This window comes from Streptomyces caniscabiei (genome assembly GCF_014930365.1).
Taxonomy (GTDB): Bacteria; Actinomycetota; Actinomycetes; order Streptomycetales; family Streptomycetaceae; genus Streptomyces; species Streptomyces caniscabiei.
In genome coordinates this window covers 493,046-550,716 of record NZ_JABXWI010000001.1, presented here as the reverse complement: position 1 = coordinate 550,716, position 57,671 = coordinate 493,046, and the positions used below count along the sequence as shown (strand labels likewise).

Genomic DNA, 57,671 nt, shown 5'->3' with positions numbered 1-57,671 from the left:
TGGCCGGGGCCGCCCCCGGCGCCGGTGCCGCGCCCGCCGCGAAGCCCGGGACGCCGCAGCTCAAGCTGATCGCCGCGTCGAACTCCGTGACGCTCACCCGCTCCCAGTGGGACAACGGTGTCAGCCTCCAGCTCGGGACCTACGTCTCGGTCGACAACGCGCCCCTGGAGTTCCAGGTGACGCGGAAGTCGTACAAGGACCCGATCGTCGCCAAGCAGATCCTGCGCGACGGCAAGACCACCAAGACGAAGACGCTGCCCAAGGGGACCGTCGACGACTTCTCCGGGCTGAAGGGCTTCCTGGAGATCTCGGTCAAGAACGCGGCCGGGGAGGAGGTCGTGAAGAGCGAGGGCAACTTCTGCCCCAACAACGCCTCCGGCCGGATCCGCCCGGACGCCGTCTCCACGAACCACTATCCGCAGAGCTGTTCCACCAACCCGTGGACGCTGGGCTCGGTCTGGGGCGTCGAGAAGGGCTGGGCCACCAACACCACCAACTGGGACTACGACCGGACGGTGGACCTGCCCGCCGGCGAGTACACCGCCCAGGTCGCGGTCGCGAAGAAGTACCGCGACCTGTTCGGCATCCCCGACGACCGGCCGACCGTCAAGGTGACCGTGCGGGAGGAGCCCCCCGAGGAGGGCGGTGAAGGCGGCACGGGCGGCGGCGTGGGCATGGCCCCGTCGAAGTCCTCGTCGTCCAGCGCCCACCACGGCGGCGGGCACGGCGGAGCCCACGGCGGTCACGACGCGAAGTCCGCCCCCGCCGGACAGCCGGCCCCGGACAACCACCACTACGGCCCGCGCGGCGCCGACGCCCCGACGCCGCCCGAGCTCTCCTTCGCCCTTCAGGACCGGGGCCTGGCGAACCACCTCGGTGACGGCAAGGGCCACACCGACGGCTCCCGCATCGCGCCCGCGCTGCAGGCCGCCCCCAAGCGTCCCACCGGCAAGGCGGGTGCCCCGGCGAACACCCCCAAGCCGGACCTGCGCTCGCTGCCCGCCTGGGACATCGCCATCACCGACGGCGAGGACGGCGACGCACCCGGCAAGGACTACCTCGCCTTCAGCGCCAACGTCTGGAACGCCGGCCCCGCGCCGCTCGTCGTCGACGGCTTCCGCAAGCCGGGCGCGGACCTGATGGACTCGTACCAGTACTTCTACGACGCCAAGGGCAAGCAGGTCGGTTACGCGCCCGCCGGCACCATGGAGTGGGACCCGCGCGAGGGCCACGAGCACTGGCACTTCACGGACTTCGCCAGCTACCGCCTGCTCAGCGAGGACCAGACCAAGGAGGTGCGCTCCGGCAAGGAGGCGTTCTGCCTGGCCAACACCGACGCCATCGACTACACGGTGAAGAACGCCAACTGGCACCCGGAGAACACCGACCTGTCCACCGCGTGCGGTTCCGAGGACGCCATCAACGTCCGTGAGGTCCTCGACGTCGGCTCCGGCGACACGTACACCCAGTACCGTCCCGGCCAGTCCTTCGACATCACCGGCCTGCCGAACGGCACGTACTACATCCAGGTCGTCGCCAACCCGGAGAACCGTCTCCAGGAGTCCAACCACAAGAACAACATCGCGCTCCGCAAGGTGATCCTCGGCGGCACGGAGGGCGCCCGCACGGTCCAGGTCCCGCCGCACGACCTGATCGACGCCAAGTGACAGCGGTCTGATCCGCCCCCGGCGACGACGAACCCCCAGGCCCAGGGCCTGGGGGTTTCGCCGTGTGTGGCGGGTGCGGGGGCGTCACGCCTTCGCCGCGGCGACCTCCGCCTCCGTCGACCGCGCGGGACCCTGGGCGTCCGGTGCCGGGACGGCCGCGCGGCGCTTCGGGATGAAGGAGGCCAGGAGGAAGGCGAGGAGGGCGGCGCCCGCGCCGATGGCCATGACGACCTTGAAGCCGTTCTCGGAGGGGAGGGCGTAGCCGCCGAAGTCGGTGGTCATCTGGGCGAGGATGACGCCGGCGAGGGCGCTGGCGAACGACGTGCCGAGTGAACGCATCAGCGTGTTCAGGCTGTTGGCGGCGGCCGTCTCGGACTCCGGCACGGCACCCATGATCAGCGCGGGCATCGCGCCGTAGGTGAAGCCGACACCGCCGCCGATGATGCAGGAGACCAGGACGATGTGCCAGACCTCGCTCATCAGGACGATGTTCAGGCCGTAGCCGGCGGCGACGATCAGCGCGCCGATCATCAGCGTCACCTTCGGGCCCTTGGCCTTGGTGATCCCCGCGGACACGGCGGACATCGCCATCATCACCAGACCCTGCGGGGCCAGCACCAGACCGACGGTCATCATGGACTTGCCGAGGCCGTATCCGGTCTGCTCCGGCAGCTGGAGCAGCTGCGGCAGGACCAGCGACATGGCGAACATCGAGAAGCCGAGCGCCACCGAGGCCAGGTTGGTGAAGAGCACCTGGGGGCGGGCCGTGGTCCGCAGATCGACCAGCGGCTGCTTCGCCCGCAGCTCGTAGAGGCCCCACGACACGAGGATCACGACGGCCGCGGCGAACAGGCCCAGCGTCGTCCCGCTCGTCCAGCCCCAGTCGGCGCCCTTGGAGACGGCCAGCAGCAGCGAGACCAGCCCGGCGGACAGCCCGAGCGAGCCGACCAGGTCGAAACGGCCGCCGGTGCGCACCTTCGACTCCGGTACGACGGTCAGGACCAGCAGGAACGACAGGGTGCCCAGGGCGGCGGAGGTCCAGAAGAGCAGGTGCCAGTTCCAGTTGTCCGCGATGAACGCGGCGGCGGGCAGTCCGAGCGCGCCGCCGACGCCCAGCGAGGCGCTCATCAGCGCGGTGGACCCGGCGAGCCGTTCGGCGGGCAGGACGTCCCGCATGATGCTGATGCCGAGCGGGATCACGGCGGCGGCCAGCCCCTGCAGACCTCGGCCGATGATCATCGGGACGAGCGAGTCGGCCAGTCCGCAGACCACCGAGCCGGACACCAGCAGCACGATGCTGAGCAGCAGCATCCGCCGCTTGCCGAACATGTCGCCGAGCCGTCCCACGACCGGCGTGGCCACGGCCGCGGCGAGCAGGGTGGCGGTCACCGCCCAGGCGGTGTCGGACGCCGGCGCGTCCAGCAGTCTCGGCAGCTCCGGAACGATCGGGATGACCAGCGTCTGCATCAGCGCGACGACGATCCCGGCCAGCGCCAGCACCGCCACCACGGCGTTCGGCCGCGACGGGGTACCGGCCCCCGCGTCGGCGGGTCGGGGATGGGCGTGGGACATGGCGGGGCCTTTCGTAGGAGGAGAGCAGGGAGGGGAACGGGGGAAGGGGGCGCCAAGCGGGCATTTTGCTTGACTTAGTCAACCGTAGGTCTATTGCTTGACTTACGCAAGTTAAATCTTGTGGCCCGGCTCAGGGGCCGGGGAGTGGCAGTTCGGCGACCACCTCGAAGCCGCCGCCGGGGCGGGGGCCGACGCGGAGCCGCCCGCCGGCGGAGTGGGCGCGCTCCCGCATGCCGAGGAGGCCGTATCCGCCGGGTCCGGGGGCGGAGGGGTGGGGAGCTGCCGCGCCAGGGCCGCCGCCGCTGCCGCTGCCGTTGGAGACGGTGAGGCGGAGGTGCGTCGAGGTGTAGGCGAGGTGGACGTCCGCGGTGCGGGTGGACGCGTGTTTCGTGACGTTGGTGAGGGCCTCCTGGACGATGCGGTACGCGGTGAGATCCGCGCCGGCGGACAACGGCCGGGGCTCGCCCTCGCCGGTGACGGTCACCGTGAGGCCGGCGTGCGCGAACGAGGCGGCCAGTTCGGGGAGCCGGGTGAGCCCCGGTGTGGTGTCGGGGTCCTTGTCCTCCTCCCCCTCGGCCCGCAACAGCCCGACGGTGGCCTTGAGTTCGCGCAGCGCCGAGGTGGTCGTGCCGGAGAGTTCGGAGACGAGCCGTTCGGCCTCCTCGGGCCGGGTCCGTACGAGCCGGCCCACCGCCGTGGCCTGGAGGTTGGCCAGGATCAGGTGATGGGCGACCACGTCGTGCAGATCCCGGGCGATCCGCATCCGCTCCTCGGCGACCCGCCGCTTGGCCTCCTCGTCCCGGGTCCGTTCGGCGTGCTCGGCCCGCGCCCGCACCGCCTCCAGATACGCGCGCCGCAGCCGGGTCGCCGTGCCCAGCGAGGTCGACAGCAGCAGCCAGGCCGCGGGTCCGAGCAGCTTCAGCACCAGGGGTTCGCCGTCCGGCCCGGCGATCAGACCGGTCAGGACCAGGGCCGCGACACCGGTGAGGGTGAAGGAGTTGGCGGTCCTGCGGCTCGACCGCACCGCCAGCGCGTACAGCGCGACCATCGACGGCGCCAGCAGCGGCACGGTGGGCAGATACCCGAGCGCGCACGCGGCGACGGCGCACACGAGCGTCGCCACCACCGTCGTACGGGGACGAGTGCGCCGCCCGAGCACGGCGAAGCTGGACGCGCCCGCCAGCAGCACGCCCGGCCACCAGGGTGCCTCCAGCCCCTGGCCGGGCAGCGTGATCAGGCTGCCGGAGAGGAAGCAGGCGAAGAGCGTCGGCGCGAGGGCCGCGTCGACGGCACGGCGGAGGGCTTGGGGGATGCCTTGGGGGAGGGCTTGCGGGGCGGGGTTGGTGGTGCTGAGGGTGAGGGTGGTTCTGGAGGGATCCATGGGTGGGGTCCTGTCCGGGGTGACTGGGTGCCTGGGCCGGCGTCGAGGAGAGGGATGGGGGGAGGGAGAAGAGGCGGGCGGCGTACCGGTGGCCCGGCGGTGGAACGGGGGGAGGGTTCCGGCCGCCGGGCCGCCGATCGCGCCGTGCCCCGTCCCCACGGGTCCGGCGCGCTGGGGTCGCTCTCCGCTTCGGGCGACCCCGGTCCAGGGGTTCCTGATTACTTGACTTAGGCAATCATGGAGACTTACTTAAGTCAAGCAATCTTTTGGGGGCGCGGCCTGGGCCGGATGGCCACGGCCGGGCTGTCGGCCGGCCCGCCCGGTCAGCGTCCTGTACTCACCCGGCGTCCCGGCCCGCGTCGGCCGCCCCGCCCGGCCGGCGAACGTTCCCCCGCCGTGAGGGTGGCGGCGGCAGGGCCGTCGGCGCCTCTGCGGGGACGGTGTGGTCGAGGAGGTGGAGGGGCGCCGGTCGGACCCCGGCGGCTTCGGCGGCGTGCCAGTGGGCGAGGGCGCGCGGGAGGTCGACGAGGCCGTGGATCAGGGGGAGTTCGGTACGGGCGTCCGAGGCGTCGTCGGGGGCGGAGTCGGTGAGATGGGCGTGGAGGAGGGACTCCAGGCGGCAGGAGGCGAGGGTGTCGGGGAGGTGGAGTGCGAGGTGGTGCTGGGTGCGGGCGGTGGCGTGGCCGGTGAGGGCGGCGGCCGGGAGATCCGGTGACAGGTGGGTCTCGGTGGAGTCGAGGGCCAGCAGGCCGCCTCCCACGATCAGTACGTCCCGCTCGCGCCTCATCCGCTCCAGGGCCCGCGCGGTGTCGAAACAGTGCGGGAAGGAGTCGTCCACGACGATTGTGCCGGGGCGCAGCCGGTCCACGTCCAGCAGGGCCGTGGAGCCGCCGCTGACCGCCGTGACGATGAGGTCGGACGACTCGTAGACCTCGGTGGGGAGGGTGCCGGAGCCGGTGGACTCGACGACCCGTACGGCCGTCGTGGGGTGGTCGGCCGACAGTTCCGCCGCCAGGCGCTGGAGGCGGGGGGCGCTGCCGGGGACGTCGCAGAGCAGGAGGCGGGCCGGCGGGTGGGTGCTGAGGGAGAGCAGCAGGCGCAGGGACGACGCGCCGATCGAACCGAGGCCGACGACGGTGAGCGTCAGCTCGGCCAGGTCGCGGCCGGTCGCCCGGAGGGTGGCGCGGACGGTCTTCACCACGGCGACCGTGGTGGCCGCGTGGCCGGTGGTGAGGGTGGGGCGGGCGGCCGGCGTGGGTGGAGTGGCGGGCGTGGGTGGAGTGGCGGGCGTGAGTGGAGTGGCAGGAGTGTGTGGAGTGGCTGGGGTGGCGGGGAGTTCCCGGAGGACGTCGTAGCCGTAGCCGGTGAGGGACGGGATCATGCCGGCCAGGGAGACGCAGCGGGCGCCGAGGGACGCGGCGTGGTCCACGGCGCGGGCGGTCAGGGCGGCCAGTGTGCTCGGCGTGGGCGGAGTGGATGGGGTGGACGGGGCTGGGGGGAGGTCGGTGGGGAGGGGGCCGGTCAGTTCGTCCGCGAAGAGGGGGAGGGAGACGAAGCCGGATCTGCCGAGGGGGGTGGTGATGCTCTCCAGGACTCGGGGGCGGCCGTCCGGGAAGAGGAGCGCGCGGAGCTGGGCACGGCTCGGGACCGCGTGGGCGGGGAGCCCGGCGAAGGCGGCCAGGTGGTGGGGGGCCGGGAGGTAGCCGATGAGGGCCGCGTCGAGGACGTGGTCGCGGCGGAGGGGTTCGTCGGAGTCGCCGCCGTCTCCGCTGTCTCTGCCATCTCCGCGTTCTCCGCCTTCTCCGCCGTCCGGGCCCCAGCCGTCGCCGCCGCTGGGCCCCGGCAGTTCTTCTTGCAACTGCCTTGTGAAATAGGCGAGTTGGTCGGCTGTCACGGCCTTGGACGACGCGCGCGCGGTGATGCTCAGGCCCTCGCCGTCCGGGGAGGGGCGTACGGCCAGGAAGACGTCGGTGCCCACCGGCGGCGGGGCGAGTTCGGTGTCGCTGCCGTCGGCCCGGAGCGACAGCGTGGTCTCGGGCGGTGTGCCGAGAGAGCCGAAGTCGAGGAACGTGAAGAAGAACTGCGCGGTACGGGGCAGGCCTTGGGCCGTACGGAGGTCCAGCGGGCCGGCGGCGCGGGCCGCGATCGTCTCGGCGGCGATGCGGCGGAGATCCTCCTCGAAGCCCGGGGCGGGGCGGTCGCCGTCGGACGGTGGCACCGGGCGCAGCGCCACCGCCTCGGCGAACGGGCCGAAGACGCGGTGGGCGTCGTCGACGGTCTCGTCCCTGCCGGTCACGGCCAGACCGAGGACCAGGTCGCGGCGGCCGGTGAGGGTGGCGAGGGCGCGGTAGTACGCGGTGAGGACGGGCGCGTGGAGCGTGGTGCCCGCTGTCCGGGCGAGGTGGCGCAGGGCCTCGACGCGGTCGGCGCCCAGGGTGAGGGTGGTGGTGTGGAAGGCGGCCGTGTCGTCGCCGGGGTGGGCGTGGAGGGCGGGTGGGGTGTACGGGGCGTGGTGGCGGGCGCGGTGGTCGTCGTCCGTCGGTGAGCCCGGGTCCGGGGTCCGGGCGGGGGTGGTCCGGCGCAGGACGTGGTCGCGGAAGGTGGCTGTCAGGGGTTCCAGGCCGTGGGGAAGCCCGCGCTCGAAACGGCCGTACACGGTGAGGAGTTCGCGGGTGAGGAGGGCCGCGCTGTAGCCGTCGCCGATGAGGTGGTGGGCGTGGACGAGGAGGACGTGTTCGTCCGGGGCGAGCGTGAAGAGGCGCAGGCGCACCAGGGGCCAGGCCCAGGGCTCGAAGCGGCGGTTCGCCTCCTCGGCCGTCCGTTCCTCCAGCAGGTCGGGGTGGGCGAGGGTCTCCGTTTGGACGGGAAGCCGTAGCGAGACGGGGAGTTCCTGCTGCACGGCTGGGCGCGCGCCGGACGGGAAGACCGTGCGGAGCATGGGGTGCCGGGCCATGAGGACGTCGACGGCCCGTTGGAACAGGTCCGCGTCCAGGCCGCCGTGGATACGGAAGCGGGCCAGCCAGGCAGGGTTGGGGCCGGCACCGGAGGCGAGTGTGTCGGCGAGGAGGAAGCCCTGTTGGGAGGGGGTGAGGGGGTAGGGAGTGGGGGCGAGGGTGGGGTGGGGAACGGTGTGGGGATCGGTTTGGGCAACCGTGTGGGGAACCGTGTGGTGTGCCTCGGCCGGAGCCTGGATGTCGGTCGCGGCGGTGTCGACGGCTGTGGCCAGGGCCGTCAGGGTGCGGTGGGTGTAGAGGGCGGTCGGGCGTGGCAGGGCGGGGCGTTCGTGGCGCAGGCGCGCGAACAGTTCCAGCACGGTGATGGAGTCGCCGCCGAGGGTGAAGAAGTCGTCCTCGCGGCTGATCTCGGACGCCGGCAGGTCCAGCAGCGCCGACCAGGTGCGCGCCAGCAACTGCTCGGTGGGGGTCGTGGGCGGTGTGCGCCGGGGGTCGGGGAGCGCGGTCGCGCCACGGGGAGCGAGACGGTTGCGGTCGATCTTGCCCGTGCCGGTCAGCGGGAGGGCCGGGAGGGAGTGGACGCGGGCCGGGAGCATGTACGGGGGGAGGGTCCGGGAGAGGAAGCCCCGCACCTCTCTGGGGTCGAGGGCCCCGGGGTCCACGGCGGCGTGCGGGGCGCCGGTGTGGGCGGAGTGGGGGGTGCTGGTGTCGGGGGTGTGAGGGGCGCCGGTGTCGGGGGTGTGCGGGGTGCTGGTTCTGGGCTCCACGTATGCCTCCAGGCGTCCGTCGCGCAGGAGTACGGCCGCGCGGGACACGCCCGGGTGGGTGAGCAGGGCGGCCTCGATCTCGCCGAGCTCGACGCGGTGACCGCGTACCTTGACCTGGTCGTCGAGCCGGCCCAGGAACTCCAGTACCCCGTCGGCCGTACGGCGGACGCGGTCGCCGCTGCGGTACCAGCGGCGGCCGTCCCGTTCGGTGAAGGCGGCGGCGGTGAGGTGGGGTTCGCCCAGGTAGCCGGGGGTCAGGCCGGTCCCGGAGATGAGGAGTTCGCCGGGTTCGCCGGTGGCGCACTCGTGGCCGTCCTCGCCGACGACGCTCAGTTCCGTACCGGTGAGGGGGCGGCCGATGGGGAGGTGGCGGACGTCGTCCGCCGGGCGGGTGTCGATGATGTGGCAGGTGGCGTTGATGGTGGTCTCGGTGGGGCCGTAGAGGTTGGCGATCCGGCCGCCGGTGCCCGTGAGGTCGAACCAGCGGCGGACATGGGCGGCGGGCAGGGCCTCGCCGCCCACGTGGACCCAGCGCAGGGCGGAGAGGTCGGGGGCGGTGCCGCCGTCGCGGCGGGCGTGTTCCTCGGCGGCCGTGAGCAGGCGTTCCCACAGGGTGGGGACGGAGCTCCAGACCGTGATCCGGTCCGCCACGACCCGGTCGAGCAGCGCCTCGGGGTCGCGCAGCAGGTCGCGGGAGAGGGTGTGCACGGTGGCGCCGACCAGCAGGGGCGCCAGCAACTGCCGTACGGAGGCGTCGAAACAGGCCGACGCGGTCTGCGCGAGCCGGTCGCCGGGGCCGTAGCCGAACGTGGTCAGTGACCAGTCGAGGTAGTTCGCCATCGAACGGTGGGTGATGGGGACGGCTTTGGGGCGGCCCGTCGAGCCGGACGTGAAGATGACGTAGGCGATGGCACCGGGATCGGGATCGGGTGCATCGGGATGAGGGGTGGGATCGGGGGTCCGAGGGGTGTCGGGGTCGGGGTCAGGGACCGGGACGAGGGTGATGTCGGCCAGGGCGGTGGCCGTGGCACGGGTCGTCGGGGCGCAGACCAGTACGCGAACTCCCGTACGGGACAGCTGATCCCGGTGTCGGGCGGTGGGGTGGGTGGAGTCCAGCGGCACCCAGCCGGCGCCGGCCCGCAGGATGCCGACGACTCCGGTGACCGTGGCCGTCCCGCCCGGTTCGGTGAGGAGCCCGACCAGGTCGCCGGGGCGTACGCCGTGCGCGCGCAGCCGGGTGGCGAGGGCGGCGGAGGCGGCGTCGAGGGTCGCGTAGGTGAGGGTGGTCCCGTCGTCGGCGGTGACGGCGAGGGAACCGGGGGTGGCGCGGAACTGGGCGCGGAGACGGTCCACGATCCCGCCGCGGCCCGTGTCGGCCGTGGTGGGGGCCGGGGCGGCGGCGGAAGGTGTCGCGGTGGCGGCGGCCGCCCGTAGTTCCGTGACGTACTCGTCGGCGAGGCGTCGTACGGTCTCGGGGCGGAACAGGCGGGCCGGGTGGTTCCACGACAGGCGCAGGGCGGCGTCGGCTTCCCAGCAGAGGAGGCCGAGGCGGGTCGCGGCGGAGGCGGTGGCCGCGGCCGTGGGTGTGACGGTGACGGGCCAGTCCGGGCCGTGGACCACCGGGAAGCGGGCGAAGCTGAAGCCCGCCTCGGCGACCGTGCGCGGTGCGGGGCCCGTGGTGGGGCGCACCTCGGACAGCAGTCGGGCGAAGTCCGTGCTGCCCAGGGTCGCGTGGGCCTCGGCCTCCCGCCATGTCCGGCGCAGCCGGTCGGCGAGCGCGGTGACCGGCTCGGCGGGGTCGACGTCCACGAACACCGGCAGGGTGTCGGCCAGCGGCCCCACCAGACGGTCGATGCCGACGAGCGGCACCTCCCGTCGCGCGCGGGCCACATTGACCGCGACGGCTCGCCGCCCGCTCCACCGGGCCAGACAACGGCCGTACACCGCCAGCATCAGGTGGAACAGCGAGACCCCGTGCCGTGCGGCCGTCTCGCGGAGCGCGGCGGTCAGTTCCTCGTCGAGCTCCGTGCGGTGGTGGGTGAGGGGCGGGGCGGGGGGTGCCTCGGGGTCGCCGTCGTACGGGAGGGAGGGGAGGGAGGGGTGGGACAGCGGGTGGGCGGCCAGGTGGGTGCGCCAGTGGTCGAGGTCCCGCGCGTACGCCGGGGACTGGCGTTCGGCGGTGAGGGCGGCGGCGTAGTCGGTGAACTGGGTTGTGGGTGTGCGGAGTTGGGCGGCTTCTACGTCCGGGCCGTCGGCCAACGCCGTGTAGAGCGACCAGAGTTCCTCGGCCATGAGTTTGAGGCTGTAGCCGTCGGCTGCGGCGTGGTGGACGACGAGGAGCAGGTGGGTGAGGCGGGTTTCCTCGTGGTCGTGGTCGTGGTCGTGGTCGTGGACGACGACGGCTCGTACCGGGTCTTCCGTCCTCAGGTCGAACGGGCGGTTGCAGAGGTCGTGTTCGAGCTGGTGCAGGTCGTGCGGGGGGAGATGGTCCTGGATCTCGTACCAGCGCGGAGCCGTGTGGAGGGGGCCCGCCGGGGCGGCGTACTGGCTCGGGCGGGCGCTTCCGTCGTCCGTGATCCGCATACGCAGCATGGGGTGGCGGGCGGAGAGGTGGGCGAAGGCCCGGCCGAGGAGGGTGGTGTCGAGGGGGCCGCTGATGCTCTGCCGTACGTAGCCGTAGGCGGTGAGGCCCTCGTGGAGGGTTTCGGTGGTGTGGAAGGCGAGTTGGAGGGGGGTGAGGGGCGTCAGGGGGGTGACGGGGGTCTTGGTGGCGGGTGTGGGGGCGGGGTGGGGGGTCGGCTGTGCGGGTGTGGCCAGGTGGGTGGCCAGTTCGGCGATCGTGCGGTGTTCGAAGAGGAGGGTGGCGGGGAGGGGGCGGTCGAGTTCGCGTTCCAGGCGGCGGGCGAGGTCGACGGCGCTGAGGGAGTCCAGGCCGAGGGTGAGGAACGGTTCGTCGTCGCGGATCTCCTGCGGGGGGCGGTGCAGGGCCTCTCCGAGGAGGCGGCGTATGACGGTGGTGATGTGGGGGGATCCGGTTGTTTGCGGCTGCGGGTTGGTCGTGGCTGGTCGCGCAGTTCCCCGCGCCCCTATGGGGCCTGCGGCCGTCGTGGGGCCTGTGGCGGTCGTGGGGTCCGTGGCCGACGTCGGATCTGTGGCCGTCGTCGGGTCTGTGGCCGTCGTCGGGTCTGGGGCCGTTATTGGTTCTGGGGTCGCTGTCGGGGGTGGTGTCGGCTTGGCTGTCAGCAGGATGTGAGGGGTGTCCAGGGCGAGTGCCTTGTGCAGGCCTGTCAGGGCGTCCCGGGCGGTCATGGCCGTGAGCGGGGGTGGGGCGGTTCCGCCGGCCAGGCCCGTGTCGGTGACGGGGCCGAAGGCGATGCTCTGCCAGGGGCGGCCGGCGGCGCGTTCGGCGGTGGCGAAGGCGTCCAGGAAGGCGTTGGCGGCGGCGTAGTCACCGAGGGCGCCGGCCAGGCCGGGCAGTACTGCGGAGACGGACGAGAACGCGACGCGGACCGCGTCCTCCTGGCCGTGCCGTCGCAGCGCCTCGGCGAGCAGCCGTGTTCCGCGCACCTTCGCGCCGAGCACGGCCTCGATCTCGTCGTCCGGCTTGCCCCGCAGGCTGCCGGGGCGGGCCGTGCCCGCCGCGTGGAACACGGCGTCCAGGGGCGGCAGTCCTGCCACGAGTTCGTCGACGGCGTCCGCGTCGGTGACGTCGGTCGCCTGGTAGCGGGCGAGGGCGCCCAGCGCGCGGAGTTCGGTGAGCAGGGCGCGGGGCGGGGTGGGGGTGCGGCCCGTGAGGACGAGGGTGGGCGTGCCGCGTTCCGCGAGGTCACGGGCGAGGGCGGAGCCGAGGCCGCCCGCGCCACCGGTGATCAGGTAGGTGCCGTTCGGGGGGAGAGGGGTGAGGGCGGGAGGAGGGGTGGGGGTGCCGGTGGTCGTGGCAGTCGTACGGGCGAGGCGGCGGCCGGTTCTCCAGGCGACGGTGCCGATCGTGTTCGCGTCGGCGGCTGTGTCTGCCCACAACTCGCTTTGCAGGGCTTCGAGTTGGGCGTCGCTTCCGTCTCCGGCCGACATGTCGACGCTCAGGGAGATGAGGCCGGGATGTTCCTGGGCCAGGGCCAGGGCGAAGCCGTGCAGGAGGGCTTGCTCGGGGCGGGCGTGGGGGGAGGGGGTGCCGGACCCCGTGCCGGACTCCGTGACGTACGCGTCCTCCGTGACGAGCAGCAGGCGGGTGGGCCGGGTCAGGGGTGCGTCGAGCGCGGCCAGCACCTCGCGCAGGGCGGAGACGGCCGTGCGGGTCTCCGACTCCAACGACTCCGGGCCCGTACTGCCGTCGGTGCCGCCGGTGCCGCCGGCGAACCACAGCACGGTCTCCGGGGCGATCGTCCGCGTCGGGTTCTCCACGGTCACCCCGCGCTCCGTGAGCCGCTCGGCGAGGGAGCGGCGCAGCGGGGTGTCGGCGCCGGTGAGGCGTACGGCACGGGGGCCGGGGGCGGCGGTGAGCGGGGCGTCGCGCCAGAGGAGGGGCTGGGGGGTCGGCGGCTCAGCGGGTGCGGGTGCCGGTGCGGGTGTGGCTGCGGATCTCGGTGCCGGTGCCGGTGCCGGTGCCGGTGCTGATGCCAGTCCTGATGTTGGTGCCGGTGCCGGTGCCGGCGTGGTGTCGAGGCGGTGCGGCCAGTGGTGGTCGCGCTGGAAGGGATACGTGGGGACGGGGACCCGGTGCCGTGTCGTGGTGCGGGCCGGGGATGCCGGGGACAGCGGGGTGCCACGGGTCCAGAGCCGTCCGACGGTTTCGAGCAGGGCGCCCGCTCCCTGCGCCGGACCTTCGCCGGCCGGCGACGCGGACAGGACGGTCAACTCGGCGGAGGGTACGGCGTGGTGGGCGGCGGCGACCGCGTGGATCGGGGCGGCGAGGGTGGCGCCGGGGCCCAGTTCGACGAACGTGTCGTAGCCCTCGTCGAGCAGCCGTGCGACGGCCGGGCCGAAGCGGACGGGGCGGACGGCGTGGTCGCGCCAGTAGCCGGAGCCGGGGGTCAGGTCGGGGGCCCAGTGGCCGGTGACCGTGCTCAGCATCGGCACGGTGGCCGGGTGCACGGTCAGGGCTTTCGCCGCGTTGTGGAGGGGGTCGAGTACGGGGTTCAGCAAGGGGGAGTGGAAGGCGTGGGAGACGCGGAGGCGCCGGGCGGCCACGCCACGGGCGGTGAGTGCCGCGACCGCTCGCTCGACGGCCTCGGCCTCACCCGAAAGCACGACCTGCGTGGGTGAGTTGACGGCGGCCACGGTGAGGGTGCCGTCGGAGCCGGCGATCAGGGCGGCGACGGTCTCCTCGTCTCCCCGTACGGCCGCCATCGCGCCCGGTGTGGTGAGTCCGCCCATCAGGCGTCCGCGTTCGGCGGCGAAGCCGACCGCCTCGGCCAGGGGCAGGGCGCCCGCGACGCACGCGGCGGTGAGCTCGCCGACGCTGTGCCCCACGACCGCGTCCGGCTCCACACCCCACGCGGCCAACTGGCCGGCCAACGCCACGCCGAACGCGACCAGCAGTGGCTGCGCCACCTCCGTCCGGGCCAGGGAGTCGGGCTCGACGCCCTCGTCCAGACACCAGGCGGCCAAGCTCCGCCCCAGCACGGGACCCGTGAGGGAGGAGGCCTCCTCCAGAAGGTCCCGGAAGGCGGGCGCCGACCCCCACAACTCCCGGGCGAGCGCGACCCGTTGGGCCCCCTGGCCGGGCATGACGAACACGGTCTGCGCTCGCCCCCGGACGAGCCCGGCCACGGCGCGCCCCGGCCGACCCGGCCAACCCGAACGGCTTGGCCGACCCGCGCTGCCCGCGCCACCCGCGCCACCCGTCTCACCCTCGCCACGCGTGCTGCCCCGGCCACCCGCGCTGCCCGCGCTGCCCGCGCTGCCCGCGCCGCCCGAGCTGCCCTGGCCACCCGCGCTGCCCTCGCGCTCGTCCCCCCACGCCTGCCCAGCCGCCTCCAGTCGCTCCGTGAGGTCCCCCTCCGCCACCACGGCCAGTCGGTGCGGTCCCTCGTCGCGGGCGGTGTTGACGGTGGCGCACACGTCGCCCTCGTCCAGTTCGGGGTGGGCCCGCAGATGCGCGGCCAGCCCGGCGGCGGCCGCACGCAGCGCGTCCTCGGTCCGGGCGGAGAGGGTCAGCAGGTGCGGCCCGTCGGCGACGGCAGCCGCCGTGTCGTCCCGTGGCGCCTCCTCCAGGATCGCGTGGGCGTTGGTCCCGCCGAAGCCGAAGCTGTTGACGCCGGCGGTCAGGGGGCGGCCGTCCGGGCTGGTCCACTCCTCCTGTTCGGTGACGAGACGGAAGCCCGGCGCGGTGTCGGCGAGGAACGGCGCGGGCGGGACGGCGTGCGGCGACGGTGGGAGCGTGCGGTGCGCGAGGGCGAGGGCGACCTTCACCAGCGCGGGCATCCCCGCCGCGTTGAGCAGGTGCCCGACGTTCGTCTTCACCGAGCCGAGCCGCCGCGCGACGCCGTCCGCCCGGGGCGGGAACGCCTGCCCGAGCGACCGCGCCTCGACCGGGTCACCGATCGGCGTACCCGTGCCGTGCGCCTCCACGTACGACACGTCGGCCGGATCGACACCGCACTCCGCGTACGCCCGGTCGATCACCTCGCGCTGCCCACGCGGGGTCGGCGCGAGGAGGCCGAGCGAGCGGCCGTCGTTGTTCACCGCCGTCCCGCGTACGAGGGCGATGACCGGATCGCCGGCGGTGCGGGCGTCGTCGAGGCGGGCGAGGACCAGCGCGCCGCCGCCCTCCCCCGGCACGAAGCCGTCCGCGTCGGCGCCGAACGCACGGCACCGGCCGGTCGGCGACAACGCGCCCGTCGCCGCGAGGAGACGCCGGCCGGTCGGCGTCAGGCCCAGGTTGACACCGCCGACCACGGCGAGGTCGCACTCGCCGGACAGCAGGCTGCGCCGGGCCAGGTGCAGGGCGACGAGGGCGGAGGAGCAGGCCGTGTCGACGGCCAGGGCGGGGCCGTCGAGGTTCAGCACCTGGGAGACACGGGCGGCGATCAGGTTCGGCAGGTTGCCGGTGAGGGCGGCCGGATGACGGGCGAGGTCCCCGTCGGCGGCCTCGGCGAGAACCTCCCGGTACCCGCTGTCGCCGGTCGCCGCGAACACCCCGACCCTGCGGCCGACCCGCCGGGGACCGGCGTACCCGGCGCGTTCCAGCGCCTCGTGCGCCAGCTCCAGGAAGATCCGCGCCTGCGGATCGGTCGTCCGCGCCTCCGCGTCGTCCATCCCGAAGAAGCGGGCGTCGAAGGCCCCGGGATCGGCCAGACGGCCGACGGCGTCCCCGCCGGACACGAGTAGCTCCCAGAAGTCCTCGGGCGTCTCGCCGCCGGGAAACCGGCAGGCGACGGAGAGCACGGCGAGCGCACGGTCGTCGACGCCGTCGCCCCCCGGTCGGGCCCCGGCCCCGCCGGCCGCGCGGGGAGTCCCACGACCGGCCACCCCGTCCTCGCCGTCGCCCTCGCCCAGCCCCCCACCTTCACCCTGGCCCGCACCCTGGCCGTGGCCCTCACCCCGGCCCTCGTCCTCCGCCAACAACCCCCACACATGCCCGGCCAGCGCCACCACCGTGTCGTGGTCCCGCAGCGCGCCCGGCTCCACCGTCACCGCGAACACGTCCTCCAGCCCGGCGAGCACGGCCATCGCCTTGAGCGAGGAACCGCCGAGGTCGAAGAACCGCTCCCGCAGCCCCACCTCGGACACGGGCACGTCCAGCACCCGCGCCCACACCGCCCGCACGGCCTCGCGGACCTCCCGCAGTGAACGGGGAACGCCCCGCCGTCCCCCGCCCTCGGCCTGGCCCCCGCCCTCCGCAGCGCCGACCACAGCCGACGTGCCGACCGCAGCCGACGTGCCGACCACAGCCGACGTGCCGTTCACCCCCGACGTGCCGGCCGCCTCCCCCGTGCCGGTGCTGGACCAACGCCCCTCCACCGCCGCGTACTTCCCGGCCTCGAAGCGCTCCCGCAGCACCCCCCGCCGCAGCTTCCCGCTGGTCGTCCGCGTGAACGCCCCCGGCGGCAACGGCAGCACCCGTACGTCGTCGTGCCCGAGGACCTCCCGCAGCCGGCCGGCGGCGGCGCGGAGCACCGGCGTCGCGGCCGCGCGCCCGGGCCGGGCCCACTGCACGAACGCGACGACCCGCTCGCCCCCGCCGTCCGGATCGGTGGACCCCACGACGGCCACGGCCCCCGGCGGCAGCCCCGGTGTCGCGGCGACCGTCTCCTCCAGGTCGGACGCGTGGAACGTACGGCCGTTGACGAACACGACGTCCTTGTGGCGCCCGGTGACGCACAACCGCCCGCCCCGCAGGAACCCCAGGTCGCCCGTGCGCAGCCAGCCGTCGGCCCCGAACGCCGCCGCGCTCGCCTCGGGCGCCCGGTGGTACCCGCGTCCCAGCTGCGGCCCCCGCACCTCCACATGCCCGACCCGCGACTCGCCCACCGAGGCCCCGGCGTCATCGGTGATACGGATCTCGCATCCCGCCACCGGGCGCCCGAGATCCATCAACTCCACGGCATGCGGACCGGGTTCGGTGTCCACCACCCGGCCCGCCCCGAGCGCGGCCCGGTCCAGCACCAGCGGTGCCGCGGTCTCGCCCAGCGGCGGTACGGTCACCGCGAGGGTCGCCTCCGCCAGGCCGTACACCGGCAGCGGGGCGCGCGGGTCGAGCCCCGCCGGGATCGTGTGCGCCGTGAACTCCCGCCAGACACGCGGCGATATGGGCTCCGCGCCGACGAGCATCAGACGTACGCAGCCGAGGTCGAGCCCGGCGAGCGCGGTGGCCGGGACGCGGCGTACGGCGAGGGCGAGGGCGAAGTTCGCGGCCGAGAGGAGCGTCGCGCGGTGGCGGTCCACGGCCTCGAACCACAGGGCGGGCCGCTTCGCGAAGGACAGCGGCTCGATCCGTATCTGCTTCACCCGCGCGGCCATGGGGACCAGGTGGGTGCCGATGAGGCCCATGTCGTGGAAGTACGGCATCCAGGTCGCGATCACGTCGTCCGAGGTGATCGCCATGGCGGCACGGATCTGGCGGAGGTTGGCGAAGACCCCGGCGTGCGTCAGCTCCACGCCCTTGGGGGCGCCCGTGCTGCCGGAGGAGAACTGGAGGAAGGCGACGTCGTGGGGGGCGCGGCGGGCGGGCCGCCGGGGCGGACGGCCCTGGCGCAGGTCGTCCAGCCGCAACACGCGTAGAGCGCGGGCCGGTTGGTCCACGGCCTGCTCGTCCCCGACCGCCCCGCCGTCCGTCAGGGCGGTCAGGACCGTGGCCCTCGACTCGGTGTCCGTCATCACCGGCGGTCTGCCGAGGAGTTCCCAGACCGGGCCGATCCGGCGGGGCTCCGGGGCGAGGGGGACGGGGACGGCGCCCGCCGCGAGCGCGCCCCAGAACAGGGGCTGGAAGGTGTCGCCCCGGTCGGCGACCAGGGGCAGTGGGGTGCCGGGTGTCACGCCCGCCGCGAGCAGGCCCCCGGCCACGCGCAGTGCGTCGTCGCGGAGTTCGGCGAAGGTGACGGTGCGCTCGCCGCCGTCTCCCCGGACGTGCACGACGGTCTGGCCGGGGGTCTCCCGCGCCGCGTCGAGCAACACGTCCAGCAGCGTCGAGTCCACCCCGCCGTTCACACCTTCATACGATCTCTCCACCGTGCGGACACTACAAGCCGTTTCGGCCGGTGGTAGGCGGAGCCGGTGGTGGAAGAGCCGGTGGAGGGGGTGGGTGGCCGGGGCGGTCGGAGCCCGGGGCCGGGGCCTAGCATGCTGCGTCATGGTGATGTTGGTGCATCTGACCTCGGCGGCGAACGTGCCGCGCATCCGGCGGGCCGGTGTCCGCGCGGTGTCCCACGGGCAGGGCGGGGCGCGCGGGGTGTACTGCTTCCCGGTGCTGCCGTCGTACACCCTCACCCACCAATGGCTGCGCGAGCTGGGCCGGTTCGGCAGCAGGGGCGGGCTGGTGGCCGTCCATGTGCGGCTGGACGACGCCGAGGAGGTGCTGGTGGGGCGCTATTCGGACCGCGCGCGGGGTCGGCAGGCGGCCGTCACCGGCGCCGAGGCCGTACGGCGGATCGGCGCGCTCGCGGACCCGCGGGGGTGGGAGGTCTTCGTGCCCCGGGCGATCCGGGCGCGCGAGGTGCACCGGGTGCGGTCGGCGCCGCAGGTGGTGGGGTGGCGGTATCTCCCCGACGCCCACGGCACCCGGCCCTGCACCTGCTTCGGCTGCCGGGTGCGCGGCGGCTACGGCTCCCGCCGCCTGCGCGAGCGCCTGCCCCACCCTCTGGACGGCCCACCGCCGCCCGTCCGGGTCCTCCTCACCCGGATCGCCGAAGCGACCGCCTCCGCGCCCACCCCCGGCGATCCCGCCGTGCTCCGGGAAGCCCTGCACTGGTTCGGGATGCGCCGCCGAGGGCCGGTGGACCGGCTGACGCATCTTGCCGGGCACCCCGACCCCGGTGTGCGGGAGGACCTGGTGTGGGCGGTCGCCCACTGGTCCACCCCCGGGGTCGGCGCACTGCTGGACCGCCTCGCCGACGACCCGCACCCGGAGGTGCGGGAGGCCGTGGAGGCCGTACGGGAGGGGTAGCTCGCGCCCGCCCCGCGGTCGTTCGCGCCCGCCCCGCCGACTGTTACGTCCAGCTGTGGGCCACGTCCACCACGAGCCGGTCGGAGAGCTGGAGCACCCGGAACGGCAGCCGGGCGCGGACGCCGACGCCGATCTGGGTCTCGCCCTCGAAGCTGCCGGCGAAGCGGGTGTCACGGAAGGTGCGGTAGCCGGTGAGGTTCACACCGGGCAGCGGTCCGGCCACGTCACCCGGGTAGACGACCCCGCCCGTCTCGGGGTCGTAGCTCGGCGCGGCGACCCGTATCTCCAGGATGGCCCCGCCCTTCACGGGTATGGGGTCGCCGGAGCCGACCTGGTGGAGCCGGTCGACGTACTGGACGTAGTAGCCGACGTGGGCGCCGCCGGCGGGCACGTCGAACACGATGCGGTCGAAGCAGTCGTGCCGCCCCGTCCTGATGTCCGACAGGGGCGCGGCGCCGCTGTCGGGGCTTCCCTTGGCGAGGCTGCCCCAGCCCGTCGGGCAGGCCGCCGCGGTACGCGCGGCACCGCCGGGCGCGGCACTCGCCGTGGCCGCCGCCGTCCCGATCGCGGTCCCCGCGAGCGCGAGCGCCAGAACCGCTGCTCCGATTCGTCGCATGTCGTCCCCCCTTGTTCCCACAACGCTGCGGTAGCGCTGATATCGGGTGAGACGACCGGGTATCGCGGAAGGTTGTACTCCGCCCCCCACGGAAGTGTCCCGGTATCGGAACAGCGGGAGAAGGGAACAGCGCGCTACTTCTTCCCCACCGGCGAACCGTTGCGTTCCGGGTGGCGGCGGCGGGGTGTCGGGGGCGGGGCGGGGACCTTGTGGAGGAGGGGGGCGGGGGTGGCGCGGCCGGGCCCCGGCGGGCGGCTCACGTACTGGCTGTGCAGGCTGTCGTCGATCCGCCAGAGGATGCCGGTGGTACGACCGGTGGGCGCCGCCGCGTCGAGCTTGGCGGTGAAGGAGGCCAGCCGGTCGTAGAGGGTCCGGGCGCGCGCTCCGGTGGCGGTGAGTTCCGAGGTGGTGGCCTCGTGGAGGGCGTCGAGGAGGTGGACCAGGTTGTGCCCGGAGAGCTGGACGTCCTGCATGCCGCCGTCCGCCTTGGTGATGCGTCCCGGCGGCAGGTTGGGGTCCTCGGTGAAGTGGGCCGCCCTGGTCGCGGTCGGGCCGACGCGGTCGTACGGGTCGCGGGTGCTCTGCGTCCAGGCGGGCTCCCAGGCGCCGAACGCCGTACGGGCCAGGAAGGTCCAGGTGTCCTCGTGGCAGCGCAGGGTGAGGTAGGAGACGCCGGCCGCCCGGCGGAGGGTGTCGTTGTGCTGTTCGAGGGCCACCCGGTTCGCCGCGAGGGCGGCCCGCAGGACCACCCGGTCCTCCTCCCGCCAGCGCCGCTCCTGCTCGCCACGCTGCGCCAGCAGATCCCGTTTGAGCTGCTGGTTCCTCGCGTACTGCTCGACGAACGTCGTGATCAACGTCTTGACTGCCTGGAACATCTCGAACATGGCGCCTGCTGGGGTCGGGCCGGACATCCTGGGGTTGCAGCGGCCCAACGACGTTCATCAGATCTTGGTCACGGCGGCCGGTGCGGTCCCGTCCTGTCGCCGGTTGCCTGATGCCTCGTCAATGACATTAAGTGCCAAGGCTGTTGAGGGTCACGCCCGGTCCGGGCGCGGCGTCGGGGAGTGACTGTGGAATTCCTGTGGCGGACTGCCTTACGTGTGAGTAGAACGTTAGGGTCTGCCGTATGAACGCACGGCTGGCCCTGCTCAGCACGGTGGATCCCGGTGTCGCGGAGAGCGAGGTCTTCCGGCTGGCGCTCCAGCACGCGGTCGGCGAACTCGGCGCTCTCGGGGCGATGTTCCATCTCAGGGGTCCCATGTCGGCCCTGCGTCTGGTGTCGGTCACCGGCCTTCCGTCCGCCCTGACCCGCCCCTGGGAGATCATCGACCAGGAGGGCCCGCTGCCCCCGGCCCGCGCCCTGCACCAGGGCAGCGGGGTGTGGTCCCCGCTCGGCTCCATGGCCCTCGCCTGGCCCGGCACCGGCCTCGCCGCGTTACCCGTCTCCGGCCGCGAGCGCACGGTCGGCGCGCTCACCGTCCTCACCGGCGACCGGGGCGAACCCACCGGTCTGCAATGGGACTTCCTGCGTGCCGTCGTCGACTGGACCGAGGACCGCATGGCCCAGGCACCCCCGCCGTCCGGCCCCGCCCCGGCCGAACCGGACGCCGAGCGGCTGCGGCAGGCGCTGAAGGAGGTCAGCGTCGGCTCCTGGGACTGGGACATCCAGAGCGGTGACCTGATCTGGGACGAGGCCGCCCTGAAGCTCTACGGCACCCGGCCCGCCGAGTTCACCGGCAAGATCGAGAACTGGATGCGGATCGTCCACCCCGACGACCTCCCGCCCACCCTGGCCGCCGCCGAGCGGGCGATCCGCGACCACAGCGTCTACGAGGCGGAGTACCGCGTACGCCGCTTCGACGGCACCTGGGGCTGGACCCGGGCCCGCGGCCGGGCCACCTACGACGAGGACGGCGCGCCCGACCGGTTCATCGGCGTCGGCTGGGAGAGCGACGAGGCGCGCTCCGCCCGGGACGCGGTCGGCCGGGCCCTGCGGCACATGAGCGACGGCTTCCTCGCCGTCGACGACGACTGGCGGATCACCTTCGCCAACCTGGTCGCGGAACGCACCCTCGGTCTCTCCGAGGAGGAGCTGCGCGGACGGCACCTGTGGGACCTGCCGTCCGTGCGCGAGACGCCGTGCCTGGAGAGCCGCTGCCGGGCGGCCGCCGCCGAGGAGAAGCCCGCCGGGTTCGACGTCCATGTGCCGGACCGCGACCGCGTCTACCATCTGCGCCTGGTCCCCGGGCCCGACGGCCGGACCATCTACTTCACCGATGTCACCGAGCGACGGCGGCACGAGGAGGAGCGCCGCGAGGCCGAGCGCGCCGCCTCCGAACGGGCCCACCGCATCGCCGCGTTGACCGCCGCGCTCGCCAAGGCGACCACCTCGCAGGACGTCGTCGACGCGGTCGCCTCGCGGGTGCTGCCGCCGTTCGCCGCCAGTGGTCTGCTCGTCCAGACCGTCGAGAACGGCCGGCTCCACAACGTCGGCGCCGTCGGCTACGCGCCCGACTTCGTCGACTTCGTCAACCACCGCCCCCGGACGCCGTACGGCCCGGTCTGGGACACCGTCACCACCGGCACCCCGATCTTCCTCTCCTCACCGGAGGAGTTCGCCGCCCATGCGCCCCGGCACGCCGACCTGCCCGCCCGCTCGGGCAAACAGGCCTGGGCCTTCCTGCCGTTGACCGCGTCCGACCACACCTTCGGCGTGTGCGTCGTCTCCTTCGACCGGCCGCGCCGCCTCACCGACGAGGAACGCACCCTCCTGACGGCGATCAGCGCCCTCCTCGCACAGTCCCTGGAACGCGCCCGCCTCTACGACCTCGAACACACCCGGTCCCGCGAACTCCAGCGTGCCCTGCTCCCGCAGGACCTGCCGGCCCTCGCCGCCTGCGAGTCGGCGGCCCGCTATCTGCCGGCCGGGCAGGGCATGGACGTCGGTGGCGACTGGTACGACGTCATCCCGCTCTCCAGCGGCCAGGTCGTCCTCGTCGTCGGCGACGTCATGGGCCACGGCCTGTCCGAGGCCGCCACCATGGGCCGCCTCCGCACGGCCGTGCACACCCTCGCCGACCTCGAACTGCCCCCCGACGAGATCATGGGCCACCTCAACGACATCGTCGGCTCCATGGGCGAGGACTCGTACGCCACCTGCCTGTACGCCCTCTACGACTCCACCACCCAGGTCTGTTCCCTCGTCCGGGCCGGGCATCCGCCCCCGGCCGTGGTCCTCCCCGACGGCACCGTGCGCTTTCCCGAGTGGACCGCCGACCCGCCGCTCGGCGCCGCCGAACCGCCCTTCGAGACGGTCGAGTTGAGCGTGCCCGAGGGCAGTCTGCTGGTGCTCTACACCGACGGTCTCGTCGAGTCGGCGAGACGCGGCATCGACGAGGGCATGGCCGACCTGGCACGGCTGCTGCGCACCGCCCACCGGGACGGCACCGCCGCGGACCTGGAACGCCTCTGCGACACCCTCACCCACGGCCTGCTGCCCGCCGAGCACGCGGCAGCCGACGACGCGGCCTTCCTGGTCGCCCGGCTGCACGCGCTCACCGACGACCGGATGGCCTGCTGGTCCCTCCTCGACGACCCGAGGGCCGCCGCACAGGCCCGCCGTCACGTCCGCGAACAGCTCGCGGTCTGGGGCCTGGACGAGCTGGCGCCCACCACCGAACTGCTCGCCAGCGAACTCGTCGGCAACGTCGTCCGTCACGCCAAGGGCCCGGTCCGGCTGCGTCTCCTGCACGGCCCCGCACTGGTCTGCGAGGTCTTCGACGGCAGCCTCACCATGCCCCGTATACGCAGGGCCGGCGACACCGACGAGGGCGGCCGGGGCCTGCAACTGGTCACCGCGCTCTCCCAGCGCTGGGGAACCCGCTACACGGCCACCGGAAAGTGCATCTGGACCGAACAGTCCCTCACCGGCCCCGACCCCCGGCCCGCCGCGCCGTCCGGGCCGCCGGAGCACCAGCTCCTGGTCCCCGCCGACTTCGACGGAGACCTGGACTCGCTGCCGTTCGGCGACCCGGAGGTCGAGAACTCCCTCGGTCAGCAGTTGCGGAGGGAGTAGACGGGGCCCCAGTTCACGGCGTACACCCCGTTGTTCGCGGGGCAGGAGGCCAGCTCGTCGCCGGCCGAGCCGTGGACGGGGGCGACCGCGCCGCCGGTCCGGCTGTTCTGGGCCTCGCCCCACGCCGGCGCCGCCTGGGCCGTGCCGGAGGTGAGCGCGGAGGCCGGCACCAGGGTCATGGTGCCGACCGCGGACTCCGGTCTTCGGCCGGGTGCGGGCACGCCGGATCGTGGGGTCCGGGGCCGCCGCGCCCCGTGATCACCGTCATCGTTCGGCGCGGGCCACGGCTTTCGAGGGTGGTCGAATGCCGCAGGTCGTGCCGCCTTCGAGGAGGTCGGCACCGAGGACGGTGACGGTGTGCAGCACGGCACCGCCGATCCGCCGGCTGGTCAGCAGCCCCGACTCCCGGAGCACGGCCACATGGTGGCTGACGGTCGCCGGGCTGAGCCCCACCCGGGCCGCCACCTCGCTCGTGGTGCGGCCGTCGGCCACCTCCTCCAGCACGGCGGCCCGCGCCCGGCCGAGCAGCGCGGCGAGGGCCTGGTGGGTACCGGGCGCGTCGGGCGGCGGCGCCAGCCAGCGCGGGTCGTGGGTCACCGGGTGCACGAGCACCGGGGGCAGGGCGCCGTCCTTCAGCACGATCGGGCCGGGCCAGCAGAAGAAGGACGGGATGATCCGCAGCCCCCGCCCGTCGAGATGAAGGTCGCCCTGGAGGTGTGCGCCGGCGATGTGCAGCACCGGCGCCGACCAGCGCAGACTGGGGTGCAGCCCGGCCGCGAGACCGGAGAAGCCGGACCGCAGCAGGGCCCTGGCCGCGACCGACCTGGCGTCGTCGAAGCGGGCCCGGACCTGGGTCCAGTACGGGGCGACGAACCGTTCGTGATGCCGGCGGACCAGGCCGGCGAGCCCGCGCAGGGCCTGCGGTTCGCCGTCGGCGAGCGGTCTGGCCCAGCCCGGCAGGGGACGGGCGAGGGACAGCTCCGCCAGGTCGGTCCGCAGCCGGGCGCGGGGCGTGGCGAGCATCGCGTCGAGGCCCGCCTCCAGGCCTCCGGCCGCCCCGGCCGGGGTCAGGAAGTCCGCCGAGTAGCCGCGCGGCGGGGCGAGATGGCGCAGCCTCGGCAGCTCCGGGTCGAAGAGGCCGCGCGACGCCCGTCGCCAACGGCCGAAGACGAGGGGGCCGTCCCGGTTCTGCAGCAGGTGCAGGCTGAGCAGCCCCTCCCACAGCGGGTCGGGTTCCTCGGCCAGGATCACCCTGGCCAGATCGTCGTACGTGAAGTGGATCCGCAGCCCCACCGGCCCGCTCCCCCCAGATGCGTGCGGCTCGCCGTGCCGCGGACGTGTCGCAGACGTGCGGAACCCCGGGGCGCTCGCCGTGAGTGGAGGGGCGGGCGCCCCGGGGTCCGTGTCGGTCGGTCAGCCCATGGAGCCGTGGGCCCATGGGGTCGAGCAGTGCGCCGAGCCGGTCAGCTCACGGCGTCGATGCGCTCGACGCGCTCGTTGACGCCGTTGCGCAGTTCGCTCAGGGTCGTGCCGGGCGGGGCCGTCTTCGGGGTCGAGGACGGCGGCTGGGTCTCGTCCGCACAGGTGGTGCCGGAGGCCGGGACCTTCAGGTCGACGAGGTAGTCGATGACGGCGTCCGTCGCGCAGCGGCTGCGGCCGAACGCGGTGTGGCCCTCCGCGTCGAACGTCACCAGCGAGGCGTTGTCCAGCTGCCGGGACAGCGCGACCGCGTCCTGGTACGGGGTGTCCGGGTCACCGGTGGTGCCGAGGACCAGGATCGGCGCCGAGCCCCTGGCCCGGAAGGAGCCGTCGTAGCGGCTGACCTTCTCGGCGGGCCACTGGACACACGCGGTGGCGTGCTGGTGGTCGTAGGTCGGCGGGCCGAACGCCATGGCCGGGCCCAGCAGCGGCGCGTCCTTCGCGTTGGCCGTGACGTTCCGCTCCAGCTTGCGCAGGCTCTTCGGGTACTCCTTGTCGACGCACTCCACGACCACGTTCGGACCGAGGAAGTCGAAGCTCGCCGGGGACGGCGGCCGCAGCAGGAACGAGGTGTTGTCCCGCAGTTGCGCCTTCTTCAGCGCCGCGCCGAGGGAGGGCCAGATGACCTTGCCCTCGTTGATGTTGAACATCAGCCGGTAGACCAGGGTGTAGCCGTTGGCCTTGCCACCGCTCGCCGTGGTGACGGGGTTGGCGTCGAGGTCCTTCTTCAACTGCTCGAACGCCGCGCGCGGGTCGCCGTCGCCGAAGCCGCAGATCGCCGGGTCGGAGGCGCACCAGTCGAGGAAGCGGCTCATCGAACCGTCCAGCGCCTGGTACTGGGCCCGGTCGTACGCGTAGGGGCGGTAGGCGTACTTGTACGGGTCGTAGGCCCCGTCGAGGGTCAGTGCCCGCACCCGCTTCGGGAACATCGCCGCGTAGACGGTGCCGATGTACGAGCCGAACGACCGTCCGTAGTACGTCAGTTGCTCCTCGCCGAGGGCCTGGCGCAGCAGGTCGATGTCCCGGGCGACGTACTCCGTGCCGACGTACGGCAGCAGTTCGCCGGAGTTGTCGAGGCAGGCCTGGTTGAACTCGGCGGCCTCGCGCAGCGCGGGGCCGAAGGCGTCCGGTCCGGGGACGCCCTTGGCGTCGGTGACGGCCTTGGTGTAGCGGGTGTCGTCGAAGCAGGTGAGCGCCGAACTGCGGCCCACACCGCGGACGTCGTAGCCGAAGACGTCGAAGGACTCACGCAGGGCGGCGGGGAGACCGGCGTAGTTGTTGCGGACGAAGTCCACGCCGGAGTTGCCGGGGCCGCCGGGCTGCATGAAGAGCGTGCCCTTGCGCTTCGCCGGGTCGGCGGCCTTCTTGCGGACGACCGCGAGCGTGATCTTCTTGCCCTCGGGCGCCCGGTAGTCCAGCGGCACCTCGGCGTTGGCGCACTCGTACCCGCCCTGGCAGTCGGCCCAGGTGAGGGTGGGCACGGGCGGCGGCGGGGTCTGCCCCGATCCCGCCTTCTGCCCGGTGCTCTGCGCGGCCATCGCCTGGGTAGCCGTACCCGTCGCGGCGAGGACGAGCGCGGTCACGGCGGCGCCGACGAGTCTGAGCCGGGAGTGACGTCTCGATGGGGACCGATACATGGTCATGGATGTGTTCCCCCCTGGGAAATCCGTGCTTCCGGCAGCCCACTGGTCGATGTGGGGCCGGAGCATGTCTAACGGAGAAGAGGGGAAAAGCGCCAGAGAGGTGCCACCGTGGCCGACTTTCCACCCGATCTCTCCACTACCCGGCGGTAGTTACCGTCGGCGGCGATCACTTCGTACTGTGGGTGACGTCCCTGGCCGGTGATCCAGTGATGGGCCCGGCCGGAACCCCCCACGATCACGAAGGATCCGCGCACGTGTCAGTCAAGAACAGCCGTCTCAGGGTCGCCTTCCTCGCCGTGGCGGTCGCGGCCGCCGGTCTCGCCCTCGCGGGGCCCGCCGCGGCGGCGACGCCGCAGCCCGCCGCCACCGTCTCCTCGGCCTCGCAGACGCCGTCCATACCCGTCGACTTCGTCGACCTCGCCACCAGCCCCCTCACGGCGGACGGCGCGAGCCACGAGGTCACCGTCACCTACCGCAACGACTCGGCGGCCGACCGGACCGTCGCCCCGCAGCTCCTGGTGGAGTCGCCGGACGCCGGCCCCTTCCTCGACCCGGCGGACGTCCGCGTCGAGCGCCGCACCGCCGGCGGCTGCTGGCAGGCCGTCGGCCTCGGCAGCCAGACCGGCACCCTCTTCACCGACCTGACCACCGCCCGGCGCACCCTCCCGGCCGGCGCCGGCCTCACCGAGGTCTACCGCGTCACCGTCACCGACCCGGCGGCACAGGGCACGGTCCACCCGAGGATCGCCCTCTACTGACCGACCGCCGCACCGCCCGCGACCAGGGCCGGATCCAGCTCCCCGGAGCGGGCCCGGCCCTTTCGCGTGGGGCCGTGCGGGCACTCCACGAACATTCTCCGTCGCACCTGTTGCACCTCGGGCCCTCCTGGACACGTACGGGCAGAAGCCACGGAAGGAAGCCATGCCCATCACCACAGCGGCCCAGTTCACGGACGTGTACCGGGCGCACTACGAGGACGTGCTGAGGTTCGTCCGCCGTCGCGCCCACCCCATGAACGTCGACGACATCGTCGGCGAGACGTTCCTCGCGGCCTGGCGCAGGCGCCGTGAACTCCCCGACGACCCGCGGCCCTGGCTGTTCGGCACCGCCCGCAAGGTGATGCTCAACGACAGCCGGGGCATGCGCCGGCACACCGCGCTCGCCGTCCGCGTCCAGCAGGCCGTCGAGACCGGCGGCAGCACCCGGGCCGCCGACCCGGCCACGCTGGTGGGCGGCCGGATGGACCTCGCCGCCGCCTGGCAGGCGCTCACTCCGGCCGACCAGGAGGTGCTGGCCCTCCAGGCGTGGGAGCAGCTCTCCGCCAAGGACGCGGCCAAGGTCCTCGGCTGCACCCGCGCCGCGTACGCCATGCGCCTGACCCGGGCCAAGCGCCGCCTCGCCGCCCGCCTCGGCACCGCCGACGCGACGACGCCCGCCCTCGCCACGACGTTCTGAGCCTTCCGGACAGGAGCCCCTGAGACATGAACAAGAACACGCACGACACCCCCGCCCCGCAGGACACCCTGCTGGCCCGCCTCGCCCCCCTCGACGCCGCGCCCCGCACCGAGCGGACCGCCGCCGAGATGGACCGCGAGGAGACGCTGCTGCGCGCGATCCTCCTCGACACCGGGCCCGCGAGCCGCTCGGTCCGTCCCGCCCCCCGTCGGCCCCTCGTCCGCCGCCTCTCCTTCACCCTGGCCGGCGCGCTCGCGGCCGGCCTCGCCGTGCTGACCGCCACGGGCGGACTCTCCGGCCTGCCGGGCATCGGCGACCAAGGCCCCCTGCCCTCAGCCGAGTTGGCGAGCTGGACCGGCACCCCCAGCAGTCTGGACTCGGCCGGCGCGGAGGGTTCGGCCGCCGAGAAGGTCTGCCTGGACATGACGAAGGACTACGGCCCCGGTCCCGCCGGCGTCAGCAACGCGGACATCCGGGGCAGCGTGGCCTCGATGGTGGTCAGCCGGGGCGGCGACGCGGTGTACTGCCTGGCCTCCTCGGACGGCGCCGGGATCACGATGGCCGTCTCCCCGGCGCTCGACCTCCCCGCCGACGGCATCGAACTGGACACCTACGGCGCTCGGGGCGAGGGCTCCGGCCAGGTCAACTACGCCGTGGGATCCGTCGGTTCGGACGTCGAGAAGGTCACCCTCCGGGAACAGGGCCACACCGTCCAGGCCACCCTCCAGGACGGCCGCTGGACCGCCTGGTGGCCCGAGGGCGACCCCGACGGCCTCATCACCGGCACGACCACCCTCACCTTCACCGACGGCACGACCCGCACGATCCAGAGCCCGGACCTGCCGTAGCCGTGGCACGGCGGCCAGGTGCGTGACGGGCGTCACATGCGCCGATGTCACATCCGCCCGGGACCGGTCCGTCCTTGTGTCGTCACCGCATACGACGACACGAGGAGCCCGTCATGGACGCTCGCCTGAACCTGTTCGCCAACCCCTTCGCCGGAAAGATCGTCAAGCACCTCGTCGGGGCCGACAAGCTGATCACCGAGACGGAACTGCCGCGCTCCCTCCAGGAGTTGGTGAAGGTCCGGGCCAGCCAGATCAACGGCTGCGGGTACTGCCTCGACATGCACACCAAGGAGGCCGAGCACGCCGGGGAGACCGCCCAGCGGCTGCACATGGTGGCCGGCTGGCGGGAGGCCAAGGTCTTCACCGACGCAGAGCGTGCCGCGCTGGAGCTGACCGAGCAGGGCACCCGGATCGCCGACGCGGCCGGCGGTGTCCCGGACGAGGTCTGGGAGAACGCGGCCAAGCACTTCGACGAGGACCAGCTCCTCGCCCTGGTGGCGCTGATCGCCCTCATCAACACCTTCAACCGGCTGAACGTCATGGTGCGGCAGCCGGCGGGCGACTACCAGGTGGGCATGTTCGGCTGAGCCACCACCGCACATGAGCGAACCCCCGGTCCGTTCCCATGGAACGGACCGGGGGTTCCCCGTCGCCGGAGGTCAGTTCCGGCGGCACCTGCCCACGTCGATCCGCACGATCTGCGGGTCGTGGTCGCTCGCCTGGTCGGCGAACTCGGCGTTGATGTGCACCACGTCGTAGTCGAAGTGCGTGACGGCCGGGCTGGTCAGGATGTGGTCCAGGGTCTGCGAGTTGCCCTCGTACACGTAGGTGTAGCGCTCGGCGGCCGGCAGGGTGCCGATCAGCGGCTTCAGGACCTTGCCCGCGGTGAGCGCGGTCATGGTCCCGGAGAACTCGAAGTCGTTGAGGTCGCCGAGGACGACCGCCTTGGCGTTCCGGTCGGCCGCGAGCAGGTCCTTGACGAAGGTGTTGACCTCGGCGGCCTGCTGGTGGCGCTTGGCCTCGGAGGAGCGGGCCGGCTCCTGGTAGCGGCCGTGCAGGGGCTGGTCGCCGCCCTTGGAGCCGAAGTGGTTGGCGATGACGAAGACCTGCTCGCCGTGGAAGACGAACTCGCCGACCAGCGGCTTGCGGCTGCTGTCCCAAGCGTCGCTGGTGGGGTCGATCCGGCCCGGGGAGTAGGTGAGCCGGGCGCCCTTGCGGGTCTTCACCACGCTCGTGGCCGTGGTGGGCGTGGGGGCGTCGGCACCGGCCCGGTCGGTGAAGGAGACCCGCTTGGGGTTGAACAGGAACACCTGACGGATGTTGCCGCCGGGCTCGCCGCCGTCCTTGTTGTTCTCGGGGGCGACGTACCGCCACTGGTAGCGCGGGCCGCCGGCCGCGCGGATGGCGTCGGTGAACCGGGTCAGCGTGGCCTCGGAGGTCACCGTCCCGTCGTTCGTCGCCCCGTTGTCGTCCTGGATCTCCTCCAGCGCGACGACGTCGGGCGAGCTGAGGCCGACCGCGACGCCCTCGGCGAGCCGGTCGAACTTCTCCTGGCCGTCGAGCGCGTCCAGGTTCTCCACGTTGTACGTGGCGACCGCCAGCTCGTCGCCCTTCTGCCGCCGGGTCCGCTCGGCCTTCAGCCCGCCCTCGACGAGCGTGCCGAGCTGCGTGGCCTGGAGGTTGTAGCCGCCGAAGGAGGAGTAGTCCAGCGGCCCGCTGGTGGTGCCGGACAGTTCGTCACCGACGTCGGCCTGCGGGAAGGCGGCGGCGGTGTCGAGCGACATCACCTTCATCCGCCCGGTGTTCGGCTGGTCGTAGGAGGAGTAGAGCGTGCCGCCGCGCGCGGTCGGGCTCTCCTCCGGCTTCACCGTCACCCACACCTCGTCGTACTCCGTCGTCGCGCCGACGACCCGGGTGTCGGATGCCTGCACCCGCGAGCCCTCCAGCGCCTCGTAGAGGTCGAGGGCGTGGACGGTCGGTTCGAGCGGCAGCGCGTCGATGCCGCCGCCGGCGGTGGGGACGTACGCGTCCGGCACGGTCGACGCGTCGAGCGTCACGGCCGGCGGCAGCGCGTTGCCGCCGGAGAGCACGGTCGCGGTCGGGCCGGTGATCTCCGTGACCGACTGGCTGGTGCTGCTCGGGTAGTACTCGGTGACCTTGCCGCTGACGAGGACCGCGTCCCCGACCGCCACCGTCGGATCCGCCGACCCGGTGTAGACGAACACCCCTTCACCGGTACGGGGGTCGCCGTCGGCCTGCGGGTCCTGGATCCAGAACCCCTTCGAGCCCGACTTCCGTACGCCGGTCACGATGCCGGGGACCCGGGTGACGGTCTGCCCGGTGAGCGGGGAGAGCCGGGTGGTGCCCTGGATGTCGTGCACGCGCAAGGGGCCCGGCTCGGTGGACCCGCCGCCTTCCCCGCCGCCATCGCCGTCACCGTCGCCGCCGCCCGAACCCGGCGTCTGGCCCGCCGAGTTGACCGGCGACGGCGTACCGGCGGCGAGGTCCGCCGCGTTGTCGTCGGTGTCCGCGAGGGAGGCGGCGCGGGCGACGGAGGCGGTGTTGGAGGCGCCGGCGGCAGGACCGCCGCCCTCCCGGACGACCGCGCTGCCGTACCCGACGAGGTCGACGACCCGCGCGTCCGCCGCGCAGTCGGCGGCGGTCTTGCAGGCCAGCGCGGTGGTCCCGGCGACCAGCGCGATCGTCCCGCTGGTCGCGCTCATCGCGATCGACCCGGTGGCGTCGGCGGTGGGCAGGGCGGTCGTCCCGCCGGTGCCCGCCGCCTCGGCTATCAGATACCGGCCGCCGGGCGCGATCGACCCGCTCAGCGCGGTCACCTGCCACTGCGAGGACGCGGACGGCGACCCGGGCAGGTACTGCACGCTGTAGCCCGCCAGGTCGTAGGCCCCGGCCCCGGCGTTCCCCAGCTCGACGAAGTCCCGGACCAGGGTCGCCCCCGAGTTCCCTCCGCCGCCGTACACCTCCCCGATCACCGCGCTCGCCGACGGCGCGGCGAACGCGGCGGGCAGCACACCGAACGCGAGGGCGCCGGCCGCGCCCACGGATATCAGCGGATAGGCGACGCGGCGCGCACGGGCGCCGCTTCCTGCGGATCTGTCGGACATGGGCACGGCTGAGGGTCTCCTCGGACATCGGGCATCGGGCGTCGGGTACGCCGAAGCGAGGGTGTGGGGGGAGGCGGCTCAAGTTACGCGCGTAGAGGGGGAGTCGCCAAGAGGCCGCGGGTTAATTCCCGGGAACGAACTCCCTACTCCGCGTCCCTACTCCCCGTCCCGCCGGGCCAACTGGAGGGACAGCGCCCGCAGGACGTCGGCCGCCGACGTGTCGGTCCGCCCCGCGTCGTGCACCTCGGCGAGCTGGACGAAGGCGTACGAGAAGCAGTTGGCCAGGGTCACGATCGCCGGTGCCAGGGCTTCCGTGACGATGTGCGCGGCCTCCTGGGCGGAGGCGTCGGCGGGCAGCTCGATCTTGGGCAGGGTCTCCACGAGCAGCGCGGAGACGGCCCCCGTCAACGCCACCTCGACACCGGGGTTCTCGCGGGTCTGCCGCCGCACCTCGACCGCCTCGGTGAGAATCCCGACGACGCGCTGCATGATCTCGGATCGCTCCATGCCGGGAGCTTAGGACTCCGTCGGCGAACCTAAACCTCCGACCGAGCCGCCTCGACAGCGTGTTTCCCCATGCCGGCGCCTTCGGCCTCGCCCGCCCCGGACCGGGTGGCCCCGCCGGGAGGCGCCGGATAGAACTGCGCGTACCACCGCCGCAGCGCCCTGATCCCCTTCTCGTGCGGCAGCAGCACCGGCCGGGCCTGATGGATCTTGTGGTCCCAGATCCGCACCTCCTCCCGCACCTCGCCCAGCGCCTCCGCCCGGAAGACGAGCTTCAACAGCGGGGTGAGGAAGGGGAGTCGGCGGGGCTTACGGAGGTAGTACAGCATCCGCAGCTCACTCGTGCGGTCGTCGACGGGCGTGCTCAGCGCGACGGCGGTCACCGACAGCACCGGCCCGTGGGCCCGGACGACCATCACGCCCGGCCCGTACATGAACGCGTCGAACGTGTTGTGGATGTCCCACCCGAACACCCGCCGGCTGATCGTCCCGCGCGCCTCGGCGAACGGCCCGTCCTGCCGCCACTCCTGGACCGGCGGCTCGCTCTGCCCGTGGATGAAGTGGAAGTGGGACTCGTCGACGATGTTCTCGCGCATCTCCTGGATGTGAATCCGTGCACGGCACGTGTCGTCGACGGGCGAGGCGAACCGCCGCGACCCCGCCTCCTCGATCTCCGGCACCTCCCACGCGGGTTCGCCCATCGCGCCCATCACGCCCATCGCGTCCGGCCCGTCCGTCGCGTCCGTCGCGTCCGTCCCGTCCGGTCCGACGTACACGAGGACGAGCCCGCTGTGCTCGCGCACCGGGAAGCCGCCGATCGACACCCTGGGCGTCCGGACGGCGAACGGCGCCTCCACACACCGCCCGTCCGCCCCGAACCGCCACCCGTGGAACGGGCACTGCACCGTCCCGTCCACGACCTTCCCGCCGACGCCCAGATGCGCGCCGTAGTGCGGACAGTGCGCGTCCCGCACGGCGGCCCGCCCGTCCGCCCCGCGGAAGGCGATCAGCGCCCGCCCGAAGTAGTGCAGGGCGACGACCTTCCCCGCCGGCAACTCCGCACTGCGCAGCACGGCGTACCACCCGTACGGCACGCTCGGCATCGGATAGGTGTCGGCGCGGGGATCCCGGTCCTGGTCCTGAGCCTGTTCCCGAGCCCGGCCCCTGCTGTCATGGCTCCGACGCATTCGCATGCCGCAGATGCTAGTGGTCGAACTGGTCCGCATAGCTGAACTGGCTCATTGCATAGGACAGTTGGGCGACACCGAGCCCCGCTACGACGGCATCCCGTACGCCGCCACCATCACGTTCATGGCCACCTTGTTCATGGTGCTGCCCTTGGCGTCGGTGGAGTTGACGCTGTAGACGAGGGTGCGGGAGCCGTCGCGGGTGGAGGCGATGGCGCTGTTGTAGCCCCAGCGGCCCCCGGTCTTGCCCCACACCTCACGCCCGCCGAGCACCTTGCGCGCCAGCCCCACGGCGTACTCGGCCGGCCGGCCCGTCGTGTGGTCCGGCACCTGCGGCACGGTGAACATCTCCTCCAGCACCGGCCCGCGCGGCACGACACGCCCCCGGAACAGCGCCTTCGTGAACCGCTCCAGATCGGCCGTGGTCGAGACGAGGTCCCCGGCCGCCCACGCGTCCGTCGCACCCCACACGGTCACGTCCCGCAGCCCGGTCGTCCCGTCGTCGAGCGTCATCCGCTGGTACCCGTGGTTGTGCGGGCCGACGATGCGCGGATCGGCCCCCGGGACGTACGTGTCCCGCAGCCCGAGCGGCCGCAGCACGCGCCGCGCGAGCTGGTCCTCGTACGTGTCCCCCGTGACCCGCTCGACGATGAGCGCGGCGACCGTGTACCCGATGTTGAGGTAGTGCTGCTCGTCCCCCGGCGCGAACTCCGGTTCCTTCGCCGTCGCCGACCGCACCATCTCCTCGGGGTCGTGGACCTGGAAACGGTTCGCGTACGCCCCCTCGACGGTCGTCCACGGGAAGTCGGGCGCCGGGATGCCGTGCGTGTGGTCGAGCAACTGCCGGACGGTGACACCGCCGTACGACGCCGGAACCAGCTCCGGCAGATACGAGCGGGCGCTCCGGTCGAGGTCGACCTTCCCCTCGGCGGCCAGGCGCAGCACCACGGCCGCGGTGAACACCTTGGTCACCGACCCGGCCCGGAAGCGGCCCTTCGGATCGGCCGCCCGTCCGCTGGTGAGGTCGCGCACGCCCGAGCTGCCGCGCCACACCCCCTCGCTCCCCCCGACCCGTACGAGCGCGGCGGTGGCGTCGGCGGAGGGCAGCCCGGCGACGGCGGCCTCCATGGCGGTGGCGAGGCCGGGGTCCGTCCGCGCCGGTGACCGCGACCAGGTGGCAGCGGTGGGGGAGGCCGCGGTCGCGGTGGTGGCCGGGAGCACCGTGGGCCCCGCGGCCACCCCCAGGAGGAGGGCGGCGGCGAGCAGCGCGCGGGCGGTGCTCCTGGCGTTCTTCGGACCTGAGCTGTTCTTCGTTCCCCGGTTGCTCTGTGTGCTCGGCATGGTCAACTCCTCGGAGGCGGGCCGGTGTTGTGGTCGTGGCCCTCATCCTTCCGACCGGCGGCTTCGCGCGGATCGCCCGAGCGAGCGGTCTCAGCGGCGACGTTTCCTCGCCGACGCGGGGGAGGACCAGGGCCGGGTGACTCCCCCGGGCGGGCGACTCCCGGCCTCGCGCGGGGGGACCGCGTCCTGGGGCTCGGCGCCCGTGGCCGTGCCGAGTGAGGTGCCGCCGGCCCCGAGCGACGCGTCACCCGCCGCGATCAGCCCCGTCTCGTACGCGCAGATGACCGCCTGGATACGGTCGCGCAGGCCGAGCTTGGCGAGCACGTTGCCGACATGGGTCTTGACCGTGTGATCGCTGACGAACAGTTCGGCGGCGATCTCTGCGTTCGAGAGCCCTCGCGCCAGCAGCAACAGGGTCTGCCGCTCCCGCCCGGTCAGCACGTCGAGCCGGGGGTCGGGCCGCCGCGCCCGCACGACGGTGGGGGAGGGCCGGGTGTACTGCTCCACCAGCCGCCGGGCGACGGACGGCGCGAGCAGCGAGTCGCCGCGCGCGACCACGCGTACGGCGTGCACGAGATCGTCCCGCCGGACGTCCTTGAGCAGGAACCCGCTCGCCCCCGCGTGCAGGGCCTCGTACACGTACTCGTCGGAGTCGAAGGTGGTCAGCATCACCACCCGACACCCACCACGCCCACGGCCGGCGTCGCCTTCACCGCTGCCCGTGCCGTCCCCTCCACCAGCGCGGTCCGCACCGACGGTGAGGGCCCGACACGCCTCGATCCCGTCCATCCGCGGCATGCGGATGTCGAGCAGGGCCACATCGGCGCCGTACCGCCGCACGGCCTCGACGGCCGCGGCCCCGTCCCCCACCTCCGCGACCACCTCGATGTCCGGCTGCACGTCGAGGATCAACGCGAACCCGCTGCGCACCAGCTCCTGGTCGTCGGCCACGACCACCCGGATCGGCTGACCGGTCACCGCCCCACCTCCGCCGTCGCCACCACGGCCGGCACGGGTATCCGCACCCGCACCTCGAACCCGCGCCCGCCGGGCCCGGCCCCGGCCTCCGCCGTACCCCCGTGCGCGGCGGCCCGCTCCCGCACCCCGACGAGCCCGTGCCCACCGCCGCCGGACCCCGCCCGGGGCCCACGCCCGTCATCGAGCACGTGTATCCCCAAGTCGTCGTCGCCGTAGGTGAGGTGAACGTCGGCCGTACGGGCCGCCGCATGTCTGACCGTGTTCGTGAGCGCCTCCTGGACGACGCGGAAGACGGTCGCGCCGACGGCCGCCGGGAGCGCCCGCTCCGCCCCCGCCACCTCGTACCGGACCACGAGCCCACTGCCGCGCACCCGCTCGACCAGCGCGGGCAGCTCCCCGACCCCGGGCTGCGGCGCCCGGGGCGCGAGCCCCGACGCGTACCCCGCCCGCTGCTCTCCCGCGCCGCGGCCTCCCCCTTCGCCGCCTCCGCCTTCGCTTCCGCCTCCGCCTTCGCTGTCGCGCAGGAGGCCCAGCATGTGCCGCAGCTGGACCATGGCGTCGCGCCCGGTCTCGGAGATCGCGTCGAAGGCGGCCTCGGCCCGCTCCGGCGCCGTACGCACCGCCACGGGGCCGGCCTCCGCCTGCACGATCATCAGGCTGACGGCGTGGGAGAGGATGTCGTGCATCTCCCGTGCGATACGGGCCCGTTCACGCGCGGCGGCCTGTTCGGCCTCGACCCGATGGGCGCGCTGACGGGCGTCGGTGAGCCGCCCGAGGACGTAGGCGGCCGCGAACACGAAGGCGGAGAAGGTCAGTTCACGAGCCGACCGGGTGTTGAGCCACACCCCGACGGGCACGGCGACCAGCACGAGCATCCCGCTGACGAGCCGCTTCCAGGGCGGCGACAGGACGGCGACGGTGTAGAGAATCACGAGCCCGTTGTACGGCAGGGGCTGCCCGGGCCCGTCGAGCGCGAGCTTGTAGACCATGCTGGCCACCAGAATCGCCAGCAGCACGGCGAGCGGAGCCCGCCGCCGCCACACCAGCGGCACCACGGTGAGCGTGGTCAGCCCGTACGCGGCCCAGGTCGCCGGCGCGAGCCCGGCCGCCCGAGGCACCACGAACGGCATCGTCATGGCCCCCTGCACCAACAGCGCGACCCCGACATCGACCACCCAGGGCCACCGCTCCGCGACCCCCCGCCCCCACACCCACCATCCCCGGGCTCCCCGCCCGCCCCCACACCCACCCCGTATGCCACTCACGACAGCACACCGTAACGGCCGCCCCCCGCACCGGCACCCGAGCCTCCGTAACTGCCGTGCGTCTGCTTGTCCTTGAGCGGCCATCACCTGCGTCGAGGGTCTGGGCCGGACCCCGCCCCGTATTGCACACTGTCCTCCACAAGATCGAGGCAGAACGGTCGGGGGATGACATGAGCGACATAAGCGATACGAACGACATGCTGGACGTGACGCTGAGACTCCTCACCGACGACGCGTCCCCCGCTCCGCTCCCCGCCGCAGCCGACGACCTGGCCCTCCTCCGCCGGGGCCTGGTCGCGGAACCCGAACTGCGCGGCCGGGTACGCCTGGTGACCGGAGGCCCTGAGGAGGGCCAGATGGGGACCGGTATCGAACTGCTGGCGATAGCCATCGGCAGCAGTGGCGCCGTCACCGCCCTCGTACGCTCGCTCCCGGCGCTGCTCAAGGCCCGGCGGGCCGCGGCCACGGTCGAGCTGACCCTCCCCGACGGGCGCACCGTGAAGGTCACCGCCGACTCCGCCGACGACGCCCACACCCTCCTCGACGCGGCGCTGCGCGACCACCGCCAGCCGTGACGGTCCGACTGCCGGAGCCCCGAGGTTCCCGCGCGGTCCTCATCGGCACCTCCCGGTACGACAGTGACCTGCCGGACCTTCTCGCCGTACGCAACAACCTGGAGGTTCTCCAGGAGCTGCTGACGTCGGACGCGTCCGGCGGGTTTCCGCGCGAGCGCTGCGAGGTGATCCAGGACGCGCCGGACCCGCGTGCGGTCTGCGCGACGATCCGCGAGGCGGCCATGACCGCCACCGACACCCTGCTCGTCTACTTCTCCGGACACGGCGTCCTCAATGACGACCTGTATCTCCATCTGGCGCTGACCGGCACGGACGAGAGCGATCTGCGCTGGACGTCCATCCCGTTCGTGGCGATCCGGGAGATCCTCGAGGCGTCGCCCTGCCCCAACAAGATCCTGATCCTCGACTGCTGCAACAGCGGCCGGGTCCTGGACACGCTCATGGGCAACGGCCCCGAGCCGCCCGAAGACCTCAGCATCCGCGGCACCTACATCCTCACGTCCTCCGCGAACGCCCCCTCCTACGCCCCCGTCGGCGAGCGCTACACCGCCTTCACCGGCGAGTTCATCCGCCTCCTCCGCGACGGCCTCCCGGGCGGCCCCGACCTCCTCACCCTCAGCACCCTCTACGACCCCCTCACCAAGTCCCTGACCCGCCGCGGCTACCCGACACCCCGCCAACAGAGCTCGGACGGGCATGCGCGGTTGGGGTTGGTGCGGAACCGGGGGGCGGCACTTTCGGTGGGGGCCGTGGCCACTGACGGCACGGAGGCCGAGGGCAGGAGTGCGCCCGACACCCCTCCGAGGACCGGTGAGGTCCGCTTCGGACCGAGCCCCACCTTCCACCGCCGCCGAAACTGGGGCATCGGACTGCCGCTGTCCGCCGCCCTGTTGACGATCACGAGCATGACGGTCCCGGCGCAGGACGCACCCCTCGACATGACCGATCCACAGCACGCGGTCTCGGTCCTCGCCATGGTCGGGGTCCTGGGACTGCTCCAGGTCCTGGGGAAGCGGAATCCCGCCGACTATTCGCTGGTGCTGAGCGCGTACGGCGTCGAGGTGCAGTACGGGGGGACGGAGCACTTCTCCTACCCGTGGCACGGGATCAGCCGTTGCTGGATCCGGCAGCGCCCGGCGACCCGCCTGCGCGGTCCACGCCACGACCTCATGGTGCGGCCCATGCCCGGGGACTTCCTGCACACGGCGAGCCTCAGGACCCCGGGCCCCCGCCAGGACGACACGAAGGGCACCCTCCGCTTCGCGGACCTGCGCCGGCTCAGGGCCACCCCGGAAGCCATCGAGGCCGCGCTCGCCGCGTACGCCGGCCCGGCCTGGACCCCCAGCCCCGACCTCGACGTGCGGAGGGCCCCCGACACGGAGGCGGAGCAGGTGTTCACGGCCGACCGCCGGGTGCTCGCCGTGGTGGCGGTGCTCTGCGTCGTTCTGGGCTGCCGGGCGATCCCGCTCGGCGTGCTCGTCCGGCCCGCGGAGATCCTCACGGCGGTGTCGCCGCTCGCCCTGTGCACGCTGCTCTTCGGGGCCGCGTGGTTCGCGGCGTCGCACTGTGTCAGGCCCGTTCGACTCGTGATCAGCGCGGCCGGCCTGACCCTCACCAGGGGCGAGCTGGAGATCGCGTACGCCTGGACGGAGATCGAGCGGATCGGCGTGGTGAACTGGCCGCGTGGTGCGCGGCAGTTGGGGCTGCTGGCGATCCGGCCCACGGGGCGGGTGGAGGGCAGGATTGACCGTACGCACATGCTGCTGCCCCAATTGACGCCGGGCACCCTGACTCTGTGCACACTGCTGGAGGTGACCCATGACCGGCGTCTGCTGGAGGCCGCGCTGGCGCGGTTCGCGGACGAGGACCAGCTCGCCCGGCCGGGCGAGTCCTGGCTGCGGCGGCCGAGTAAGGCACCGGAACCACCCGGCGACGGCCTGACGTTCCGGGGCCGTCAGCCCGTGGCGGTGGCCTTCCTGGTGGCCGCGGCACTCATCGCACCCGTCATGATCTGCACCCAGCTGACCACGCTCCCGAAAACCCCCGACTGGGTTTCCGTCCTCAACGACCTGCTGTTCGCCCCGCTCTTCCTCGTCGGCCTCTCGGCGTACTTCCTCACCGGCCGTCACCACGTCAACCTTGACGTGCGCCCCGCGGGACTGACCGTCAGGGCCTTCGGCAGCCGCAAGCTCCACATTCCCTGGGGAGACGTGGACCGCATCGGCATCGTCGTCCGCCCCGATCCCGAGCAGCACTCCCTCGTCCTGTGGCCACGCCCCGGCGCAGCCGTCCCGCGCGTGCCGTGGCTGCCCACGCCCCGCCGTTACGGCGGCGTGCGTCTGCTGACCCTCCAGGACTATCGCGTCGAGGCCTCCCCCGAAGCCCTCGACCAGGCCATAGCCCGCTACGCCGGGCGCCGTCACACCCACATGGCACAACTCCGCCAGTCGGCCCGGAAGAAAAACTGAGTGTTTGTGAAGATACGTGGCGCAGCCGTCGTCGGCCCTCGCGGTGTCGTCGTCGCGGAGGCATCATGGCGAGGCAGAGGCCGGGGGGCCGTGCAGGGGATCGTGCCGCGTGCCGGTCCATGGCAGGGGAGGGCACATCATGGCCGAACACCACGCACCGCCCAACGAGCCTTACACGGCCATCCTGTTCAAGTTCGTCGTCCTGGTCGGCCTGTTGTACATGCCGGTGCTCGTCTTCCACCTGGGCACCTGGTTCCCGTTCGCCGGAGCCAGCGGCTACCTCCTGTGGGAACTCGGCCGTCTGCACAGGGCGTTCGGCACCAGGGACGAGCCGCGGTCCGACCGGCGTCAGGGGACGACGAGCGGCGGCTGAGCGCTCAGCCGCCGGCACCCCGCGGCGGTGCCGTACTCCGTCGCCGTACGAGCCGGGTGGGCACGAGAGTCGTCCCGTGCTCCTCGCCGCCCCGCCCCGGTTCCCCCGGGTCTCCCTGTCCGCCCTCCCGCATCTTGCGCAGCACCCCCTCCACGCACAGCCGCCCCACCTCCGCGAAGTCCTGGTGGACGGTGGTCAGCGGCGGCAGGAAGGACGCGGCCTCGGGAATGTCGTCGAACCCGACCACGCTCACGTCCTCGGGCACCCGGCGCCCCCGCTCGTTCAGCGCCCGCAGCAACCCCAGCGCCATCTGATCGTTCGCGACGAACACGGCCGTGCAGTCCGCCTCCTCGGCGATCCGCAGCCCGGCCCGGTACCCGGACTCGGCCGACCAGTCGCCCCGGACGAGCGGCGGCGCGTCCGCCACGCCCGCCTCGGCGAGCGTGGTCCGCCACGCGTTCGCCCGCCGCTGCGCCGCGAAGGAGTCCTCGGGCCCGGCCAGGTGCCACACGGTCCGGTGCCCCAGCTCCAGCAGATGCCGTACGGCGTCCCGCGCGCCCCCCGCCTGGTCGGTGTCGACGACGGTGTACCGGTCCCCGGCGTCGGAGTCGGCGACCACGACCTGCACGCCGGGCGGCACGGACACGGTCGCCGCGTCCAGCAGATGCACCTCCATGATCACGATCACGGCGTCCACGGCCAGTTCCCCGAGCCGGGAGAACGCCCCGTTCACCTCGTCCTGCGTCGGCACGGCCACGGGCAGCAGCGTGACGGCGTACCCCTCCCGCGCGGCGGACGTGGCGATCGCGTCGAGCGTGCGGATGTTGCCGAGGGTGGAGAGCGAGAAGGTGATCACGCCGAGCGTCCGGAACTCCCCGCGCCTGAGCGCCCGGGCCGCGCTGTTGGGCCGGTACCCCAGCTCGCGCATCGCGGCGAGCACCTGGCGCCGGGTGTCCTCGTTGACGCCGGCGAACCCGTTGGAGACCCGGGAGACGGTCTGGGCGGAGACCCCGGCGACCCGCGCGACATCGCCCATGGAGGGCCCTTGCCGGGGCCGTCCCGTGCGTCTCCTCGTACGACTGTCGGCCGTGTCCACCTGGGTTCCCCCGACTCTTCCGCCTCGCCGCGACAAACCGGTTGATCCATCGATCCCTGCCGGCTGATCCACCGATCTTTGACGGATCCTTGACCGCCGAGATTCGCACAGTGTAGACATCCGCCTCAGTGGATGTTTACGTAAACATCCACCGCGACAAATCATACGAGAGCACACCAGACCGCACCAGAAGCTCTCACCCCGAGCACCAAGAGCCCCACCGGGACCTCTTGGAGCCCCACCCGCAGCCCCACCGGAAGCACCCCGCCGAACCGCACCACGCGGGCCCCGATCTCTATGTTCCGCCGGGACGCGGCACACGGAAGAGTTGGAGTACTCGAATGGCACACCGCACCCGTACGAGACGGCTCCTCGGGGCCATCGGCATCACAGCCCTGGCCACGGGCACGGTCATGGCCGCGACCTCCCTGCCGATGGCGCACGCCGACACGACGGCCGCGTCGGTGACGGTCAGCCCCGACCCCTCCTACAAGGGCCAGAGCTTCGAGGGCTGGGGCACCAGCCTGGTCTGGTTCGCCAACGCGACCGGCGACTACCCGCCCGCGGTCCGCGAGAAGCTCGCCAAGCTCCTCTTCGGCGAGGACGGCCTCGACCTCAACATCGCCCGCTACAACATCGGCGGCGGCAACGCCCCCGACGTCAAGGACTACCTGCGGGCCGGCGGCGCGGTCGAGGGCTGGTGGAAGGCCCCGGCGGGCACCACCCGCGAGGACGTCGACTGGTGGAGCGCCGACGACAAGAAGGACTGGAACAAGAACGCCGACGCCACCCAGCGCTGGTGGGTCGACCGCATCAAGAAGGACATCACGCACTGGGAGGCCTTCAGCAACTCCCCGCCGTGGTTCATGACGGAGAGCGGCTACGTCTCCGGCGGCTTCGACTCCTCGAAGGACCAGCTGAAGGAGGAGTCGGTCGAGGACTTCGCCAAGTACCTGGTCGGCGCCACCGAGCGCCTGGAGAAGGCGCACGGCATCAAGGTCGACACCCTCGACCCCTTCAACGAGCCCAACACCAACTACTGGGGCACCAAGCTCGGCGCCGACGGCCAGCCGACCGGAGGCCGCCAGGAGGGCGCCCACATAGGCCCCGAGCTGCAGCAGAAGGTCATCAAGGCGCTCGGCCCGGTCCTGGACGACTCCCGCAGCCACGCGACGATCTCCGCGATGGACGAGACGAACCCCGGCACCTTCGCCACGAACTGGAACTCCTACCCCCAGGAGGTCCGCGACCTCGTCGACCAGATGAACGTCCACACCTACGGCACCAGCCAGCGCACCACGGTCCGCGACCTCGCCAAGGCCGCCGACAAGCCGCTGTGGATGAGCGAGGTCGAGGGCGACTGGGGCGACGGCCAGAGCTTCACCGACATGCGCCCCGGCCTGGGCCTGGCGCAGCGCATCGTGGACGACCTGCGTGAACTGGAGCCCCAGGCCTGGGTCTTCTGGCAGCCGGTCGAGGACTACGACAACATGAAGCCGGGCGGCGAGTCCGCCAAGGGCGGCAACTGGGGCTCGATCCAGCTCTCGTTCTCCTGCGGGAAGAAGGACACCCTCAAGAGCTGCCCGATCTACACGAACACCAAGTTCGACACGGCCCGTAACTTCACGCACTACATCAAGCCGGGCGACCGTCTGATCAAGACCAACGACGAGTCGAGCACGGCCGCGGTCGCGAAGAAGGGCGACAAGGCGACGGTCGTCCACGTCAACAGCACCACCGAGTCGCGTGCGGTGACGGTCGACCTGTCGAAGTTCGGCAAGGTCGCCAAGACGGCGACGATCACCCCGGTGGTCACGGACGCGGCCGGCAAGCTGATCCGCAAGAAGGCCGTCAAGGTCACCGGCAAGAAGGCGACGATCACGGTTCCGGCGCAGTCGGTGACGTCGTTCCTGGTGAAGGGTGTCTCCGGGGTGGCGGCGTCGAAGGCCGAACTCCAGGACAACCACACCTACACCTTCACGGGCGTCCAGAGCAGCAAGAACCTGTCCGTCGGCCCCGACGGCAAGAGCCTGGTCATCAAGACCCCGAGCACCGCGGCCGGCAACACCCAGCAGTGGACCCTGGACCGCATCGGCAAGGGCGCGACCGACAACCGCACGCGCTACGCGCTGACGGAGACGACGTCGCACAAGCGCCTGGCCATCCGCTTCGGCTCCCTGGCGGCGGAACGCGACACGGCCACCCGTGACGAGGCCGCCCAGTGGATCCTGTCCTCGACGGGCGACGGCACCTGGACCCTGGTCAACGTCGCCACCGGCGAACTCCCGGACGTCTACGGCCAGTCGACGACGGACGGCGCGGGCGTCGGAGTCTGGACCCCGAACTCGGGCCTGAACCAGCGCTGGAAGCTGACGGACGTGACGGCGACCCCGGCTTCGTAGCCCCCCGCCCACCCTGCACGAGTCCGCAGAGAAGGCCCCAGGTCGATTTTCGACCTGGGGCCTTCGCATACCACCAGTCGGCCCTTCGGCATTCATTCCCCACGTCAACCGGCGAACTCGCGCCACACGAAGGGTGTACGTCGCGACGCATATGCAACCCGAATTGTGCCATTGACGTCGTACGGGAGGAATTCGGCACATCGGCCCATTCGGGAGGTGGTGTTTTCGTGCAGATTCTCGACGGCGTTCGCGCGACGTCACGGGTCATGCGCAAAAGCAGGGGACCCGTGATCGGTATCGCGGCGATTCTCCTGCTCGCCCGCGTCGAGGACGAGATCGTGGGCGTGGGCTACTTCTTGCTCACGGAGGCTGTTCTCCTCGCGCTGCTGGCCCTCTGCTTCTTCGTCCCCTGGCTGGGCAGGAAGCTGGTGCGCGAGTCCGCCGAGGAAGAGCGGGCGAAATCCCGGGGAAAGATTTCCCCGGAGATCGAAGAGGAAATCCGGGAGGAAGGCCGTCAGGAAGAAAGGGCCAAAGTCCGCGCCGACCTCCCCAAGCAGGTGGCACGGGCGGTCGACGAGGTGCTCCAGCGCAAAGACGGCTGATTGAGCCGTCCGGGCCGGAGCGCCGGGTTCGTTCGCCATGGGGGCCTCTGACTGCCACGCGGTCAGAGGCCCGCAGCGAGCCGTCCACGCGTACCGTCAGGCCGCCGAACGGCACGCCTTCCCTGTGTACGACTTGACGGCGGTGGGAGGTCCGCGGCCGGCCGGCCCCGTGGATCCCGCCCAGGACTCGCTCAGGACAGGCCCTGGCCGGCGGCCTCGGCGGTCCAGGTGATGTGTGGGGGCGTGACGCGCGCGTACAGGGGGTTGCCGTGCGGATCGGTCAGGCCGAGGTGTCCGACCAGCAGGCCGTCGCGTGCGGCGGCGGCGAGTGTGTCGGCGGGGACGGCGTCGAGCATGAGCTTGGCGCGGCGGAACATGGTGAAGGCGCCCGAGTCGTCGACCGTGCCCCATGACAGGTAGATGAACCGGAGGCCGAAGCGGTCCTGTATGTACGGGCCTTTCACCTCGGTGCCGGTCGGCGAGGTGGTCGCGCTGCACTCCAGGGTCCAGGTGGCGGACGCGGCGTCACCGGGCTGCGGCTCCAGGAGTTCGGCCGGACGGCCGCGGCGCTGCACCGCGACGTGGACGTTGCCGTAGGCGGGGACGTTCCTGTCGGCGGGGGCCGGGCAGGTGCGGCCGGGCAGGTCGACGGCGTCGATACGGATGCGCATACCGGCCATCATCCGCTGCTCCGGCCGTGGAGCGGTGACAAGGAGCTCGTCCTCGCACAGGTGAGGTGCCTGCCCGGGGGCGGGTGCGGTGGGGCTGCCCTACCGCTGAGGTGTGGGCGCCGGAGAAGTCATGTCGTCGGCGCGGGCGGTTCGGTCAGTGAGGCGATGCACGTGCTGAGCAGGCGCCGCATCTGCTCCTGTTCGCCGGCATCGAGGTTGGCCAGCATGGCCTGCTCGACGCGGCGGACCGCGGCGCTCGCCACCTTCAGCTGGTCGCGCCCGAGGTCGGTCAGCTCGGTGGGCAGGGCCCTGCCGACGGGTGCCTGTGCGGGGCGGACGACGAGTCCCTGACGTTCGAGTGCTTGCAGGAGCACGTTCATCGACTGCCGGGTGACGAAGGTGCCGCGGGCCAGCTCGGAGTTGGACAGGCCCGGTCGCTGGGCGAGCAGCTCCAGGCAGGAGTAGTGGGTGATGGTCATGCCCAGCGGCTTCAGCACGGCCTCCAGCGCGGAGTGCAGGGCGCTCGCGGCCGCTTTCAGCATGTACCCCAGCGACGTGTCCAGCTCGATTCCGGGCTCACCTTGACTCATGTCAGAAGTCTGACATACGGTGATGCATGTCAGGAAGCTGACATGCATCACCGTCCGATGCGATGCGATGAGGAGTCAAAGATCGTGGCTGTGACCGGACCCGATTTCATTTCCCTCCAGGTGCGCGACCTGGAGCGCTCTGCCCTTTTCTATGAGCGGTACCTGGGCCTGAAGCGCTCCGACGCAGGGCCGCCGCACGCGGTCGTGTTCGACACCAAGCCGATCGCGTTCGCCGTCCGCGAGGTGGTCGAGGGCGTCGACCTGGACGCGATCGCCCAGCCGGGCCAGGGGATGGCGCTGTGGCTGCACGCCCCCGACGCGCAGGACATCCACGACGCGCTCGCCGCCGCCGGCGTGACGATCGTCTCGGCGCCCGTCGACGGCCCGTTCGGCCGCACCTTCACGTTCGCGGACCCCGACGGCTACCAGGTGACCCTCCACGACCGCGGCTGAGCCGACGTGTGCATACGCCGCGAACGGAGTGAAGCCTCGCTGGGCACGCTCCGCATCCTCCGGGCCCACGCCCCAGGGGCGCATGCCCTCCGCCCTCCTCTGCCCGCCTCCCACGGTGGGATCGAGGTAGACCCAGCTCGTACGCCTGGCCCGACCCCTCGCCGCCGCCCATGAGCGGCAGGCCTCGCCCCTCCCCCTCCCCTCCTCCCAGCCCTTGCTTCATCTATCGAATCTCGATAGATTCCCATCGTGCTTCGATGGGATGGTGAGTCATGGGAAAGCTGACCGTGCGTGCGCTGCGCGCCGTGCTCGCGGTGGTGCTTGTCGGCACCGTGTTCGTGCAGGCCCTGATGGTGTGGACGCTGGTCAGCGGGAACGACCCGGAGGACGGCTCGCTCCCGCTGACCGCGCTACGGGTGATCACAACCCTCGGCATGGTGTCGGCCCAGGTCGCCCTGATCTGCGTATGGCGGCTGGTGACGATGGTGCGACGCGGAACCGTCTTCTCCCACGCCGCCTTCCGGTACGTGGACGGGGTGATCGGCGCGATCGTCGGGGCTGCCCTCCTGTGGTTCGTGGTCACGGCCGTCAACGCGCCCGGCCAGCGGGACGACCCGGGCGTCACCGTCATCATGGGCGGGGTCGGCGTGGCCATCCTGGGGGTTGCGCTCATCGTCCTCGTCCTTCGGATGCTGCTCGCCCAGGCCGTCGCGCGCGACGTCGAGGCGTCGCAGATGCAGGCCGAGCTGGACGAGGTGATCTGATGCCGATCGCCGTCGACATCGACGTGATGCTGGCGAGGCGCAAGATGTCGGTGGGCGAGCTGGCGGACCGCGTCGGCATCACCCCCGCCAACCTGGCGGTGCTCAAGAACGGCCGCGCCAAGGCCGTGCGCTTCGCGACGCTCGCCGCGCTCTGCGAGGTGCTCCAGTGCCAGCCGGGCGACCTGCTGCGCTGGGAGGCGGAGGACGCCGCGGAGGCATGAGGCAGGGTGCGGAGGTGGGGGAGCAACTGCCGTTTTCGCATGCGCCGTTGTACGACGTCAGGGTTCTCGTTCCGCGGTCACGCTGACCAGCTCAGATTCTTGTAACAGCGGCTCCGTACTGCTTCACTGTGGCGACCTACGGGCCGTGCGGCAGGTCTCGCGGTTTCTCCTGCCTTCATGCCGTCATCCAGGGAGCGTGCGGCATGAAGGATTCAGCGCTGATCACGGCCGGTCTGCCCGTCGCGCTCGCCATCATCATGTTCGGTCTCGGGCTCTCGCTCACCACCGATGACTTCAGGCGTGTGGCCCGTTCCCCGAAAGCGGTCGTCTTCGCACTGACCGTGCAGATCGTGGTGCTGCCGCTGCTCGCCTTCGGGTTGGTCGAGATGTTCGACGTGGACCCGCTGCTCGCCGTGGGCGTGATGCTGCTGGCCGCGTCCCCGGGCGGTACCACCGCCAATCTCTTCAGCCACCTCTTCCGCGGGGACGTGGCGTTCAACATCACCCTCACCGCGATCAACTCCGTGCTGGCGGCCGTCACCATTCCTCTCATCACCAACCTGGCCATCAGTCACTTCGATGCCGAGGGCGACCTGGGACTGCAATTCGGGAAAGTGTTGCAGGTGATCGCCATCGTGCTCGTCCCCGTCGGGCTCGGCATGCTCGTCAGGAGACGCTCCGCGGAACTCGCCGCCCGCGCGGACCGTCCGGTCCGGGTGTTCTCCATCGCCGTCCTGGTCGCGGTGTCCCTGGTGGCGCTGTTGGGAGAGCGGGAGAACCTCACGGACTACCTTCGCCAGGTCGGCCTGGTGACCGGCATCTTCTGCCTCGCGAGCCTCGTCATCGGCTACGGCGGTGCCAGAGCCCTTCGCCTCGACGAGCCGCAGGCCGTCGCCAGTGCCATGGAGGTGGGGATCCACAACACGACGGTGGCCCTCACCATCGCGCTGAGCATCCTCGACAGCACCGAGGTGGCCATCCCCAGCGCCGTGTACTCGGTTCTCATGTACGTCCTGGCGACGGCCTTCGGCTACGCCATCACCCGGACGCGCGCAGGGGACCCCTCGACCGTGGGCTGACCCCCGAGAGCCGGGAGAGCCCGCGAGACCCCGAGCCTCGTGAGCCCGTGAGCCCGTGAGCCCATGTGGGGGACAGGCGCGCGGCCGAGCGGCGGCGTCTCAGGCATCCCAGGCATTCCCGAGCATTCCCCCACTCCCTTTCTCCGCAGGTCAACAAGGGTGGGACCGTTCTGCCGCCGGGAACGGGGCGGCAGCCGTTGTGGCGGGTCCCCGGCGTCCCCGAAGCTCTGGGTGTCGCCCCGGCCGGGACTGTCCGAACGCCTGGCGAACCCCTTACTGATCAGAGTCAGAGAAAGAAGACGCACATGAACAGGAAGTCCCCCGCACGCCGCCGTTCGAGCAGCCTCCGCGCGGCCGCCGCCGGTCTCGTCCTGGCTGTCGGACTCGGTGTGTCGGCGCAGGGGCCGGCGCAGGCGTCCGTCCAGACCGTCGCGAAGGCGCCCACCACCGCCTCGACGACGGCCGTCGCCGCGCCGAAGTCCGTCACCGGCACGCCCGGCAACGTGGTGACCCGCGTCGCCGACTTCTACGGCGCGTACATCGACGCGAAGGGCGACTACGCCGACCCGGACGCCGCGCTGGCCAAGGCGCTCCGCAAGCACTACCTGACGCCCGACTTCGCCAAGCGTCTGGCCGCCTGGGAGAAGAAGAACGGGGCGGACGGCGTCCTGCGGGCCCAGAACATCCCGGCGCGGTGGACGGTGACCGACAACGGCAGCATGGGGCACGCCCACGAGGTCACCGTTACGCTCACCTTCGGCAGTGGGAGGACCCTGAAGAAGAGCAAGCTCTACGTGCTCGTCGAGCGGTACAACCACGTCTCCGACATCGCCACCAAGAGCGCCCACTGACGGCCGAGCCCGTCCCGCCCGGTCGAGGCCCCTGCCCTCCGCCCAACCCGTTCCCCTGCCGTCCTTCCGGCCATGACGGAACCATCCCCGCTCACCTGACGTGCAGTGATATCAGGGCCTGGGATGCGGAATCGCGGGCGGACGACAGGGGAACGATGTCGATTCGGGACGATGCGGAGGAGTTCGCGGCGGAGCTGCGCCGGCTCAAGGACACCACCGACCTGAGTTACGGCGCCCTCGCCCGCCGACTCGACATGAACGTCTCCACGCTGCACCGCTACTGCGCGGGCGAGGGCGTGCCGAAGGACTTCGCGCCCGTCGAGCGGCTCGCGACCTTCTGCGGGGCGACCCCCGAGGAGCGGCTCGAACTGCACCGGCTGTGGCTGTCGGCGGTGGCGGCCCGCCAGCGGGTGCGTACGGCCGTTGCACCGGAGGCAGCGGAGACAGCGGAAGCAGCGGAGGCCGTGCTGCCAGTGCCGCCGGTACAGGAAGGGCTTCCCGCACGCACACCCACACCCACACCCACACCGGACACGGCCGGCGACGGAAACGGGGACAGCGATCGGGACGTCGACCCCACAGTCGCCGACCGCACAGTCGCTGACCCCAAGGTCGCCGACCCCACGGTCGCCGACCCCCTTCGTCGCCGTCGTCGCCGCCGCGTCCTGGCGGTCGCCGCCACCTGCGCCCTGCTCGTCATCACCGCCGCGACTCTGTCCGCCCTGTCGGACGACAACTCCTCCGAGGCGGACGCCTCCCGCTCCGCCGCCCCTCGGACCACCGCCCCCGGCGCGCCCGGCCGCTCGACGAAACCACCGGCCACGCGGCCGTCGGAGACGGCGGCCGCCGACCTGCCCCTCACCTGGAACGTCGACGCCCTCGTCTGGGACAAGGGCTGCGACCACGACTACGTCATCGACAAGCCGACCGCGCGGGTGCCTCCGCCGCCGCTCCAGCAGGACGCCGAGGCGTGGGCGTCGTCGCAGGGCGCGGTGCACGGGCGGCAGACGAAGGTGCGGATCTCGGTGCAGGGGCGGTCGTCCGCGGCGGTGGTCCTGGAGGCGCTCCACGTCCGTGTCGTCAGCCGTGGCGCGCCCGTCGACGGGAACGCCTACTCCATGGGCCAGGGCTGCGGCAGCGATCTCACGCCCCGCCGCTTCACCGTGGACCTCGACGAGGACCGCCCCGCCGCCCGGCCGGAGGACGGCGCGAACGGTGCCGAGGGCGGGCGCGTCATCCCGGCCGTACGCTTCCCCTTGCGCGTCTCCGCCGAGGACCCGGAGGTGCTGGACGTCGACGCGACGACCCAGACCTACGACGCCCGCTGGTACCTCGAACTCGACTGGTCCTCCCAGGGCCGCGCGGGCACGATCCGCATCGACGACCACGGCCGCCCGTTCCACACCACCGGCATCAAGGGCATGCCGCACTACTGGTACGGCACGAACGACGCGGGAGAGCGGGCCTGGGTGCCGCTCGACGGCCGATAGATCCACCGTACGAGGAGGCGTGATCGTTTCATGACCATCTCCAGGGGTGTCCCGGCCTCGCGACGGCAGACAGCCATCGCGGTGACCGGGCATCTGGACCTGACCGAGCACACCGTCCCACTGGTGCGGCGGGCCCTGGCCGAGCTGCTCGGACCGTACGCCGCGGCCGCCGGCCCGAACGGCTCCGGTGACCCCGGCGCCTCCCTCGTCGGGGTGTCCTGCATCGCCAAGGGGGCCGACACGCTCTTCGCCGAGGCCGTGCTCGGTCTCGGCGGGCGGCTGATCGTCGTCGTGCCCTCGCGCGACTACCGCCGGCGCACGGTCGAACCCGAGCACGGGGCCTCGTACGACCGGCTCGTCGAGGCCGCCGGGGAGGTCGTCCGGCTCCCCTACGAGACGGCCGCCCGCCCGGCCTACGAGGCCGCCAACACCGTACTGATCGAACGGGCCGACCGCCTCGTGGCCGTCTGGGACGGAACGCCGCCCACCGGCAAGGGCGGTGGCACCGCCGATGCCGTGCTGGAGGCGCGGGCGGCCGGGATTCCCGTGGACGTCGTCTGGCCGGAGGGGGCCGCCCGCGGCGGATGAACCCCGGGCTCAGGCGGTCGTGAGGATCACCAGCCGCTGCGTCGCCCGGGTCATGGCCACGTAGTGGTCCACCGCTCCCTCGACGCCCTCGCCGAAGGTCTCCGGGTCGACGAGGACCACGAGGTCGAATTCGAGGCCCTTCGAGAGTTCCGGAGTGAGGTGGCGGACTCGGGGGGTCGGAGGGACACGCGTCGCCCCGGAACCGGGCGTCGGGCGGACGCGCTCCGCGAAGTCCGGCGCGGTGATCACGCACGCGGTTCCGTCCGGGTCGGCGGACAGCCAGGTGTCCAGGACGGAGCCGAGTGCCTTCTCCACGTCCGAGGTGCGGGTGCGTTCGACCGGGACGCCGTTGCTGCGGATGGACGTCGGGACGTTCGCGTCGGGGAGCGCGGCTCGGATGACCGGTTCCGCCTCCGTCATGATCTCTTCCGGGGTGCGGTAGTTGATGGTGAGGGCGGCCTGTGTGATGCGGTCCAGGCCCACCCGGTTCAGGCGCTCCTGCCAGGACTCCGTGAAGCCGTGCCGGGCCTGGGCGCGGTCGCCGACGATCGTGAAGCTGCGGGACGGGCAGCGCCGCAGCAGCATCTGCCACTCCGCGTCCGTCAGTTCCTGCGCCTCGTCCACGACGATGTGGGCGAACGGGCCCGCCAGCAGGTCCGGGTCCGCGGTGACGAGTTCGGAGTCGTCGACCAGGCTCACCTGGGCGTCCTCGCCGCGCAGCATCGTCACCAGGCCCTCGCCGTCGTCACCGTCGGCGCCGGAGTTGGCGACCGCCTCGACGAGGTTGTCCACGACCTGGGTCATCCGCTCGCGCTGGGCGGCGAGGGTGGCCGCGTGGCGGCGCTTGCGGCGGGCCGTCTCCGGGTCGCCGAGGCGCCCGCGGGCGGCGTCGAGGAGGGGGAGGTCGGAGGTCGTCCAGGCCTGCGGGTCCGCACGCTGGAGGCGCCGCACCTCGTCACGGGTCAGCCACGGGGCGCACAGCCGCAGATACGCCGGCACCGTCCACAGGTCTCCCACCAGGTCCGCCGCCTCCAGGAGCGGCCAGGCCCGGTTGAAGGTCGTGACCAGGTCCCTGTTCTGGAGGAGCGCCTTGCGCAGGAGGGCGGGCGGTACGGCCGTCTCGGCATCGGGGTCCCCGTCGGGGCGGGCGGCGGCCTCCGCCTCGTACTTGTCCGTGAGGATCGTGAGCAGCTCCTCCCAGACCTGGTGGCGGGCCTCGTTGTGCGGGGTGCCCGGCTCCGCCGCGTCGAAGGCCGCCGACCAGTCGGCGGGACTCAGCCGGATGTCGGACCAGGGCGTCGTGACCGTCATGCCCTCGGCCGGCGGTTCCTCGTAGAAGCGGACGGCCTTCTCGATACCGCCCACCAGCGCCGCGGACGACTTCAGACGGGCCACCTCCGGGTCGGGCTCGACGGCAGCCGCCGCCCCCTCCTCGACCAGGTCCCGCAGGATGCACGTCTGTACGCCCTCCTCGCCGAGGCTGGGCAGGACGTCGGCGACGTAGGAGAGGTACGGGCGGTGCGGGCCGACGAAGAGGACGCCGCCCCGGCGGTGGCCCAGCCGGGGATCGGAGTGGAGGAGGTACGCCGAGCGGTGCAGGGCGACGACCGTCTTGCCGGTGCCGGGGCCGCCGTCCACGACCAGCGCGCCCCGGGAACTCGCGCGGATGATGGCGTCCTGGTCGGCCTGGATGGTGCCGAGGACGTCCCGCATGCGCTCCGACCTGTTGGCGCCCAGGCTGGCGATGAACGCGGACTGGTCGTCAAGGGCGGCGGTCCGGCGGTGGCCGTCGGTGAGGCTGTCGAGTGCGGACGGGGAGAAGATCTCGTCCCAGTAGTCGCTGATCCGGCTGTTCGTCCAGCGGTAGCGGCGGCGGCTGGTGAGGCCCATCGGGTTGGCGTGGGTCGCGCCGAAGAAGGGTTCGGCGGCGGGGGAGCGCCAGTCGACCAGCAGGCGGCGGCCCGTGGTGCTGTCGGTGAGGCCGAGGCGGCCGACGTAGACGGGGGTCTCCGGGTCGTCCTCCGTCACCATGCGGCCGAGGCACAGGTCCAGGCCGAAGCGGCGCAGCGTGCGCAGACGGGCGGTCAGGCGGTGGATCTCCGTGTCGCGGTCCATGGCGTGCCGGCCCAGGCCGCCGGGGGCCCGCCGTGCGGCGTCGAGTTGGGCGGAGACCTCGGCGATCGACTGGGCGAGACAGGTGGCGAGCGCCGCGAAGTGCCGCTCGTCGGTGGCGATGAGGGCGGGGTCGGCTTTCGCGGCGAGCCGGTCGGGGAGGCGGAACGCGCTGGGGTCGGTGTGGGTGGTCGGGGGGTTCATCTCATGGACTCCGAACGTCATGTCCGCGCGCTGCGAGGGGAGGGAGAGGGGGGAGGGAGAGGGGAGAGGGAGAAGAGGGGAGAGGGGCAGGCGGGCAAGGTGGGTCGGGGTGGGACGGGCCGGGGTAGGGCGGTGGAGCGTGGGGCGCCTCACCGTCACCGCCCTCCCCCTCCGACACCCCCTCTCCCTCCCCCGCCGTACGTGTCGAGCAGCCGTCGTGCCGCTCGCGTCGCCCCGTCGGGCAGGACCATCCCGGACACCTCCGCCGCCCGCGTCGCCGTCTCCGGCGCCAGGGCCATCTTCAGTGCGGTCGACAGGGACTCGAACGTCGGGGTCGGGCCGTCGTGGGCCACGCCGATGCCGAGGGCGGCCACCCGGGAGGCGAAGTACGGCTGGTCCGCGCCCTGGGGCACCACCACCTGGGGCGTGCCCGCCCAGGTCGCCGTCGTCGTCGTACCCGCGCCGCCGTGGTGGACGACGGCGGCGACGCGGCGGAACAGCGCGTGGTGGTTGGCCTCGCCGACGACGAAGCAGTCGTCCCGGTCGTCGAGCGCGGCGAGGTCCGCCCAGCCCCGGGAGAGAATGACGCGGCGGCCGTGGGCGCGGACCGCCTCGACGCAGGATCGGGCGACGTCCTCGGAGCCACCGACGGGGATGCTGCCGAAGCCGACGTAGACCGGTGGCGCGCCCGCGTCCAGGAACGCCGTCAGCCCGTCCGCGAGCGGCCGCTCGTCCGGCACGATCCAGGACCCGGTCTGCACGACACCGCGACCGAGCGCCGACGCCTCCCGCCCCACGCCCGCCGCACCGTCCTTTGACCGGCCCCTCCGTACGCCGAACCCGGCGGCCTCCGAGGGCTCCCGACCCACGGCCTCCCCAGCCACCGCCGCCGGTTCCCGCCCCACCCCCTCCCCAGCCGCCTCCGACGGCGACCTCCACGGATCCAGTACCGGATCCGTCGCCAGCCACGGCCGGTCGGTGAAGACGTGGTCGCGGACGTCGGTCACCGGTGGCAGGCCGACCGACGCCCGGTGGGCGTTGACCACCTCGCCGAACAGGTCGTTCGCACTGCGGGCGTCGAACTCCCAGAGGGCGCGGTTGTCGGTCGTGTCCGTCGGCAGCGGCCGGCCCGGCCGGGCCATCGGCGGATGGTGGGGCGACGGCAACGAGACGGACTGGAAGCTCGCGTACACATACGGGACGCCCAGCTTGTCGGCCACCGACCGCACACACGCCGCGGCCGGGAGCAGCCCCGTCGCCACCAGCACGTCGCAGCCCTCGGCCGCCTCGGCGACCGTGCCGAACTCCGCGAGCAGCTCGGCCGCACGCCGGGGCACGCCGTCCGGCGTCGGCGGCGCCCCCGCGGTCATCAGCGCGCGTACGGGGCGGCCGAACGGCACCAGCGGTACGCCGACACCGGCCAGCCGCCGCGCGAACTCCTCGTCCGGCGGCGCGCACACCCGCACCTCCGCGCCGAGTCCGCGCAGCCGGACCGCGAGTCCCACCAGCGGCTCGACGCCTCCGCGCGAGTCGTAGTTCGCCAACAGCACACGCATTCAAGCGCCCCCGGTTTTCGTCGTATCAGGCTCAGGCCGGAGATTCTGCGGCACCACGGGGGCCTTGCCGCAAGCCCCCCGGTGCGCTATACGTTGAGAGTGGCAAGGAGTGCATGACCTCCTTGCCTTTGTCGTGTCCGGCCCGCGACCCCCGCTTCAGCCGCCCCGTCACCGGCTGCCCCCCGTCACCGGCTGCCCCCCGTCACCGGCTCCCCGCAGCCTTCTCCGCTGCCGCTGCCGCCCTCCCGGCCCCCTCCAGAAAAATCCCCGAGAAATATCCGGCGGCGATGTCGAGATCCCCCGTCCCGCTCCGTCCTCGGGGTGAAGGCGACCACAATGGGTCGCACGAGGACCGAGGAGAACGACGATGGCCAAGTACCTGCTGCTGAAGCACTACCGCGGCGCCCCGGCCCCGGTCAACAACGTGCCGATGGACCGGTGGACCCCGGAAGAGGTGTCGGCGCACATGCAGTTCATGCACGACTTCGCCGCCCGGCTGGAGAAGAGCGGCGAGTTCGTCGACGGCCAGGCGCTCGCGCCCGAGGGGGCCTGGGTCCGCTACGACGGCGAGGGGCGCCCGCCGGTCACCGACGGCCCGTTCGCGGAGACCAAGGACCTCATCGCCGGCTGGATGATCATCGACGTCGACAGCTACGAGCGCGCCGTCGAACTGGCCGGGGAGCTGTCGGCCGCCCCCGGGGCGGGCGGCAAGCCCATCCACGAGTGGCTGGAGGTGCGCCCGTTCTACGGCGTGCAGCCCACCATCACGGAGTGACGTCCCAGGTGTCCACCATGAACGAGGTCCTGCTCAGGAGCCTCACACCGAGCGTGCTCACCGTCCTCGTCCGCCGCGGAGCCGACTTCGCGGCGGCCGAGGACGCCGTGCAGGACGCCCTGGTCGAGGCCCTCCGGGTCTGGCCCGCCGACCCGCCGCGCGACCCCAAGGGCTGGCTGGTCACCGTGGCCTGGCGCAAGTTCCTCGACGCGGCCCGCGCCGACGCCGCCCGCCGCCGGCGTGAGGACCGCGTCGAGGAGGAGCCGGTGGCCGGGCCCGCGCCCGGCGTCGACGACACGCTCCAGCTCTACTTCCTCTGCGCCCACCCCTCGCTCACCCCCGCGTCGGCGGTCGCGCTCACCCTGCGCGCCGTCGGCGGTCTCACCACCCGGCAGATCGCCGAGGCGTACCTCGTGCCCGAGGCGACCATGGCGCAGCGCATCAGCCGGGCCAAGCGGACGGTCTCGGGCGTGCGCCTCGACCAGCCGGCCGATGTCGCCACCGTGCTGCGCGTGCTCTACCTCGTCTTCAACGAGGGCTACTCCGGCGACGTCGACCTCGCGGCCGAGGCCATCCGGCTCACCCGGCAGCTCGCGGCCGCGATCGACCACCCCGAGGTGGCGGGGCTGCTCGCCCTCATGCTGCTCCACCACGCCCGCCGTGCCGCCCGGACCGCGCCCGACGGCAGTCTCGTGCCGCTCGCCGAGCAGGACCGCGGCCGGTGGGACACACGTCTCATCGCCGAGGGTGTGGAGATCCTCCAGGCGGCCCTCGCCCGCGACCGGCTCGGCGAGTTCCAGGCCCAGGCCGCCGTCGCCGCCCTGCACGCCGACGCGCCCACCGCCGAGGAGACCGACTGGGTGCAGATCGTCGAGTGGTACGACGAGCTGGCGCGACTGACCGACAACCCCGTCGTCCGGCTCAACCGCGCGGTCGCCGTGGGCGAGGCCGACGGACCCCGCGCCGGCCTCGCCGCACTCGCCGAACTGGACGGCTCCCTGCCCCGCCACACCGCGGTCGCGGCCCACCTCCACGAGCGCGACGGCGACCTGACCACGGCCGCACGGCTCTACGCCGAGGCCGCCCACAAGGCCCCCAACCTCGCCGAACGCGCCCACCTCACCCGCCAGGCCGCCAGGCTCAACGCCCGGCTCAACGCCCGGCTCGACGCCCGGACCCGGTCGACCGGCGACGAGTGAGCGAGTGAGCGGGGACGCGAGCGGACCGGCCGCGCCTGCGCCCCTGCCCTCTGCCCTCTGCCCTCTGCCCTCTGCCCTCTGCCCTCTGCCCCCTGCCCCCTGCCCTCTGCCCCGCACAGTGAATTCACATGCTCGGACGATC

40 protein-coding genes (1 of these 40 cut by a window edge) are annotated in these 57,671 nt (G+C 72.9%); 21 read left to right on the top strand and 19 right to left on the bottom strand.

Annotated features, from left to right (window positions below; translation table 11 throughout):
• Positions 1-1,667: the 3' portion of a lysyl oxidase family protein gene (locus HW837_RS02705; RefSeq protein ID WP_045558662.1), read on the top strand. It extends 148 nt beyond the left edge of the window; 1,667 of the gene's 1,815 nt are visible here — the last part of the coding sequence; its start codon lies off the left edge, out of view; the stop codon is at positions 1,665-1,667.
• A gap of 84 nt (positions 1,668-1,751) precedes the next feature.
• Here the strand turns inward: HW837_RS02705 and HW837_RS02700 are convergent, their stop codons facing one another.
• The 3 genes from HW837_RS02700 to HW837_RS02690 all read right to left on the bottom strand — a co-directional run bounded on the left by HW837_RS02700 (position 1,752) and on the right by HW837_RS02690 (position 18,010).
• Positions 1,752-3,239 carry an MFS transporter gene (locus HW837_RS02700; protein WP_193382400.1) on the bottom strand — a complete coding sequence of 496 codons (1,488 nt, stop codon included), beginning with the start codon at positions 3,237-3,239 and terminating at the stop codon, positions 1,752-1,754.
• Between the two features lie 130 nt (positions 3,240-3,369).
• Complete coding sequence (locus HW837_RS02695) at positions 3,370-4,620, bottom strand: sensor histidine kinase (RefSeq protein ID WP_193382401.1); 1,251 nt, start codon at positions 4,618-4,620, stop codon at positions 3,370-3,372.
• 337 nt (positions 4,621-4,957) lie between these two features.
• Entirely contained in the window at positions 4,958-18,010 is a 13,053-nt protein-coding gene (locus tag HW837_RS02690; protein ID WP_313895515.1) for a non-ribosomal peptide synthetase/type I polyketide synthase, read from the bottom strand.
• Between the two features lie 121 nt (positions 18,011-18,131).
• On the opposite strand from HW837_RS02690, the gene HW837_RS02685 reads away from it, so the two are divergent.
• Complete coding sequence (locus HW837_RS02685; RefSeq protein WP_193379407.1) at positions 18,132-18,944, top strand: HEAT repeat domain-containing protein; 813 nt, start codon at positions 18,132-18,134, stop codon at positions 18,942-18,944.
• Between the two features lie 43 nt (positions 18,945-18,987).
• Here HW837_RS02685 and HW837_RS02680 read toward each other — a convergent pair whose 3' ends face one another.
• Entirely contained in the window at positions 18,988-19,560 is a 573-nt protein-coding gene (locus HW837_RS02680) for an AMIN-like domain-containing (lipo)protein (protein WP_193379408.1), read from the bottom strand.
• Positions 19,561-19,694: 134 nt separating this feature from the next.
• Entirely contained in the window at positions 19,695-20,435 is a 741-nt protein-coding gene (locus HW837_RS02675) for a hypothetical protein (protein ID WP_193379409.1), read from the bottom strand.
• Positions 20,436-20,686: 251 nt separating this feature from the next.
• On the opposite strand from HW837_RS02675, the gene HW837_RS02670 reads away from it, so the two are divergent.
• Positions 20,687-23,635: a SpoIIE family protein phosphatase gene (locus tag HW837_RS02670; protein WP_093790751.1), complete on the top strand. Its 2,949-nt coding sequence runs from the start codon at positions 20,687-20,689 to the stop codon at positions 23,633-23,635.
• On the opposite strand, the gene HW837_RS02665 is transcribed toward HW837_RS02670, so the two are convergent.
• The 3 genes from HW837_RS02665 to HW837_RS02655 form a co-directional block, all read right to left on the bottom strand.
• Entirely contained in the window at positions 23,614-23,814 is a 201-nt protein-coding gene (locus HW837_RS02665; protein ID WP_045558667.1) for a hypothetical protein, read from the bottom strand. The two genes, HW837_RS02670 and HW837_RS02665, sit on opposite strands and share 22 nt — an antisense overlap.
• A gap of 85 nt (positions 23,815-23,899) precedes the next feature.
• Positions 23,900-24,928: an ArsR/SmtB family transcription factor gene (locus tag HW837_RS02660; RefSeq protein ID WP_193379410.1), complete on the bottom strand. Its 1,029-nt coding sequence runs from the start codon at positions 24,926-24,928 to the stop codon at positions 23,900-23,902.
• Positions 24,929-25,098: 170 nt separating this feature from the next.
• Positions 25,099-26,757 (bottom strand): alpha/beta hydrolase, encoded by a 1,659-nt coding sequence (locus tag HW837_RS02655; protein WP_045558670.1) that lies wholly within the window; start codon positions 26,755-26,757, stop codon positions 25,099-25,101.
• Positions 26,758-27,011: 254 nt separating this feature from the next.
• Here HW837_RS02655 and HW837_RS02650 point away from each other — a divergent pair, with 254 nt between their 5' ends.
• From HW837_RS02650 to HW837_RS02635, 4 genes are all read left to right on the top strand, one after another.
• Complete coding sequence (locus tag HW837_RS02650) at positions 27,012-27,515, top strand: hypothetical protein (RefSeq protein WP_193382404.1); 504 nt, start codon at positions 27,012-27,014, stop codon at positions 27,513-27,515.
• A gap of 163 nt (positions 27,516-27,678) precedes the next feature.
• Positions 27,679-28,212, top strand: coding sequence for an RNA polymerase sigma factor (locus tag HW837_RS02645; RefSeq protein ID WP_045558672.1), 534 nt, complete (start codon positions 27,679-27,681; stop codon positions 28,210-28,212).
• A gap of 26 nt (positions 28,213-28,238) precedes the next feature.
• Positions 28,239-29,060 (top strand): hypothetical protein, encoded by an 822-nt coding sequence (locus HW837_RS02640; protein WP_193382405.1) that lies wholly within the window; start codon positions 28,239-28,241, stop codon positions 29,058-29,060.
• 113 nt (positions 29,061-29,173) lie between these two features.
• Positions 29,174-29,647 carry a carboxymuconolactone decarboxylase family protein gene (locus tag HW837_RS02635; RefSeq protein ID WP_045558674.1) on the top strand — a complete coding sequence of 158 codons (474 nt, stop codon included), beginning with the start codon at positions 29,174-29,176 and terminating at the stop codon, positions 29,645-29,647.
• Positions 29,648-29,719: 72 nt separating this feature from the next.
• On the opposite strand, the gene HW837_RS02630 is transcribed toward HW837_RS02635, so the two are convergent.
• The 6 genes from HW837_RS02630 to HW837_RS02605 all read right to left on the bottom strand — a co-directional run bounded on the left by HW837_RS02630 (position 29,720) and on the right by HW837_RS02605 (position 37,406).
• A complete protein-coding gene (locus HW837_RS02630) occupies positions 29,720-32,185 on the bottom strand; it encodes an endonuclease/exonuclease/phosphatase family protein (RefSeq protein WP_193382429.1) in 2,466 nt (821 codons plus the stop codon).
• Positions 32,186-32,341: 156 nt separating this feature from the next.
• Positions 32,342-32,692, bottom strand: coding sequence for a hypothetical protein (locus HW837_RS02625; RefSeq protein ID WP_045558676.1), 351 nt, complete (start codon positions 32,690-32,692; stop codon positions 32,342-32,344).
• Positions 32,693-32,721: 29 nt separating this feature from the next.
• Positions 32,722-33,792, bottom strand: coding sequence for a Rieske 2Fe-2S domain-containing protein (locus HW837_RS02620; RefSeq protein WP_390623555.1), 1,071 nt, complete (start codon positions 33,790-33,792; stop codon positions 32,722-32,724).
• 171 nt (positions 33,793-33,963) lie between these two features.
• Complete coding sequence (locus HW837_RS02615) at positions 33,964-35,217, bottom strand: serine hydrolase domain-containing protein (protein ID WP_045558677.1); 1,254 nt, start codon at positions 35,215-35,217, stop codon at positions 33,964-33,966.
• Positions 35,218-35,307: 90 nt separating this feature from the next.
• The gene (locus tag HW837_RS02610) at positions 35,308-36,195 is read right to left on the bottom strand and encodes a response regulator transcription factor (protein WP_313895516.1); all 888 of its coding nucleotides are present in this window, start codon (positions 36,193-36,195) and stop codon (positions 35,308-35,310) included.
• Entirely contained in the window at positions 36,192-37,406 is a 1,215-nt protein-coding gene (locus HW837_RS02605) for a sensor histidine kinase (protein WP_313895517.1), read from the bottom strand. Before HW837_RS02605 ends, HW837_RS02610 begins: the two co-directional genes overlap by 4 nt.
• 224 nt (positions 37,407-37,630) lie before the next feature.
• Here HW837_RS02605 and HW837_RS02600 point away from each other — a divergent pair, with 224 nt between their 5' ends.
• The 3 genes from HW837_RS02600 (at position 37,631) to HW837_RS02590 (ending at position 40,876) form a co-directional block, all read left to right on the top strand.
• On the top strand, positions 37,631-38,035 hold the full coding sequence (locus HW837_RS02600; protein ID WP_159040910.1) for an effector-associated constant component EACC1: 405 nt from the start codon (positions 37,631-37,633) through the stop codon (positions 38,033-38,035).
• Entirely contained in the window at positions 38,032-40,503 is a 2,472-nt protein-coding gene (locus tag HW837_RS02595) for a caspase family protein (protein ID WP_052682912.1), read from the top strand. The genes HW837_RS02600 and HW837_RS02595 overlap by 4 nt, the downstream gene beginning before the upstream one ends.
• Positions 40,504-40,642: 139 nt before the next feature.
• Complete coding sequence (locus HW837_RS02590) at positions 40,643-40,876, top strand: hypothetical protein (protein WP_193382406.1); 234 nt, start codon at positions 40,643-40,645, stop codon at positions 40,874-40,876.
• A 4-nt stretch (positions 40,877-40,880) separates the two neighbouring features.
• Here the strand turns inward: HW837_RS02590 and HW837_RS02585 are convergent, their stop codons facing one another.
• Positions 40,881-41,912: a LacI family DNA-binding transcriptional regulator gene (locus tag HW837_RS02585; protein WP_045558681.1), complete on the bottom strand. Its 1,032-nt coding sequence runs from the start codon at positions 41,910-41,912 to the stop codon at positions 40,881-40,883.
• Between the two features lie 401 nt (positions 41,913-42,313).
• On the opposite strand from HW837_RS02585, the gene HW837_RS02580 reads away from it, so the two are divergent.
• Both HW837_RS02580 and HW837_RS02575 read left to right on the top strand, forming a co-directional pair.
• The gene (locus tag HW837_RS02580) at positions 42,314-44,374 is read left to right on the top strand and encodes an RICIN domain-containing protein (protein WP_093790743.1); all 2,061 of its coding nucleotides are present in this window, start codon (positions 42,314-42,316) and stop codon (positions 44,372-44,374) included.
• A gap of 227 nt (positions 44,375-44,601) precedes the next feature.
• Complete coding sequence (locus HW837_RS02575) at positions 44,602-44,976, top strand: hypothetical protein (RefSeq protein ID WP_045558683.1); 375 nt, start codon at positions 44,602-44,604, stop codon at positions 44,974-44,976.
• Positions 44,977-45,167: 191 nt separating this feature from the next.
• Here HW837_RS02575 and HW837_RS02570 read toward each other — a convergent pair whose 3' ends face one another.
• Positions 45,168-45,647: a DUF5990 family protein gene (locus HW837_RS02570; RefSeq protein WP_234442589.1), complete on the bottom strand. Its 480-nt coding sequence runs from the start codon at positions 45,645-45,647 to the stop codon at positions 45,168-45,170.
• A gap of 128 nt (positions 45,648-45,775) precedes the next feature.
• Positions 45,776-46,237 carry a MarR family winged helix-turn-helix transcriptional regulator gene (locus tag HW837_RS02565; protein ID WP_045558685.1) on the bottom strand — a complete coding sequence of 154 codons (462 nt, stop codon included), beginning with the start codon at positions 46,235-46,237 and terminating at the stop codon, positions 45,776-45,778.
• An 84-nt stretch (positions 46,238-46,321) separates the two neighbouring features.
• On the opposite strand from HW837_RS02565, the gene HW837_RS02560 reads away from it, so the two are divergent.
• From HW837_RS02560 to HW837_RS02530, 7 genes are all read left to right on the top strand, one after another.
• A complete protein-coding gene (locus tag HW837_RS02560) occupies positions 46,322-46,690 on the top strand; it encodes a VOC family protein (protein WP_045558839.1) in 369 nt (122 codons plus the stop codon).
• A 272-nt stretch (positions 46,691-46,962) separates the two neighbouring features.
• Positions 46,963-47,454, top strand: coding sequence for a DUF2975 domain-containing protein (locus tag HW837_RS02555; protein WP_093790740.1), 492 nt, complete (start codon positions 46,963-46,965; stop codon positions 47,452-47,454).
• On the top strand, positions 47,454-47,675 hold the full coding sequence (locus HW837_RS02550; RefSeq protein ID WP_093790739.1) for a helix-turn-helix domain-containing protein: 222 nt from the start codon (positions 47,454-47,456) through the stop codon (positions 47,673-47,675). The genes HW837_RS02555 and HW837_RS02550 overlap by 1 nt, the downstream gene beginning before the upstream one ends.
• Positions 47,676-47,878: 203 nt before the next feature.
• Positions 47,879-48,754: a bile acid:sodium symporter family protein gene (locus HW837_RS02545; protein WP_193382407.1), complete on the top strand. Its 876-nt coding sequence runs from the start codon at positions 47,879-47,881 to the stop codon at positions 48,752-48,754.
• 305 nt (positions 48,755-49,059) lie between these two features.
• Positions 49,060-49,605 (top strand): hypothetical protein, encoded by a 546-nt coding sequence (locus HW837_RS02540; protein ID WP_193382408.1) that lies wholly within the window; start codon positions 49,060-49,062, stop codon positions 49,603-49,605.
• A gap of 155 nt (positions 49,606-49,760) precedes the next feature.
• The gene (locus tag HW837_RS02535) at positions 49,761-51,095 is read left to right on the top strand and encodes a helix-turn-helix domain-containing protein (RefSeq protein WP_193382409.1); all 1,335 of its coding nucleotides are present in this window, start codon (positions 49,761-49,763) and stop codon (positions 51,093-51,095) included.
• A gap of 30 nt (positions 51,096-51,125) precedes the next feature.
• Complete coding sequence (locus HW837_RS02530) at positions 51,126-51,683, top strand: hypothetical protein (RefSeq protein WP_045558694.1); 558 nt, start codon at positions 51,126-51,128, stop codon at positions 51,681-51,683.
• Between the two features lie 9 nt (positions 51,684-51,692).
• Here HW837_RS02530 and helR read toward each other — a convergent pair whose 3' ends face one another.
• Both helR and HW837_RS02520 read right to left on the bottom strand, forming a co-directional pair.
• The gene (helR, locus tag HW837_RS02525) at positions 51,693-53,999 is read right to left on the bottom strand and encodes an RNA polymerase recycling motor ATPase HelR (RefSeq protein ID WP_193379415.1); all 2,307 of its coding nucleotides are present in this window, start codon (positions 53,997-53,999) and stop codon (positions 51,693-51,695) included.
• Positions 54,000-54,154: 155 nt separating this feature from the next.
• Entirely contained in the window at positions 54,155-55,555 is a 1,401-nt protein-coding gene (locus HW837_RS02520; protein ID WP_193379416.1) for a glycosyltransferase, read from the bottom strand.
• A gap of 367 nt (positions 55,556-55,922) precedes the next feature.
• On the opposite strand from HW837_RS02520, the gene HW837_RS02515 reads away from it, so the two are divergent.
• Positions 55,923-56,330, top strand: coding sequence for a YciI family protein (locus HW837_RS02515; protein ID WP_193379417.1), 408 nt, complete (start codon positions 55,923-55,925; stop codon positions 56,328-56,330).
• Positions 56,331-56,347: 17 nt separating this feature from the next.
• Positions 56,348-57,529: an RNA polymerase sigma factor gene (locus HW837_RS02510; protein WP_193379551.1), complete on the top strand. Its 1,182-nt coding sequence runs from the start codon at positions 56,348-56,350 to the stop codon at positions 57,527-57,529.
• The last annotated feature ends 142 nt before the right edge of the window (positions 57,530-57,671 follow it).

What these genes read in the sequence shown, in the direction of transcription:
- HW837_RS02620 (WP_390623555.1), bottom strand. Translation starts at nt 33,792, where the DNA reads ATGCCGAGCGTGCCGTACGGGTGGTACGCCGTGCTGCGCAGTGCGGAG.
- HW837_RS02515 (WP_193379417.1), top strand. Translation starts at nt 55,923, where the DNA reads ATGGCCAAGTACCTGCTGCTGAAGCACTACCGCGGCGCCCCGGCCCCG.
- HW837_RS02545 (WP_193382407.1), top strand. Translation starts at nt 47,879, where the DNA reads ATGAAGGATTCAGCGCTGATCACGGCCGGTCTGCCCGTCGCGCTCGCC.
- HW837_RS02530 (WP_045558694.1), top strand. Translation starts at nt 51,126, where the DNA reads ATGACCATCTCCAGGGGTGTCCCGGCCTCGCGACGGCAGACAGCCATC.
- helR (WP_193379415.1), bottom strand. Translation starts at nt 53,999, where the DNA reads ATGAACCCCCCGACCACCCACACCGACCCCAGCGCGTTCCGCCTCCCC.
- HW837_RS02520 (WP_193379416.1), bottom strand. Translation starts at nt 55,555, where the DNA reads ATGCGTGTGCTGTTGGCGAACTACGACTCGCGCGGAGGCGTCGAGCCG.
- HW837_RS02615 (WP_045558677.1), bottom strand. Translation starts at nt 35,217, where the DNA reads ATGCCGAGCACACAGAGCAACCGGGGAACGAAGAACAGCTCAGGTCCG.
- HW837_RS02570 (WP_234442589.1), bottom strand. Translation starts at nt 45,647, where the DNA reads ATGCGCATCCGTATCGACGCCGTCGACCTGCCCGGCCGCACCTGCCCG.
- HW837_RS02700 (WP_193382400.1), bottom strand. Translation starts at nt 3,239, where the DNA reads ATGTCCCACGCCCATCCCCGACCCGCCGACGCGGGGGCCGGTACCCCG.
- HW837_RS02540 (WP_193382408.1), top strand. Translation starts at nt 49,060, where the DNA reads ATGAACAGGAAGTCCCCCGCACGCCGCCGTTCGAGCAGCCTCCGCGCG.
- HW837_RS02685 (WP_193379407.1), top strand. Translation starts at nt 18,132, where the DNA reads ATGGTGATGTTGGTGCATCTGACCTCGGCGGCGAACGTGCCGCGCATC.
- HW837_RS02645 (WP_045558672.1), top strand. Translation starts at nt 27,679, where the DNA reads ATGCCCATCACCACAGCGGCCCAGTTCACGGACGTGTACCGGGCGCAC.
- HW837_RS02510 (WP_193379551.1), top strand. Translation starts at nt 56,348, where the DNA reads ATGAACGAGGTCCTGCTCAGGAGCCTCACACCGAGCGTGCTCACCGTC.
- HW837_RS02585 (WP_045558681.1), bottom strand. Translation starts at nt 41,912, where the DNA reads ATGGGCGATGTCGCGCGGGTCGCCGGGGTCTCCGCCCAGACCGTCTCC.
- HW837_RS02655 (WP_045558670.1), bottom strand. Translation starts at nt 26,757, where the DNA reads ATGACCATGTATCGGTCCCCATCGAGACGTCACTCCCGGCTCAGACTC.
- HW837_RS02550 (WP_093790739.1), top strand. Translation starts at nt 47,454, where the DNA reads ATGCCGATCGCCGTCGACATCGACGTGATGCTGGCGAGGCGCAAGATG.
- HW837_RS02665 (WP_045558667.1), bottom strand. Translation starts at nt 23,814, where the DNA reads ATGACCCTGGTGCCGGCCTCCGCGCTCACCTCCGGCACGGCCCAGGCG.
- HW837_RS02695 (WP_193382401.1), bottom strand. Translation starts at nt 4,620, where the DNA reads ATGGATCCCTCCAGAACCACCCTCACCCTCAGCACCACCAACCCCGCC.
- HW837_RS02680 (WP_193379408.1), bottom strand. Translation starts at nt 19,560, where the DNA reads ATGCGACGAATCGGAGCAGCGGTTCTGGCGCTCGCGCTCGCGGGGACC.
- HW837_RS02590 (WP_193382406.1), top strand. Translation starts at nt 40,643, where the DNA reads ATGGCCGAACACCACGCACCGCCCAACGAGCCTTACACGGCCATCCTG.
- HW837_RS02600 (WP_159040910.1), top strand. Translation starts at nt 37,631, where the DNA reads ATGAGCGACATAAGCGATACGAACGACATGCTGGACGTGACGCTGAGA.
- HW837_RS02565 (WP_045558685.1), bottom strand. Translation starts at nt 46,237, where the DNA reads ATGAGTCAAGGTGAGCCCGGAATCGAGCTGGACACGTCGCTGGGGTAC.
- HW837_RS02580 (WP_093790743.1), top strand. Translation starts at nt 42,314, where the DNA reads ATGGCACACCGCACCCGTACGAGACGGCTCCTCGGGGCCATCGGCATC.
- HW837_RS02555 (WP_093790740.1), top strand. Translation starts at nt 46,963, where the DNA reads ATGGGAAAGCTGACCGTGCGTGCGCTGCGCGCCGTGCTCGCGGTGGTG.
- HW837_RS02640 (WP_193382405.1), top strand. Translation starts at nt 28,239, where the DNA reads ATGAACAAGAACACGCACGACACCCCCGCCCCGCAGGACACCCTGCTG.
- HW837_RS02635 (WP_045558674.1), top strand. Translation starts at nt 29,174, where the DNA reads ATGGACGCTCGCCTGAACCTGTTCGCCAACCCCTTCGCCGGAAAGATC.
- HW837_RS02625 (WP_045558676.1), bottom strand. Translation starts at nt 32,692, where the DNA reads ATGGAGCGATCCGAGATCATGCAGCGCGTCGTCGGGATTCTCACCGAG.
- HW837_RS02670 (WP_093790751.1), top strand. Translation starts at nt 20,687, where the DNA reads ATGAACGCACGGCTGGCCCTGCTCAGCACGGTGGATCCCGGTGTCGCG.
- HW837_RS02535 (WP_193382409.1), top strand. Translation starts at nt 49,761, where the DNA reads ATGTCGATTCGGGACGATGCGGAGGAGTTCGCGGCGGAGCTGCGCCGG.
- HW837_RS02675 (WP_193379409.1), bottom strand. Translation starts at nt 20,435, where the DNA reads ATGTTCCAGGCAGTCAAGACGTTGATCACGACGTTCGTCGAGCAGTAC.
- HW837_RS02630 (WP_193382429.1), bottom strand. Translation starts at nt 32,185, where the DNA reads ATGTCCGACAGATCCGCAGGAAGCGGCGCCCGTGCGCGCCGCGTCGCC.